Source organism: Erythrobacter sanguineus, from assembly GCF_900143235.1.
Taxonomy (GTDB): domain Bacteria; phylum Pseudomonadota; class Alphaproteobacteria; order Sphingomonadales; family Sphingomonadaceae; genus Erythrobacter; species Erythrobacter sanguineus.
Window position 1 is genome coordinate 173015 of sequence record NZ_FRDF01000005.1, and the last position, 52294, is coordinate 225308.

Sequence of the window (52294 nt, forward strand, 5' to 3'; positions counted from 1 at the left end):
ACGGCGATGGTCTTGCCCTCGTCCTTGTCCATGCCATAGGCCAGCGCGGCAGCCGTCGGTTCGTTGATGATACGCAGCACTTCAAGGCCGGCAATCATGCCTGCATCCTTGGTCGCCTGACGCTGGGCGTCGTTGAAATAGGCGGGTACGGTGATGACCGCCTGCGTCACGGTTTCACCGAGATAGCTTTCGGCGGTTTCCTTCATCTTCTGAAGGATAAAGGCGGAAACCTGCGAGGGGGAATATTCCTCGCCCCCAGCCTTGACCCAGGCATCGCCGTTCTTGCCCTTGACGATGGAATAGGGGACCAGTTCCATGTCCTTCTTGGTCAGCGGGTCTTCAAACCGCCGGCCGATCAGGCGCTTGATCGCAAACAGGGTGTTGTCAGGATTGGTCACAGCCTGACGCTTGGCCGGCTGGCCGATCAGCCGTTCACCATCCTTGGTGAAAGCCACGATCGAAGGCGTGGTGCGCGCGCCTTCGGAATTTTCGATCACCTTGGGCTTGCCGCCGTCCATGACAGCAACGCAGGAATTGGTGGTGCCGAGGTCGATACCGATTACTTTACCCATTGTTTCCCCATCCATCTGGAAGTGTGTTGGACACCACGCATCGCACTTCCCACCCGGTGGCAAAGCGCTTTGGCGGCTCGTTTGTGAGCGCGATATAGGTGCGGTTTTGCTTGGCACAAGACTTGTGAGGGCCTAGTTTTCCGCCACTACGAAAGGGAGCGACAACACGTGAAAAACATACAGGGATCGGTTTCGGGGATGCGCAGGGGCGTAATGGCGGCGGCGATGGCAACCGCAATGCTGGGGCTGGCGGCCTGCGAGAGCGAGCCGCAAGCGCCGCTGGGGCAGACCGCCCCCGGTCAGGTGCAAGGCATGACCATCAGCAACCCAAGGCTGGTGCTCGCGCCGGTCGCGGGCAATCCGGCGGCGGTGTATTTCGATCTTTCCTACGAAGGGGACAAGGGCCTGACCATCCGCAAGGCCGAGGTGGCCGAGGCGAAAAGCGCGATGATGCACGATTATGGCGAATATGATTTCAAGGTGCAGATGATGGAAGCCCTGCCGATCGCGCTGAAGAAAGGCACCAAGGTCGCCTTTGAGCCGGGCGGACTGCACGTCATGGCGATGGAGCCTGCCGAAACGCTCAAGCCCGGTGACACGGTGACGGTGACGCTCACCATGTCGGGCGGCGCAACGCAGGTGTTCGAGGCCGAGGTGCGCGCTGCGGGTGAAGAGCGCTGAAAGACCGGCTGACCGGACAGGACCTGGCGGCGGGGGCTGATGCGCCCTCGCCAGCCTGTCCGGTCGGCGGTTCGCGGCCGCTGACGACAGGCGAGGTGATGCTCGCCCGCAGCATTTTCGGCGATTGCGTGGATTACGCCAGCGTCACCGTGCGGCGCCGCCGGTTCCTGCCGTTCCAGCCTCGCCGGGTGACGATGGCCCCGATGGGCCACCTCCATTTCCACCCTGCCGCCAGCCATTACTGCAATGATTTCGCCGCCGCCCCGCTGCACCATCAGGCGCATTTCATCCACGAAATGGTGCATGTCTGGCAGACCCAGACCCGCGGCGACTGGTACCTGATCCTCAACCGCCACCCGTGGTGCCGCTATGATTACGCGATCAGACCGGGCTGGAAGCTGGAGCAATACGGGATCGAACAGCAGGCCGAAATCGTGCGGCATGCGTTCCTGCTGCGGCAGGGTGCAAACGTGGCGGGCGCTCCACCACTTGCAAGCTACGACACGCTGTTGCCTTTTTCACCCTGAGCTGCCGTCGAAAACACTGCATATTTGCGGCCAGCGCTTTGCCGCGGCGTTAGGCGAGGTGTTTTCAAGCGCGGACAGTTCTTCGGGATCCGTGAGTGCGCACCTGAGAAGTGCGACCGCCTCGGAGGCAACTCGCACAACCTCCAGCCATGATGGGCTCGAAAGTATCGCCTCGTGATCATAGTCGTCTGGCTGTTCGTCCGCTGACAGAGCAAGGTGGACCCCCAGAGCAAGTTATGCTCTGCTTCATCGATCCGGCCCGCTCCCAAAAGCCAACTGAAGGGAGCATCTGGCGCGGCCCTCTCCAATACCCGTCAATCGCCCGCGCCAATATCGTAGAAACACTCTACGAACTCGACATAGGTGAAATGGGGGTTCTGCATTTCGGGGTCGAGCAACGTCACCCTTTGAAGTTCGAAATCCCCCAAGGCTGCAAGGGTGCGGAGGATAGCGATGCGGGATGGTCCGATGATTTCGTCCTTGTCCATCCCGGGCTCGGCTGATCAATCCGGCTTCTTCGCCACCGCCACCATCGCGGCGCGCAGAAGGCGGTCCTTGATCATCCATCCAGCCTGCATTTCCTGCACCACGGTGCCGGGCTCGTGATCGCTGGATGGCACTTCCAGCATCGCCTGATGCTGGTTGGGATCGAGCGGCAGGCCGATTGCCGCAATGCGGGTGATGCCGTGGCTGGCGAAGACCTTTTCCAGCTCGCGCTGGGTCGCTTCAAGGCCGACCACCAGCCCTTTCATCTTCTCGTCTTCGCGCAGCGATTCCGGAATGGCCTGCACCGCGCGCGTCAGGTTGTCGGCCACGCTCAGGATATCGCGGGCAAAGCCGGTCGCGGCATAGGCGCGCGCCTCGTCCTTCTCGCGCTCAAGGCGGCGGCGCACGTTCTGCGTTTCGGCCTGAGCGTAGAGGATATCCTGCTTGGCCGCTTCAAGATCGCGGCGCAGCGCGGCCAGCGCCTCACCAAGGCCATCGGCGCCTTTATCTTCCCCGTCATCGAGGAATTCCTCCGGCACGCCCTTCAATTCTTCCTCAGCCGCAGAATCGCGCGGCTTGTCATTATCGATCATGTCTCGTGTGCTTTCATTCAAGCGATGAGCTTGCCCAGTGAACGGGCGGTCATATCCACCATGGGGACAACCCGCGCGTAATTCAACCGGGTCGGGCCGATGACGCCGAGCACGCCAACCACCCGCCCCTCGCGATCACGATAGGGCGAGGCGATAATCGAGGAGCCCGAAAGAGCAAAGAGCCGGTTCTCGCTACCGATGAAAATCCGCGTCGCTTCGGACTCGCGCGCCGAATCGAGCAGTTCAGCGACCGATTGCTTGTTTTCCAGATCCTCCAGCAGCATCCGCACCCGCTCGATATCGCCCAGCGCGCTCTCGTCGAGCAGGTTGGCCGCGCCGCGCACGATCAGTACGGGCCGCGCGGCGGCATCCTCGCTCCACACGGCAAGCCCGCGTTCGACCAGATCGCGGCTGGCATCATCGAGCTGCGATTTGCCGGCGTTGATCTCGGCGCGCATGGCCTGCGCGGCTTCCGCCAGCGTTCGTCCCGCAAGCCGCGCAGTGACGTAATTGCTCGCCCGATCGAGCGCGCCGTGATCCAGCGCGCCGCCGATGGTGACAATGCGGTTTTCCACCCCGCCATCCTCGCCCACCAGCACCGCCAGCGCCCGGCCCTGCCCCAGATCAACCAGATTGAACTGGGCAAGCCGCTGTTCGCGCTGGGGCACCAGCACCATGCCTGCTGCACCAGACAGGTCAGAAAGGATTGCCGACGCCTGCTGCAAGGCCGCCTCAACCGGGCCAGCCTCAGCCAACCGTGCTTCGATCGCGGCCTGCTCCTGCATCGTCGGCTCGGCCACGCGCATCATCCCGTCGACGAAGATTCTCAGGCCCGCATCGGTCGGCAAGCGACCCGCGCTGGTGTGCGGCGCGGCCAGCAGGCCGAGGTTTTCGAGGTCAGCCAGCACCGAACGAATCGAGGCAGGCGACAGGTTGAGCGTCCCGTCCGCCGCCAGCGTCTTCGATCCGACCGGCTGCCCGCTATCGATATAACCCTCCACCACCCGGCGAAAGATTTCGCGGGCGCGGCTGGTCAGTTCGGTGACGGGGGGTGATACCATGATGCGCACATTAGTGTTTGCGCTTGCCGCGACAAGTGGCCCGCGCCTATTGGCCACCAAACTCATCAAAGGACACACCCATGCGCCCATCAGGACGCGCGCCCGACGAGATGCGCGCCATCACCATCGAAACCGGCTTTACCCGTCACGCGGAAGGATCGGTGCTGATCGGCTTTGGCGATACCAAGGTGCTGTGCACCGCCAGTGTCGAACGCGGCGTTCCGCCTTGGCTGCGCGGCAAGGGTGAAGGCTGGGTGACGGGCGAATATTCGATGCTGCCCCGCGCCACCCACACCCGCGGCGCGCGCGAGGCAGCCAAGGGCAAGCAATCGGGCCGCACGCAGGAAATTCAGCGTCTTATCGGTCGTTCTTTGCGCGCCGTGGTCGATCTGCAGAAGCTCGGTGAGCGGCAGATTACGCTCGATTGCGACGTGATCCAGGCCGATGGCGGCACGCGCACCGCGGCGATCTCGGGCGCGTGGATTGCGCTGCGTCTGGCGGTCAACGGGTTGATGGCCTCGGGCGATATCAAGCATGATCCGATTGCCGCGCAGGTCGCCGGGATTTCCTGCGGGATCTTCAAAGGCACTCCGGTGCTCGATCTGGATTATGACGAGGATTCAAACGCCGAAGCCGATGGCAATTTCGTGCTGCTTTCTGGCGGGAAGATCGCCGAAGTTCAGGCGACCGCCGAAGGCGCGACCTATGACGAGGAAGGCCTTCTGCGCCTGCTGCGCCTTGCCCGGATCGGCGCTGACCGCATCTTTGCAGCGCAATTGGACGCGGTAAAATGACACGCCGCCTCGGCTCCGGATCGCTGGTGATCGCCACGCATAATGCGGGCAAGCTGAAGGAAATCGGCGCGCTGCTGGAGCCTTACGGGGTCAAGTGCATCTCCGCCGGGTCGCTTGGCCTGCCCGAACCGGCAGAGACCGGGACGACCTTTGCCCAGAACGCTTTGCTGAAAGCGCGGGCGGCAGCGGAAGCCTCGGGGCTGGCCGCACTGGCTGATGATAGCGGGCTTTCCGTGGCCGCGCTGGATGGCCGCCCCGGCGTCTACACCGCCGACTGGGCCGAGCGGCGTTGGTTTGAAGTGCCTTTGGGGTTCGAGGGAGCTCCCGGCCGCGACTGGTACATGGCGATGGGCAAGGTCGAAGGCATGCTGGCCGAGCGCGGGGCCGATGTTGACCGCACCGCCGCGTTCCATTGTGTGCTGGCGCTGGCGTGGCCTGACGGCGAATATGCGATTTACGAAGGCAGCTGCGAAGGCGCGCTGACATGGCCGCCGCGCGGCACGCTGGGCTTTGGCTATGATCCCGTGTTCGTGCCCACTGGCCGCAGCCAGACCTTCGCTGAAATCGCGCCGGAGGAAAAGCACGCCATCAGCCACCGTGCCGATGCCTTTGCCAAGCTGGTCGCGGAGCAGTTCGGCCGCTAGACTGCGCTCATGGCCCGCGCGCTTTATATCCATTGGCCCTTCTGTGCGAAGAAATGCCCCTATTGCGACTTCAACTCGCACGTCCGGGCGAGCGTCGATGTCGCAGGCTGGCAGGCGGCGCTGATCGCAGACATGCGGGCCGAGGCGGAAATTGCAGGCGGCGAGGCACTCACATCGATCTTTTTCGGCGGCGGCACGCCTTCACTTATGCCGCCCGCGCTGGTCGCGGCATTGCTGGGTGAGGCGGAGCGGTTGTGGGGTTTCGATCCCACGATCGAGATCACACTGGAAGCCAACCCCTCCTCGGTCGAAGCGGCGAATTTCGCGGCGCTGGCGGGTGCGGGGGTGAACCGCGTCTCGCTCGGGGTGCAGTCGCTGGACGATGACGAGTTGCGCTTTCTCGGGCGGCTGCACGGGGCGCACGAGGCACTGGCGGCGCTGGAGACGGCGCAGGCGCATTTCGGACGGGTCAGCTTCGACCTGATCTATGCCCTGCCCGGCCACACGCCCGACCTCTGGCGCGAACGGCTGACCCGGGCGCTGTCCTTCGGCACCGGGCACCTGTCGCTCTATCAACTCACCATCGAACCCGGCACCCGCTTTGCCAGCGATGTGCGGCGCGGGCGGCTGACCCCGCTGGACGACGATGCCGCCGCGGAGCTGTTCGACATCACGCAGGAACTGACCGAGGCCGCAGGGCTGCCCGCCTACGAAACCAGCAACCACGCCCGCGTGGGCGAGGAAAGCCGCCACAACCTCGTTTATTGGCGGTATCAGGATTATTGCGGCATCGGCCCCGGCGCGCACGGACGGCGCGCCGCGATGGCGACAGTGCGGCACAAGAAGCCGGAAAATTTCCTCGGATCGGTCGGGATGAAAGGCAATGGTATTGCCGAGGCACACAGCCTTGATGTGCGCGAACGGGCGGCCGAGGCGCTGCTGATGGGGCTGCGACTGGCCGAGGGCATTGATCTTGCCGACCTTGAAACCCGTTTCGCCTTGCCGCGCAAGGCACTGATCAACCACAGTAATCTGACCGGGCTGTGCGCGCTTGGACTGATGTGGCAGCAGGATTCCCGCATCGGTGTCGCCCCGCCGGGCCGCGCGCTGCTGGATGCGCTGCTGGCCGAGGTGGTTGCCGATGAACTGGTGGCGGCATGAGCGCGCCTGCGATCATCGCCGAATGGCGCGCGCACCTTGCTGATAACCGCCGCCGATCTCCGCACACGGTGCGCGCCTATGTGGCTGCGGCAGAACGTCTGGTCGGCGCGGGCGGACTGGAGGATTGGCAGGCCGTCGCCCGCACCGAAGCCCACCACCTGCGCGCCCATCTTGCCGCGCGCCGGGCCGCCGGGCTTGGCAATGCCAGCACCGCGCGCGAACTGTCTGCGCTGAAGGCCTTCATCAGCTTCGCGCGTCAGCAGGCGGGTGATCCCGACCCCGCCCCGCCCCGGGTCAGAGGACCGCGGCTGAAGAAAGGCCTGCCCCGCCCCGTGACCCCCGATGAGGCCGTGAACATCACCGATCTGGTCGATGGCCTGGCGGGAGAAGACTGGATCGGCGCGCGTGATCGGGCCGTGCTGCTGCTGCTTTACGGATCGGGCCTGCGGATTGCCGAGGCGCTGTCGCTGACCGGGCGCGACGCAATTCTGGGAGAGGTGCTGCAAGTCGCCGGGAAGGGCGGCAAGCAGCGCATGGTGCCGGTGTTGCCGATTACCCGCGCCGCTATCGCCGAATATGCGCAGCAGTGCCCATGGCCGCTTCGCGCAAAGGAGCCCCTGTTCCGGGGTGCCAAGGGCGGCGCCTTGTCGCCCGGCATGGTGCAGAAGGCGATGGCGCAGGCGCGCCGCGCGCTGGGCCTGCCCGATACCGCCACGCCCCACGCCCTGCGGCACTCATTCGCCACCCATCTGCTGGGCGCGGGCGCCGACTTGCGATCCTTGCAGGAATTGCTGGGCCATGCCTCGCTGGGGTCAACCCAGATCTACACCCGCGTCGACGCCGCCAGTCTGCTGGAAAATTATCGCAATGCCCACCCGCGCGCGGGCCGCGATCAGGCCTGATCGTCGTTCAGGGGAACCTTGGCCGGACGCCATGTGATCACGCGGTAAAGATAGATCACGATCACGGCAGCCATCATCACCACGGCGACCCAACCGTAATATTCATCAAACTGGCTGAAATTGTTGCGCAGCACATAGCCGACGCCGATCAGCACAATGTTCCAGATGCCGGTGCCCAGCATCGTCCAGAGCAGAAAGCGGACCTGCGGCATCAACAGCATGCCCGCGGGCAGCGAGATCATGGTGCGCACCTGCGGCAGGAACCGCGCCCAGAATACGATGACACTGTCGAACCGTTTGAAGATGGTGATAATCTTCTCGACCTCGGCCCAGTCCAGCGTCAGCCAGCGGCCATAGCGATCGATCAGCGGCTTGAAGCGTTCGTATCCCACGAGCCGACCGATCCAGTACCACACCCAGTTACCCGCCACCGCGCCGACGGTACCAGCGGCCACCGCATCGGCAAACGTCAGCTTGCCATCGACGACTGCCATCCCGGTCAGCCCCATGATCACCTCGGACGGGATCGGCGGGAACACGTTTTCGAGGAACATCGCAATCGCGATTCCCAAATAACCCCAGGCCTCGACAAGGGCGATCAAGCGTTCGGTCATGGCATCATCATCCGTTGCGGGAGAGAGATTAGTCGATAGCGGACCGGCGATCGGCAAGCCGCCGCTCGATCGCATCCCAGATCAGGCCTGCCGTATCAGTGTTGTTGAACCGGTCAATCGCCACGATCCCGGTGGGCGATGTAACGTTGATTTCGGTCAGCCACTTGCCACCGATCACATCGATGCCAACAAAGGTCAGGCCGAGCTGTTTCAGATCCGGGCCGAGTGCATCGCAGATTTCCTGTTCGCGCGCCGTCAACTCGGTCGCCTGCGCGCTGCCGCCCATGGCCAGGTTCGATCGGAACTCGCCCTCTCCCGGCACGCGGTTGATTGCGCCTGCAACCTCGCCATCGACCAGCACGATGCGCTTGTCACCCTCGGCCACCTCGGGAAGGAAGGGCTGGACCATGTGCGGTTCGGGCCAGGTCTGGTTGAACACCTCGAACAGCGCGGTCAGGTTTTCGGCATTTTCGCCGATGCGGAAGATCGCCTTGCCGCCATTGCCGTGGATCGGCTTGACCACGATCGCGCCGTGTTTCGCCATGAAGCGCCGCACTTCCTCGACCGAGCGTGTCACCAGTGTCGGCGGCATGAAACGGCGGTAATTCAGCACCATCACCTTTTCGGGCGCATTGCGGACATTGGCCGGGTTGTTGACCACCAGCGTCGTGGGCGCGATCCGTTCAAGCATGTGGGTGGCGGTGATGTAACCCATGTGAAACGGCGGATCCTGCCGCATCAGCACGACATCGATATCCTTGCCGAGATCGAGCCGCACCTGATCGCCGCGGGTGAAATGATCCCCCACGACCCGCTGCACCGTCACCGGAAAGACATGGGCGAACAGGCGATCATCCTCGTCAAGCGTCAGGCTTTCGACATGATATTCGTAGACCTTATGCCCCCGCGCCTGTGCAGCCAGCATCAGCGCAAAGGAACTGTCGCCCGCGATGTTGATGCGATCAATGGGGTCCATCTGGACAGCGACACGCAAGCTCATTCTTTCCGCTCCATTCAAACTTCAGTCGCCGCAGATCCGGCTGCGAAGGGCACTCCTGCCTAAAAAGCAGGCAGCGATATTGACCCAGTCAAGGGCTGCCCAATTTCAAGGCATCCATGCGTTCTCGATGTGGGTGGGTTTGCAACCCGGTGCAAGCAGGATCACATCAATACGGATATCCTCGCCCCCAGCGGCATATTCATGCGCCACGCATTCCACCGCCGCTGCCACGCGGGCAAGCCGGCGTTCGTCGATGGCATCGGCAAGCGCAGCCGGGCGGGCGCGCCATTTGACCTCGACAAAGGCGACCAGCCCGGGCTTGCGGGCGATCAGATCAATCTCGCCGGCTTTCGTTTTTACCCGTTCGGCGAGGATCAGCCAGCCCTGCCGGGCGAGGAACATCGCCGCTTCGGCCTCCCCCTCGCGCCCGCGCTGGTCGGCGCTGCGGCGTTCACCCGGAGTGCGGTGGGCGGTCATTGCCCCTTCAGCTCCACTGCGCGGGCATACAGCGTCTGACGGTCGAGCCCGGTTGCCTTGGTCACCCGCGCGGCTGCCTTGCTGGGCGAAGCCTCCGTCAGCGCGGCGCGCAACAGGGCATCGGGATCGGCGACGGGCTGATCTTCGGCGGCAGGCGGGCCAACCAGCAGCACGATCTCGCCCTTGGGGGGATGCGCGGCATAGTGATCGGCGAGCTTGGCTGCCGATCCGCTGCGGCATTCCTCGTGCAGCTTGGTGAGTTCACGCGCCACCGCGACCTCGCGCGCGGGCCACAGAGCCGCAATCGCCCTCAGGCTGCGTTCGAGCCGCGGCGCGGTTTCGTAGAATACCAGCGTGCCCCCCACGCCTGCCAGACCGGACAACACATCCTCACGCGCCTTGTCCTTGACCGGCAGGAACCCTGCAAACAGGAAACGGTCGCTCGGCAGACCGGACATCGCAAGCCCGGCAATCGCTGCGCAGGCACCCGGTATGGTGACGACATTCACCCCAGCCTCGCGCGCCTCGCGCACCAGACGGTAGCCGGGATCGGAGATCAGCGGCGTGCCGGCATCGCTCACCAGTGCCACCGGCGCACCGCGCGCCATGTCGATCAGCCGTGCGCGCACCTCGGGCGGAGCGTGATCGTCAAGCCGTTGGAGCCGGGCCTTGATCCCCAGGTGCTTCAGCAATTTGCCCGTCACCCGCGTATCCTCGCAAGCCACCACAGCGCAACCGCCCAGCACGGCAATCGCCCGCAACGTGATGTCGGCAAGATTGCCAATCGGGGTTGCCACGATATAGAGGCCCGGTTCGGGTATCCCGGACGGGATGGATGGAAGCTCGCTCGTCATCACGGGGCAGAGCATTGAAGCACCAATGAAGGGTCGGCAAGGATGAAGCTTACGGGATCGCCGAAATGGGTTGGCTGGCTGGCGACCGCCGCTGGTGTCTTTCACCGCCGCAACCTTGCCATTGCTGGCGCGGCGATGCTGGCTGCCGGTTGCCAGATCATCCCCAAGACCGATGTTTCCACCGCTCCGCCCCCGCCCGCGCCCACGCCGGAACCATCGGCCACCGCATTGCCGACCGATTCCGGCCGTCACCGCATCGCGCTGCTGGTGCCGATGAGCGGCAATACCGGCCCGGTCGGTCAGTCGATTGCCAATGCCACCACCATGGCGCTGCTGGATACTGGCGCGGATACCCTGCGGATCACCACCTACGACACCTCGACCGGAGTCGCAGGCGCTGCGCGGCAGGCAATTGCCGATGGCAACCGGCTGATTCTCGGCCCCTTGATGGGTGATGCCGTGCCCGCAGTGCAGTCCGCTGCGCGCGGGGCCGGGGTGCCGGTGATCAGCTTCTCCAACGACACCACCGTCGCTGCGTCCGATGTGTTCGTGATGGGCCACAATCCCGAACAATCGATCCGGCGCGCGGTGCAATATGCCCGCGGCCAGGGATCGAACCGCTTTGCCGCCCTGTTGCCCGATGGCGATTACGGCCAGCGTTCGGTCTTTGCGGTCGAGAATGCGCTGCGCGATTACGGCGGTGCGCTGGTCGGGCGCGAAAGCTATGCCCGCGGCAACACCTCGATCGTCAGCGCGGCCCAGCGCCTGCGCGCAGCCGGCGGCTATGATACGGTGCTGATCGCTGACAGCGCCCGGCTCGGCATCGAAGCGGCGGACGAGCTGCAACGCGGAGCGGACCCGCGCGCCCGCATCCTTGGCACCGAATTGTGGAGCGGCGAGTCCGTGCTTGCCCGCGCCGCTTCGATGGAGGGTGCGATCTTCGCGGCTGTCTCCGACCAGCGTTACAAGCGGTTTGCCGATAGTTACGAAGCGCGCTTCGCGGCGAAACCCTATCGCGTGGCGACGCTGGGTTATGATGCGGTTCTGCTGACCTTGCGGATTGCGCGCGAATGGAAGGTCGGCGCGCCCTTCCCCAAGAACGCGCTTTATGATCGCGGCGGGTTTCTCGGGGTTGACGGGCCGTTCCGCTTCGCCCGCACCGGCATTGCCGAACGCGCGCTCGAAGTGCGCGAAGTGCGCAGCGGCGAGGTGATTGCGGTCGATCCGGCGCCAACCGGCTTTGGTCGTTGAGCAAAACCGGCGCGCACCGCTTGTGACGAGGGCGCGCGCCGGCCTATAGCTTGCCCATGTCCGACACCACCCCTGACGATCTGTTTGCCAACACCCCGACTTCGAGCGGCGATTACAACGCTTCTGCGATCGAAGTGCTCGAAGGGCTTGAACCCGTCCGCCGCCGCCCCGGCATGTATATTGGCGGCACGGACGACCGCGCGCTGCACCACCTCGCCGCCGAGGTGCTCGACAATGCGATGGACGAAGCGGTGGCAGGCCATGCCACCCGGATCGAGATGCGGCTGGAAGAAGGCAACCGCCTGTCGATCGCGGATAATGGCCGCGGCATCCCGGTCGACGAACATCCCAAGTTTCCCGGCAAATCCACGCTTGAGGTGATCCTTGCCACGCTCCATTCGGGCGGCAAGTTCTCAGGGAAAGCCTATGCCACCAGCGGCGGCCTGCACGGCGTGGGGGTAAGCGTGGTCAATGCGCTGTCATCGCATACCCGTGTCGAAGTCGCGCGCGACCGCCAGCTTTACGCGCAGGAGTTTTCGCGCGGGATCACGCAAGGCGGGCTGCAAACCCTTGGCGCGGCCCCCAACCGGCGCGGCACCACCGTCAGCTTCACCCCCGACACCGAGATTTTCGGGGATAGGCAATTCAAGCCCGCGCGCCTCTTCAAGCTCGCCCGGTCCAAGGCCTATCTGTTCGCCGGGGTCGAGATCCGCTGGAAATGCGCCGCCTCGCTGGTCAGCGATGATGTTCCGGCCGAGGCGGTGTTCAAATTCCCCGGCGGTCTGGCCGATCACCTGGCCGAACAGGTCGGCACGCGCGAATGCGTGACCGCACAGCCCTTTACCGGGATGCAGGAGTTTCCGCAGGCTGACGGAACCGGACAGGGCCGGGCCGAATGGGCGATTGCATGGCCGCTCTATTCCGACGGTTCGACCAGCTGGTATTGCAACACCGTGCCCACGCCGGACGGCGGCACCCACGAACAGGGCTTGCGCATGGCGCTCACCCGGGGCTTGCGGGCCTTTGGCGAACTGGTCGGCGCGAAGAAGGCCAAGGATATCACCGCCGATGATGTGATGACCGGGGCAGAGGTGATGCTGAGCGTCTTCATCCGCGATCCGCAGTTCCAGTCCCAGACCAAGGACCGCCTGACCTCGCCCGAAGCAGCACGGCTGGTCGAAAACGCGGTGCGCGACCATTTCGACCATTTCCTCACCGACAATATGGAGCGCGGCAAGGCGCTGCTCGGCGAAGTGATGGAGCGCATGGATGAACGGCTCAAGCGCAAGCAGGAGCGCGAGATCAAGCGCAAGAGCGCGACCAACGCCAAGAAGTTGCGCCTGCCCGGAAAGTTGACCGATTGTTCCGGCGAAGGCGGGCGCGAGACCGAATTGTTCATCGTTGAAGGTGACAGCGCAGGCGGCAGCGCCAAGCAGGCGCGTGATCGCAAATCGCAGGCGATCCTGCCGATCCGCGGCAAGATCCTCAATGTTGCGTCCGCCACCAACGACAAGATTCGCGCCAATTCGGAAATCGCCGACCTGGCGCTGGCGCTGGGCTGCGGCACCCGCAAGGACTGCGACGCCGAGGCGCTGCGCTATGACCGGATCATCATCATGACCGACGCCGATGTCGACGGCGCGCATATTGCAACCTTGCTGATGACGTTCTTCTTTCAGGAAATGCCCGACATCGTGAAGAAGGGCCATCTGTTCCTCGCCCAGCCCCCGCTTTATCGTCTGACCGCCGGCAAGGAGAGCCGCTATGCCCGCGACGATGCGCACCGGGCCGAACTGGAAGCCACGGTATTCAAGGGCAAGAAGGTCGAAGTCAGCCGCTTCAAGGGTCTGGGCGAGATGAACCCCCAGCAATTGCGCGAAACCACCATGGCACCCGAAACACGCGGGCTGATCCGGATCACCCTGCCGCAGGAATTCGAACAGCGCGCAGGCGTGGCGCGGCTGGTGGACGAATTGATGGGCCGCAACCCCGAACACCGTTTCAACTTCATCCAGAACCGCGCTGGCGAGGTGGATCGCGCGTCGATCGATGCGTGATGCCATCGGTCCGGTCGCTGATCCGGGCAGCACGGCTTCTGGGCAGCTACGCTGCATCAGGACGGTGCTGGCCGCCGCTGCGATGCTGCTGCTATCGGCCTGCGGGCTGAGGCTGCCCGATCCCACGCCCTATGTCGCAGGCTGCGCCATCAGCGAAGTTGCAGCGCCGCCCGCAGGCGAGGCGCGGTTCTTCTTCCTGTCCAGCGCGCTGCCCGATTGCCGCAACGCAACTCTGGAACTGGCCGCGTTCCGCCATCCCACGCTTACCCATGGCACCGGTCTTTATAGCTGGAAAAATCCGCGCAAGCCGACCGTAGCAGCGCCGCGAGAGGTCATGCCGCCGGTGCTGGCCCAGCATGCCCGCGCGCAGTGGCTGGCCGCGATCGACGAGCAAATGGCCACGCCGGAGGCACAGGGCCGCCTGCTGGTGTTCATCCACGGCTACAACACCACATTCGACGAAGCCCACGAAATGGCAGCCCGGATCGGTGCGCTTGCGGGGGAGGAAATCCCGCTTGTCCTGCTCCACTGGCCCTCTCGTGCCCATCCTCTCAGCTATGCGATTGACGAGGCGACGGTTTCCTGGGCGCAAGGCCCGCTGGATGAAGCGCTGGCGGAACTTTCGGCGCGGGCCGATGATATCACCGTGGTGGCGCACAGCATGGGCGCGCGCACGGCGATCCGTTCGGTCCTGTCGCTCGACAGTTTTCGCCGCGCCCAGCCGGACCGGGTGCGCCGGATTGTGCTCGCTTCGGCCGACGAGGACCGCGACCGGGTGCTGCGTCCCGGCGGGAGCGTGGATCTGATGCTGCGGCACAAACGCCAGATCCTGATCTATTCGAGCTATCGCGACACGCCGCTTGACCTGTCGCGCCGCGCGCATGGTTACGCCCGGCTCGGCAGCACCGATTGCCAGCATGATATCCTTTACGAAAAGCGGATTCTCGGAAAGCACGGCAATTGCCACCGCACGGCCCCGCGTGAAGGGCTGGCTCCGGTCAGCACGAGCCGGATCGATCCGGCCGATCACTATGACCACAGCGATTTCATCGAGGATTGCCGCACCCGCGCCGATTTCCGCGCCTTTTTGCGCGGCGAACCGCCCCCGCCCTTTCGCATCAATATCAGCGAGGGCGATCTGGTCGGCTACGAGATTGCGCCCGACGGGCTTGATCCGGATGGACTTTGTTCCGACAACACGGATCCGGACTGAGGCAGCAAGCGGAGATGATCGGATGAAACGCAAGGATTGTTTTGCTCTGGTTCTGACATCCCTCGCCGCGCTGACGCTTCCTTTCGGGCCGGCAGCCGCGCAGCCCGAGGCACCACAGACGGCAACCGCAGAGCTATCGGCGCTGGAGATGCGCAGCCAGCAGATCGTGGCAGTGATCAACGGCAACCTTGCGCCCGAGGCGGTGTTTACCGATGCCTTTCTCGCGCAGGTTCCCGCAGCGCAGTTCGAGGCGATTTCGCAGCAGGTCACCACCCAGTTCGGCGCGGCTCTTGCGGTTGAAAGCGTCGATCCGCCAATCGGCACGCAGGCCGCACTGGCCATCCGGATGGAGCGCGCCATCGCCCGTGGCAGCATCGCGATCGATCCCGGTTCGGACAACCGCATCGCCGGATTGCTGCTTCAGAATTTTGATCCGGTAGGAGACAGCTTGGCCGGTATCGAGGCCGATCTGGCCGCCCTGCCCGGCAGCGTCAGCGCATGGTTCGGCCCGCTTGATGGCGGGACGCCGCTGATCAGCATCGCCCCCGACAGGCTGATGGCATTGGGCTCCACCTTCAAGCTTTATGTGCTCGCCGCGCTGGCCGAGGAGGTCGCCGCCGGGAAACGCGCGTGGAGCGATGTGGCGGTGCTCGACAGCAAAAGCTTTCCCAGCGGGCAGATGCAGGATTGGCCGCAAGGTGCGCCAGTGACGCTCCACACGCTTGCCAGCATGATGATCTCGATCAGCGACAACACCGCCACCGACCAGCTGATGAGGCTGCTCGGCCGCGACAAGGTGCTGGCGCTGCTGCGGCGCACCGGCCATGCCGCGCCCGCGCTCAACGATCCGTTCATGACCACGCGCGAGATGTTCCTGCTCAAGGGCGGCGATCCGGCCCGGCTTGAGGCCTATCGCAGCGGTGATGCCGCAAAGCGCAGGGCGCTTCTCGCCGGGGTCGAACAAAACCCCGCCAGCCTTGACCAGATCCAGCGCGTGTTCCTTGGCGGCCCGACCGCGATCGATGTCGAATGGCTGGCAAGGGCCGAGGATCTGGTCAAACTGCTTGCCAGCCTGCGCAAGACCGGTAGCACGCAAGCGCTCGGGATCATGGCGATCAATCCCTCGGCCTCGCCCGCCATCCGCGAAAAATGGGCCTATGTCGGTTACAAGGGCGGATCTGAGCCGGGGGTGCTCAATTTCACATGGTTGCTGACCGACAAGGCGGGCCGCGATCACGCGCTGGTGCTGAGCTGGAACAATGCCGAGGCGGCGCTTGACCAATCGGCGTTCGAACTGCTCGGGCAGCGCATCCTTGCCCTGCCGCGCGATTAGCCCTCGTGCTTTTGCCAGCATCGCGCCCCTTGCACCGACGCGGCTCGGCCCTTATCGCTGCGCGTCGAAATTCAGTCTCACAAGGAAACCCGATGTCCGATCAGCAGCAGCAACGTTTTGAAGGCACGAAGTCCTATATCGCCACCGAAGACCTGAAGGTTGCGGTGAACGCCGCGGTCACATTGCGCCGCCCGCTGCTGGTGAAGGGCGAGCCCGGCACCGGCAAAACCGTTCTGGCGCATGAAATCTCCAAGGCGCTGGGCGCGCCGCTGATCGAATGGAACATCAAGTCCACCACCAAAGCGCATCAGGGCCTGTACGAGTATGACGCGGTCGCCCGCCTGCGCGATGGCCAGCTGGGCGACGAGCGCGTTCACGACATCAGGAACTACATCAAGCAGGGCAAGCTGTGGGAAGCCTTCACCGCGCCGCAACTGCCCGTGCTGCTGATCGATGAGATCGACAAGGCCGACATCGAGTTTCCGAACGACCTGCTGCAGGAACTCGACCGGATGAGCTTCGACGTTTACGAAACGCAGGAGCGGATCGAGGCCAAGGAACGCCCGATCGTGGTCATCACCTCGAACAATGAAAAGGAACTGCCCGACGCATTCCTGCGCCGCTGTTTCTTCCATTACATCAAGTTCCCCGATCGCGACACGATGCAGGAAATCATCGACGTCCACTTCCCCGGCATTCAGAAAGTGTTGGTGAAAAAGGCGATGGATATCTTCTACGACCTGCGCGACGTGCCGGGTCTGAAGAAAAAGCCCTCGACCAGCGAGCTGCTCGACTGGCTGAAACTGCTGCTCAACGAGGACATGCCGCTGGAGATCCTGCAGGACAAGAACCCGGCCAGCGCCATTCCCCCGCTGCACGGCGCGCTGCTGAAGAACGAACAGGACATCATGCTGTTTGAACGGCTCGCCTTCATGGCGCGTCGCAATCCGTCCTGATCAACTCACCGCGAAACAATCGATCCCGGCGCGCTTGAGCGCCTTGCACGTGGCATGAGCATCGGGGGCAGAGGTGCGCAGGCGGTAGTATTGCGTCCCGTTCACCACCGCCGGGATCACCGCCATCTCCATGCCGCGCAGCGCCGGACTGCGGGCGGTGAGCGCGTCCCACTGCGCCGTGGCAAGCTCGGGCGAAAGCGCTGCGGCGAGTTGGATTGTCTGTTGTCGCGCCGAAGACGTTGGAACCGGTGCTGACGCAGGTGCGCCTGCACGCGGTACGGCAATTTCGCGCGATGCGGGCAATCTTTGGGCGGGCTTTGCGTCCGCGCGTGCCAGCGCCGGTCTTTTGCGCCGAAGCAGTTCGGGGCTGATCGGCACCAGCGCATCGGTCTTTTGCGCGAGCGCAAGCGCATCGGCATCGCTGGTCAGCGCCTTGTCGGTTACGATCACCGCCGTGCGCGCCGGGGCAGTAAGCGCGAACAGATCACGGGCGAACTTGTCGGGCAATCTGATGCACCCATGCGAGGCGGGATAGCCCGGCAGGTGCCCGGCATGGATCGCAATCCCATCCCACGTCAGGCGCTGCATGAAAGGCATGGGCGCATTGCTGTAGAGGTTCGAGCGGTGGAACTTCTTCTTCTGCAGGATCGCGAACACCCCCGGCGGCGTCTCCTTGCCGCGCTTGCCGGTGGAAACCGGGCTGGAGCGCCAGAATAGGCCGTCGCGCAGCACGTGCATCTGCTGCGAGGGCACGCTGATCACGATGACAACGCCGCTTTCCAGAACTTCACCAACGCTGCGGGTCGGAGGGGATTCGGGAACCACTTCGGGCGCAGGGGTTGGGGTTGGCACAGGCGTTGGCATAGCCGTTGGCACAGCCGTTTGTCCTGCGGCTACCCCGGGTTGGTCCGGCGCCGCGCCCTGCGCGTCAGGCACGCAGGCCGATGCGAGCAAGGCGCTTGCCAGCAGCCAGACCGGATTGGCTCGTGAGCGTGGCAACGCGCACCTCCGTTAACCCCAAAGATTAACGGTTAGCTCGGCACGGCTTACTCGGCAAGGCCTCGCACCCGCGCGCGCCAGCTTCAATCGAAGCTGTAAGCCAGCTCGAAATCGCCCCAGCGCTTGCCCCCGATCACCAATGGGACATAGACGTTGCGGACCACCACATAGGCATTGCCGTCGCCTTCCTGACGATAGACCGCCATCATGTAGGGGGCTCTGCTTGCCTTGGCCTTGCAGTCGATCGCTTCCAGCATGATCCGGCCATTGCGGCAGAACTGGGTGTCATGCGCGACATCGCCCGTGGGCGTGCGTGAACGCTCGGTAAGGTGGGCCGGCAGAAAGCCGTTCATGTCGGTGCAGGCCGCGGCCAGCACACGGCTGTCGCTGGCTTTGGCCCGATCGAGGAAGGGGCGCCATTCGGCATTGGCCCAGTCCGAAAGGCGGGAGCGGAACAGCTGCGGGTTGGTGTTCGGCACGGGCAGGTAATCCGTATCGAACACCGCCCCCATATCGAGCGCACCCGACGCCAGCGCGGCCTCGGTATGCGCCGCCAGTTGCTGCATCATTGTCTGCGCCTGTTCCACCATCGCGCTGTCTTCAGGGCTGAGGCCCGCCTGCACGATGCGGTCGAACATTTCGCTGGCGGTGATTTCCAGCTCCTCCATCTTGCGGTGCGCGCCGTGGAGGCGGTCTTCATTGCTGCGGGCGGCATCATCGAAACTGGTCAGCACGCGCTGCACCTTGTCGACATGGCCGCTGATCGTCCCGGTCGAACGGGTGATGACGTCGTTCTGCTTGTCCACTTCCTCAACCAGCGCGCCGACACTGGCCATCGTGCTTTCGATCTGCGCGACCGAAGATCTGGCATCGCCGCTGGCCCTTGCCCCTGCCTCGATCTGGCCGATGACCATTTCCGCCTCGTCCCCCAGCGCATCAATGGTCTGGGCGATTTCTTCGGTTGCCTTGCGGGTATCTCTGGCGAGGCTCTTCACCTCGCTCGCCACCACTGCGAAGGTACGCCCGGCATCGCCTGCGCGCATGGCCTCGATGGTGGCATTCAGCGCGAGAATATTGGTCGTTTCGGCGATATTGTCGATATCCTGCGCGCTGCGGCGCACTTGCTCCATTGCGGCAGATAGGCTGGTGACATGCTGGCCAAGCGTCTCGACCAGCGCGATCAACGAGCCGATCTGCCCCAGCGAGGACTGGATCAGCAACGCGCCTTCGTTGATCCGGTCAATCGCGCGCTCGGACAAAAGCCGCGCCTCGTCGCTGGCTTCAGCGACCTTGTCCTGATCCGCCTCCAGCGCGCGCACGGTTTCAGCCAGCGCCTCGTGTTCGGAACGCAGGGTTCTGGAAGAGGCGATCACCGCTTCGACCACGCCCGCCACATCGGTGCAACCCACCGTCACCGCCCCGCAGCTTTCGGGAATCATCGCCAGTGCGTGGGCGTTGGCGGTGTCGATGGCGATCTGTTTCATGTGTTTGCGCGGCCCCTTGATGTCGGGACAAGCCTATCCCCGTGATGGTAAGAGAAGGGTTAAATCCTGCTCCGCATGCCCCCTCAAGAATGGGGACTGGTCAGAGAGCATGACCGACGGTAAGCAGCCTTCATGTTCTTCAATTTCATCGACGAGCTGCGCAGCGCCGGGATCGGCGCCAGTTTCAAGGAGCACCTCACGCTGCTTGAGGCGCTTGACCGGGACGTGATCGATCAGACGCCCGAGGCGTTCTATTACCTCTCCCGTGCCACCTTCGTGAAGGATGAAGGCCTGCTCGACCGGTTCGATCAGGTGTTCCACAAGGTGTTCAAGGGGATCATGTCCGATTACGGGCAGAACCCGGTCGACATCCCCGAAGACTGGCTGAAGGCGGTGGCCGAGAAGTTCCTGACGCCCGAGGAAATGGAAAAGATCAAGGCGCTGGGCGATTGGGACGAGATCATGGAGACGTTGAAAAAGCGGCTCGAGGAGCAGGAAAAGCGCCATCAGGGCGGCAACAAGTGGGTCGGCACCGGCGGCACCAGCCCCTTCGGCAATTCGGGCTACAACCCCGAAGGCGTGCGCATCGGCGGCGAGGCTAGGCACGGCAAGGCAATCAAGGTCTGGGAAAAGCGCGAGTTCAAGAACCTCGACAACACCAAGGAATTGGGCACCCGCAACATCAAGATGGCGCTGCGGCGGCTCAGGCGTTTCGCCCGCGAGGGCGCGCAGGATCAGCTCGATATCGACGCCACGATCAAGGGCACGGCCAAGCAGGGCTGGCTCGACATCCACATGCGCGCCGAGCGCCGCAATGCAGTGAAGCTGCTGCTGTTCCTCGATGTCGGCGGGTCGATGGACCCCTTCATCAAGCTGGTCGAGGAGCTGTTCAGCGCCGCCACCAGCGAATTCAAGAACATGGAGTTCTTCTACTTCCACAACTGCCTGTACGAAGGCGTTTGGAAGGACAACAAGCGCCGCTGGCAGGAACGCACCAAGACCTGGGACGTGCTCCACAAATACGGCCACGATTACAAGATCATCTTCGTGGGCGATGCAGCGATGAGCCCTTATGAGGTCACGCACCCCGGCGGCTCGGTTGAGCATATGAACGAGGAAGCGGGCGCGGTGTGGTTGCAGCGCGTGGCCAACACTTACCCTGCGACCGTGTGGCTCAATCCGGTGCCGGAAAAGCAGTGGAACTATTCGCAGTCGACCAAGATGATCAAGCAGCTAGTGAACGACAGGATGTATCCGCTGACGCTCGACGGGCTGGATGATGCGATGCGGGAGTTGAGCCGGAAGCACGGGGCCTGAGCGCGGGAATCGAATTGCCGGGGGCTGGCCCCGGCGCGTCTGCCCGCGCTCCCGATCACCCCTTCTGATCAAGCTCGCGCTCCAAGTGCAGACTGCACCGCCAGAAGAAGAACGCCGGCACCAACCCCAGAAACGCTGCGCCATAGAGCACGTAACGCACGCTTTCCGCGCCGTAGGTCGGCTGCAACAGGTCTGACAGCATCCCGAAAAACAGCGGCCCCAGCCCCAGCCCGATCAGGTTCTGGAAGAACAGCAGGGTCGCCGCCGCAATGGCCCGCGCGCGCGGCGGCACCAGACCCTGCGCCGCCGAATAGGTCGGGCCATAATAGAGCGAATTGAACACGGTCGGGATGAACAGCAAGGCCAGCGCCAGCGGCCATGTCGGTGCCTGATAGGCCGCCAGCGCCAGCGGCACCGTCAGCGCCATGCCGATTGCGGGAGCGCTCAGCACGTGGCGGCGTTTGATCGCGCCGAACCGGTCAGCCAGATAACCACCCAGCAAGGTCCCCAGCATCCCTCCAAACCCGCTCAGCAGGCCAAACCACAGGCCAACCTGTCCCGGAGAAAGATCATGGGTGCGCTGGAAGAAAATCGTGGTCCACGTAGTTTTGCCATAGGCGAGGAACGAGGCCGCTGACCCGGCAAACAGCAGCAGCACGAAGGCCCGTGATCCCATCACCTCCTTAAGCGCCTGCCTGATCGGCAGCGCGGCGGGCTGGTTCTTGCCCCGCAGGATCGTTGCCGCATCGGCCTGACGCGGGTCTTTCAGCACGAACCACACCAGCAACGCCAGCGCCACGCCCGGCAGGCCGACAATCACGAAAGCCTCGCGCCAGCCCACATAATCGGCCAGCGTCCCGCCGATGATCATCCCCAGCAGCGTGCCGACCGGGATGCCGAGCGAATAGAAGGCCAGAGCCGACGAACGCTTCTCGGGCGGCACGATGTCGCTGATCAGCGAATGCGCGGGCGGGGTGCAGCCGGCCTCGCCCACGCCCACGCCGATACGCGCGAGCAGCAATTGGCCGAAATTCTGCGCCAGCCCGCACAGCGCGGTCATCGCCGACCACACGCCAAGCGCGATTGCGATCACCTTGGGCCGGCTGGTCGATGATCGATCCGCAAACCGGGCGATAGGGATGCCAAGCACGGTGTAGAACAGCGCGAAGGCAAGCCCTGTCATCAACCCGATCTGGGTGTCGCTGAGATCGAGGTCTTGGGCGATAGGTTCGGCGAGAATGTTGACGATCTGGCGGTCGATGAAATTGAAGATGTAGACAGTCAGCAGAACCCACAGGGTGACCCTGACAGAACGCGCGCCGGGCATGGTGCCCGTTGTGGATGCCATTCGTTGTTCCTCTCGTTCGGTGGCGATTATGCTCGCCATCCCTGTGCTGCCCTTGCCAGACAGACGTCAGCCGTAAAGCAGATGCCCGCGCACCTCGGCGACCCATGCCGCTTCGTCATGTGACGCCATGACGTCAAGATCATCCGGCATCGCAGCGCTATCATCGACCCACTGGCGCAGCGCAGGCCCGCCATTGATGACGTCAATCGCAAGCCGGCCATGTTCATATTCGTAAGGGAAATCGCGCCACAGCGGATAATCGGGATAGAGCCGCCGTATCGCCTTGAACGCCAGCGCCTGCAACCGCCACGGGCGGAAGGTATGATGGTTGTAGAAACCAGATTCTGCATGTATCATCAAGGCATTGCATAGCTTTCCTGCGTGTTTGTGGAAAGTCGGTTCGAACCAGCATTCGCGCAATGCACAGCCCGTCAGCCACTCCGGCGCTAGGCGCTGCATCTCTGTCAGCACCGCTTTGGCGTCAATATCGGGCGCGCCGAACAACACTTCCAATGGCCGCGTGGTGCCGCGACCTTCTGACAGCGTGGTGCCTTCCAGCATCACGGTGCCGGCATAGCAGCGCGCCATGTTGACGTTGGCGGCATTGGGTGATGGATTGATCCACAGTCGCGCTGTCGGCCAGCCAAAGCCGCCATCGTCGTCCGGACGCCAGCCCTCCATCGCCACCACCTTGTAAGCGACGTCGAGGCCGAAATGCGCGATGAACCAGTGGCCCATCTCGCCCATCGTCAGCCCGTGCCGCATCGGCATCGGCGCAGCGCCGACAAAGCTTTCCTGCCCCGGCACCAGCAGGGTGCCCTCCACCGGGCGGCCCGCGGGATTGGGCCGGTCGAGCACCCAAACCTCCTTGCCCGCCTTTGCCGCTTCTTCCAGCAAATACAGCAGCGTGGTGACGAAGGTGTAGATCCGGCAGCCCAAATCCTGCAGGTCGAACAGGAACACATCCGCGCTCGCCATCATCGCCGGGGTCGGACTGCGCACCTCACCATAGAGCGAATAGACCGGGATGCGGTAATGCGGATCGAACTCGTCCGCAGTCTCGACCATATTGTCCTGCTTGTCGCCCTTGAGCCCGTGCTGCGGGCCGAAGGCGCTGGAGATACTCACGCCAGCAGCGATGAGCGCATCAAGGCTGTGGGTGAGATCAGCGGTAACGCTCGCCGGATGCGCCACCAGCGCCACGCGGCGGCCCTTCAATTGCGCAAGCAGTGCGGGATCGGCGATCAGCCGGTCAATTCCTGTCTTCATACTGGGACGGGTTGAAGCAGCGCCGCGGCAAAGGCAATGGCATTTGCGCGGGCAATCCCTATATGCCGTTGCATGGATTGGACCAACGCCCTTATCGCCGCCGCCTGGGCAATCATCCTTGGCGGCGCGGGCGGCGCGCTGACCGACATCGGACAATGGTATCGCGAGTTGAAAAAGCCGCGCTGGCAGCCGCCCGATTGGCTGTTCGGCCCGGCCTGGACCACGATCCTCGGGCTGGCCGGCTGGAGTTTCTATATCGGCCTGACCAAGGCCCCCTCACCCGAGGCGCGGGCCGCGGTGTTCGTCCTGTTCGGCGCGAATTTCGTGCTGCATTTCGCGTGGTCGCCATTGTTCTTCAAACTCAAGCGGCCCGACTGGGCGCTAGCGGAAAACGTGTTGCTGTGGTGCTCGGTCACCGCGCTGATGGTGGTGTTGCCGCGTCTTGCAGGGGATAGCCTGGCAGGCTGGCTCAACGCGCCCTATTTCATCTGGGTGAGTTTCGCCTTCGTGCTCAACGCCACGATCGTGAAACTGAACGCCCCGTTCGGCAAGGAAGGCCTCAGCGCTCGATAATCAGCTGGCGGCAAGCTTCGGAGTGGAACTCGGGCTTGCCCGGCGGGAAGGCCAGCGCCCAGAATTGCATCCCGCCATCGGGATGTTCGACAATCGCATTGAGGGCGACCTGCGCAGGCGCTGGCAATTCGGCGGCGATGCTGGCCTTCAGCACCAATCCTTCGTCATCATGCACACAAGAAATCGCAAGCGCATCAACCGGCGCATCGCGCATGCCTTCGCGGAAGGAATCGAAATCATAGGCTGCCCAGCACCCCGAGGGGGAGAGGTTGAATTCGCGGTACCAGGTCCCGCCCAGCGGCTGCCAGAAGATTTCGAAACAGGTGGTCTTCCACAGATTGTCCCTTCGCACGGGCGCAACCGCGGGCGGCAGGATGATCGCCGGGATCTTGCCATCAAGCCGGAATTCGGCCTCGCAGCCTTGCGCTGTAGCCGTGACGGAGGCGGTGACGGCGCGGATTGGACCAAGGTTGCAGGTCTGGTGAAGCATGAGCGGGTGCATCAACCTGCCATGCCGCCCGGACGGGGATCGGGCAAGTCTCTTCCCGTCGCCCTTCCCCGCTGTTAAGCGCGGCCCCCATGACCAGCTACGAATCCGCCCTGATGCGCCTGCTCGACGAGCGCGGCTATATCCACCAGACGACCGACGCCGCCGGGCTTGATGCCCTGGCCGCAAAGCAGATCGTGCCGGGCTATATCGGCTTTGATGCGACCGCGCCTTCGCTCCATGTCGGCAGTCTGGTGCAGATCATGATGCTGCGCCGCTTGCAGCAGGCCGGGCACAAGCCAATCGTGGTGATGGGCGGCGGGACCACCAAGATCGGCGATCCTTCGGGCAAGGATGAAAGCCGCAAGCTGCTGACCCCCGATATCATCGACGCCAATATCGCATCGATCTTCACTGTTTTCGAAAAGCTGCTGACCTTCGCACCTGCAGGGGAAATGGGCGGGCCGACCGATGCGGTGATGGTCAATAATGACGAATGGCTTTCGGGCCTTGGCTATATTGACCTGCTGCGCGACGTGGGCCCGCACTTCACCATCAACCGGATGCTGACCTTCGATTCGGTCAAGCTCCGGCTGGAACGCGAACAGCCGCTCACCTTCCTCGAATTCAACTACATGATCCTGCAGGCCTATGACTTTGTCGAGCTGGCGCGGCGCTACGGCTGCCGCCTGCAGATGGGCGGCAGCGACCAGTGGGGCAATATCGTCAACGGCATGGAGCTCGGTCGCAGGCTGGAAGGGCGCGAGCTGTTCGGCCTCACCACGCCGCTGCTGACCACCGCCGATGGTGCCAAGATGGGCAAGACCGCGAGCGGGGCGGTATGGCTGAACGAAGCGCAGCTCCCGGCCTACGATTTCTGGCAATACTGGCGCAATGTCGATGACCGCGACGTAGGCCGGTTCCTGCGCCTGTTCACCGATCTGCCGCTCGACGAGATCGCCCGGCTCGAAGCGCTTGAAGGAGCGGACATCAACGCGGCCAAGACTGTGCTCGCCAACGAGGTGACAAGGCTGGTGCGCGGGCCCGAGGCCGCGACCCGCGCCGAAGCCACCGCGCGCGAAACCTTCGCCGGGAGCGGCGCGGGCGAAGATCTGCCCAGCCTTGCAACCGGCGCCGAAGGAATGCGCATCGCCGCCTTGCTGACCGAACTGGGCCTGACCGCTTCGAACGGAGAGGCCAAGCGCAAGCTGGCCGAAGGCGCAGTGAAGCTGGAGGGAGAGACCATCACCGATCCTGCGCAGCTTGTCCTTCCGGCTGAAGGGCAGACCCTGCGGCTCAGCCTTGGCAAGAAACGGCACGCGCTGGTGCGGCGCTGACGTTTCGGCACCGCTTTGGCGGCCTTTACCAATTCTAAGCCTTTCTCCGGCAATTCCCGTAGCGGACCTGATTGCACAACGGAGGAATCGCAGGGGTGGCAGGCGGAGCGAATCTTAGCGTTACCGATATGCGCCGCGCCGCGCGGCACCCGGTCGATTACCCCGTGATCGTCGAACATTTCGAACATGGCGACCTGAAACTGCACGTCTGCAACCTGTCCGCCCACGGTTTCATGATCGATGACCTGCATCACCTTGTCCGCGGTGATCGCATCATCATCCGCCTGCCGATTGTCGGGCGGATCGAGGCCTATGTGATCTGGACCCGCGATTCGCGGGCGGGGTTTCAGTTCGAACGGATCATCCGGCTCGATGATTTCATCGCCATTATCGACGAACTCCAGCCCAACCCGCGCCTGCGTCGCTCACGCTGAGCGCGCGCTCAATCGCTATCCCGAACACCCTGCAATAGGCCAGCCTTGCAATCGTCAAGTTTCGCTGGCTTGGCAGCGTTGATGCACCCTGCCATGGGCGGCGGCGTGAGCGAACCTGCCAACCATCCTTTCCGGGTCCACAATTTCCGCTGCTACTGGGCAAGCCGTCTTGCGCTTACCCTTGGCCAGTATGCGATGCTGTTGATCATTGGCTGGCAGGCTTACAATCTGGCGCGCGATTCGGGGCAGAGCGTTGCCGAGGCATCCGGAAGCCTCGCCCTCATCGGCCTGTTCCAGTTTCTGCCGCTATTCGTGCTGACGCCCTTTTCCGGGCTGGCGGCTGATCGCTATGATCGCAGGCGGCTCGCCCAGTTGACGGTGATGCTGCAATTCGTCTGCGCAATGGTGCTGGCCTGGACCACGGCCAAGGGCATGACGAGCATCACGGTGCTTTATGCCGTGGCCGGCGTGCTGGGTGTTGCCCGCGGCTTTGCCGGGCCCTCAATGTCCGCGCTGGCCCCCAATCTGGTGCCCCATGCCATCCTTCCCACGGCCATCGCGCTATCCTCCATCGCGTGGCAGGTCGGGATGATTGCCGGCCCGGCGATTGGCGGCCTCGCCTATCGCGCCGCGCCTGCCCTGCCTTATGCCATTGCTGCCGGATTGTTTGCTGCCGCCCTGGTTGGTCTTGGCCTGATCGGGCAGGTGCCGCAACCGCCGCTGCGCAAGGACGTGCGCCCGATCGGTCAGGTGCTTGACGGGTTGTCCTATATTCTGCGCAACAAGATGGTGCTGGGCGCGATCACGCTTGATCTGTTCGCGGTGTTCCTTGCGGGCGCGACCGCGCTGTTCCCGGTCTATGCCCGTGACATCCTCCAGAGCGGCGAGGTCGGGCTGTCGCTGCTCGCTGCAGCGCCGGGGGTCGGCGCTGTGGTGACAGCCTTGTGGTTCTCGTGGCGGCCGATCAAGACCAATGTCGGCCCCAAGATGCTCGCATCGGTGGCAATCTTCGGGGTGGCAACCATCATCTTCGGCCTGTCGACATCGATGCCGATCAGTCTTGCGATGCTGTTCATTGTCGGGGCGGCGGACATGTTCAGTGTCTATATCCGCCAGTCCCTGATCCAGCTTCACACCCCCGATGACAAGCGCGGGCGGGTGTCTTCGGTCAGCCTGCTGAGCATCAGCGCCTCGAACGAGGGCGGCGATTTCTTCTCCGGCAGCCTGGCCTTTTTCATCGGCCCCGTCGCAGCAGTGGTTGCAGGCGGCGCAGGCGCGATTGTAACAATGCTGCTGTGGAGCCGCATCTTTCCCGTCTTGCGAACGACGAAGACGTTCGATCCGCCGCCTGACGTGCTACAAGCGGAACAACACAAAGAATAATCAGGAGGCCTGACATGAAAGCCGACTCCATTCTCGCCACCATCGGCGGAACCCCGCATATCCGCCTCGCGCGGATGTTCCCCGACCACGAGGTCTGGGTGAAATCGGAACGCGCCAATCCGGGTGGTTCGATCAAGGACCGCATTGCGCTGGCCATGGTCGAGGATGCGGAAAACCGCGGCGCGCTCCTGCCCGGCGGCACGATTGTCGAACCCACCAGTGGGAACACAGGGATCGGCCTCGCCATGGTGGCGGCGGTCAAGGGTTACAGGCTGGTGCTGGTGATGCCCGAATCAATGTCGATCGAGCGCCGCCGGTTGATGCTGGCCTATGGTGCAAGCTTTGACCTGACCCCGCGCGAAAAGGGCATGAAAGGCGCGATCGAGCGTGCCGCCGAACTGGTCGAGCAGACGCCGGGTGCATGGATGCCGAGCCAGTTCGACAACGGTGCCAACCCTGCCATCCATGCCCGCACCACCGCGCAGGAAATCATCGCCGATTTCGCCGACGCACCGATCGACTTGATGATCACCGGGGTCGGCACCGGCGGCCATCTGACAGGGTGCGCAGAGGAACTGAAAAAGCACTGGCCCGCGATGAAGGCCTATGGCGTCGAGCCGGAACTCTCGCCGGTCATCAATGGCGGCCAGCCCGGCCCGCACCCGATCCAGGGCATTGGCGCGGGTTTCATTCCCGGCAACCTGCACACCGCAGCCATCGATGGCGCGATCACCGTGGGCGCGGAAGAGGCCAAGGACATGGCCCGCCGCGCTGCCTGCGAGGAAGGAATGCTGGTGGGGATTTCATCAGGCGCAACCCTCGCCGCCATCGCCAGCAAGCTGTCCGAACTGGCCACCGGGTCGCGCGTGATGGGCTTCAATTACGATACCGGCGAGCGCTATCTTTCGGTGCCGGACTTCCTGCCGGTCGAATGAGCCTCGAACAGCTTGCCTATCGCGATGGCGATGTCGCGCTGACCGGCTGGCTGGCGCGGCCTTCCGGCCCTGCGCGTGCGGCAGTCGTAGTGTTCCCGACCTTCATGAACACCACCCCCGGCGTCGAGGCCAAGGCACTGGCGCTGGCCGAGGCGGGATGTGTCGCGCTGGTTGCAGACTTCTACGGCCCCGAAACGCCGCATGATGCGCAAGCCGCCCTTGCCGCGATGCAGCGACTGCGCGCCAATCCTCTGGCGATGCGCACAAGGCTGCGGGCCAGCCTGACCGCGCTCACGCACGTCGCGCCGGATCTGCCCCGGATTGCCGTCGGCTTCTGTCTCGGCGGAATGGCGGTGCTGGAACTGGCCCGCGACGGTGCCGGGCTGGCGCTGGCGGCGAGCTTCCACGGCCTGCTGGCCACGCCCTTGCCCGCGACGGCGCCGATCACTCCGCGCATCCTCATTTGCCACGGCGATGCCGATTCGCTGGTGCCGCGCAGCGATGTGATCGCCTTGTGGGAAGAGATGGACCGGGTGGGTGCGGACTGGCAGTTCATGTCCTTTGCCGGGGTCGAGCATGGTTTCACCAATCCGCTTACCCCTAGGCGCACGCCCAATCCGGCTTTCCACCCCCTCGCCGACCGTCAATCATGGACGGCATTGATGGGCCTGATCGACGAAGCGGCGCCACTGGCTGCGTGACCGCCTGCCGTCTCTCCGTCGCGGCTGGCTGATGGCGGCGTAAACCTATTCCTTAACCGGAACGCGCTATGGCCACGGCAGAACTACGAGGCGCTCGCTAGAGTGCGCGGGAAACGGCGGTCATGAAATTCATCAAGCTCGAATCGCGTGGTGGCAATTACCTTGTCGTGGCCGAGAACGTGGCGTGGCTGCGCACTGCCGAGAACGGCCAGACCAGCGTCGGCATCATCGGCGGGCAACCGCTGCTGGTGGTCGGCACGGTCGAAGAAGTTGCCGAGAAGATCCTGACGGCATCCAGCTCCGAGGAGCAGCCCGTCGCCGCCCCGCCGCCCGCGCCTGCCCCCGTGCCTGAACATGCGCCTGAGCCTGCACCTGCCCCGGCACCGGAACCCGTGCGCGAGGTTGAGATCGAAAAAGCGGTCGAGAAGCCACCCGCCGAACGTCCGCGACCCATCGCCGTCAAAACCGGCATGACTTTGTCAGAGCGCCTCGCGGCCGGCGGGCCTCCAAGGGTCAAGGCCGGGAGCCAGCGCTTCATGGGCGGGCTTGAATAGGCCTCACCGCAGCTCCGCCCCGGTCTGCGCCAGAATGATCGCGAAGCCGACCGACATACCGGCTACGAATCGTTCACGCGGAATGTTGAGGTATTCATCAAGGCTGTGCGAACGCCCGCCGCCAGCACCGCTGCCAATGGTCAGCGCCGGGATACCGAGGCTCATGGGAATGTTCGAATCGGTCGAGGAATCGTCGATCCGCGCCTTGAAGCCTGCGGCCCGCGAAGCCGCGAGCGCGGTCTGCACCAAGGCGTGATCGGCGGGCGTCGAACCCGCCGGTCGGTCACCGATGAGTTGCGGTTCCAGCGTGATCGTCCCGGCCCTGACCGAGCGTGCGGCATTTTCGCCTGCCACCGCCGCTTCGGCTGCGGCCAGCACTGCCTGTTCAAGCCGTATCAGCTCCGCCGGATCGCCTGAACGCATATCCAGATCGAGCAGGATTTCGTCAGGGATCGAATTGACCGAGGTGCCGCCGCTGACAAGGCTCGCGGCATAGGTGGTCTTGGGTTCGGACGGCACTTCGATGGCATAGATCCCGCGCACCGTCTCGGCCATTGCCGCCATCGGATTGACGATCCCGAAAGCACCGTAGCTATGTCCGCCCGGCCCTTTGAATGCGAGCCGGTAACGCCGCGATCCGACCGCCGCATGCACGATCCGGGCGGCATCGGCACCGTCGATCGACAGGAAAGCGCCGATCCGGTCCTTGTAAGCCCCGCTGGTGAACAGGTGGCGCACGCCGCGCAGGTCGCCGGCCCCTTCCTCGCCCACCGTGCCGACAAACAGGATGGGCTGCCGGGTCGAAATGTCATTCGCCTCCAGCAACCGCGCCCATGCGAGGATCGAGGCAAGGCCAAGACTGTCATCGGCGATTCCCGGCGCCAGCAAGCGGTCGCCATCGCGGGTCACTGTGATCGGCGTGCCTTCCGGAAACACCGTGTCGAGATGGGCCGAGACCACGAATACCGGCACATCCTCCCGCCCGGGCCTCAGCGCGATCACATTGCCTTCGGCATCAATGGTGACATCGGCCAGCCCCGCATCGCGCAGCATCTGGGCGAACAGCGCAGCGCGCTTGTCCTCCTTGAACGGTGGTGCCGGGGTTTCGGTGATGCGGACAAGGTCGGCGATCACCTGATCATACTGGTCTGCCAGCTGCGTCTGGAGCGCTGGGGGCAATTGTCCCGCCAACACCTCATCGGCGCGCGCCGGGGCAAATGGCAGCGCTGCGGCCATCACCATTGCCGCCGTGAATGCGAAGAAGTGCCGTATCATTATCCCCGTCTCTCCCTTGCGCCAGCCGTCCGGCGTGAACCACCGGAACAGGCTGCTTGCCGACATGCTATGGCAGTTTGCACCGCTTGCGCAATCGCCAGATGCAACGGCGCCTTGGCAGATGCCCCCTACCGAAAGGCGTTGCCAAAGCGTGGCCGGTCGTTACCTAATCACGTATCGGACAGGAGAGAAGAACCCTATGACACGCGGTTTGGCAGGTTTGGGCATGGCGGCGGCGATTGCGCTGGCGGCGGCACCGGTTGCGGCGGAAACGCCCGATCGCGCGCAGATTACCGGCATGGTCGAACAACATCACGATGCGACGATCAAGGCCTTGCAGGACTGGATCGCCCTGCCCACCATCGCCGCCGAAAAGCGCGGCACGCCCGAGGGCGCGGAATACATGAAGCAGCTCGCGCTCGATTCCGGCTTCCAGCAGGCGAAGATCATCCCGACCGATGGCGTGCCGGCCGTCTTTGCAACGCTGGATGCGGGTGCACCGACCACAATCGGCATCTATTTCATGTATGATGTGAAGCAGTTCGATCCGGCGGAATGGGATTCGCCCCCGCTTGAAGGCAGGCTGGTGGAGCGGCCCGGCGAAGGGGTCGCAATCTACGGACGCGGCGCGGTCAACCAGAAGGGCCCGCAAATGGCCTTCCTTGCCGCGCTCAAGGCGATTCAGGCGAGCGGGCGCAAGCTGCCGGTCAACATCGTGCTGGTGGCCGAGGGCGAGGAGGAAGTCGCCTCGACCCATTTCGATCAGGTCGTGGCCGTGTCCGAAGTGCAGGCTGCGCTGGCAAAGACCATCGGCGTGTTCATTCCCAGCGCCGCACAAAGCAAGGATGGCAGCGCCAATATCACTTTGGGGGCCAAGGGCGCGGTCGAATTTCAGCTGGTGGTGGGCGGGGAAACCTCCGACAAATATCCCAAATCCGACATTCACTCATCCAACCATGCCCGCATCGAGAACCCGGCATGGCGGCTGGTCAAGGCGCTCGATACGCTGGTTGCCGATGACGGGCACACGCCCGCGATCGACGGCTGGTTTGAAAATGTCCGCCCGCTGACCGAGCGGCAGAAGATGCTGATCGCCGAAAGCGTAAAGCTCAACCCCGAGGCCCAGCAAAAGGCATCACTGGGGATCGGACGCTGGATCGACGACGAGGCTTACCTCACCAGTCTGGAACGGTTCTTCTCGCAGCCCACCGTCAATATCCAGGGGCTGGTCGCAGGCTATACCGGACCCGGCGGCAAGACCGTTTTGCCGGGCCGAGCCGAGGCCAAGCTCGAATTCCGTCTGGTTCCGGCAATGACCAAGGACGAGGCGGTATCGAAGCTCAAGGCGCATCTGGCCAAGCGCGGGTTCGATGATGTCGAGGTCACGATTTCCGGCGGCTACGGCCCTAACGAAACCGAAGAGGACGCCGTGCTGATCCGCGCGCAGAAGCGGTTGTTCGACGAACACGGCATCCCCTATTCGATCCGCCCGCGCAACGCGGGCAGCTGGCCGGGGGTCATCTTCAACGGGCCGCCGCTCAATCTGCCCGCTTCGCAATTCGGCCTGAGCCGCGGCGGCGGGGCCCATGCGCCCAACGAATGGTTCCTGATCGAAAGCAGCAACCCGAAGGTGAATGGTCTGGACGAGGCAACCATGGCCTATGTCGATTATCTCTATGTCGTGGCCGAGGAGGCGCAGAAATAACGGGACACTGGCGCGCGGCGGCGCGGCATTGACACAGCAACGGGCCGCCCTGCCTGAAGCGGGGCGGCCCGTCGGTTTTTCTGTTGCTGCAGGGGCGATCAGGCCGCCGTGGCAAAGGCCTCCTCCGGCAGCTTCATCATGTTTTCGCTGCCCGCTTCCAGCTTGCGCCGCAGCGCACCGGCATCGGGCAGGAAGCGCTCGGCATAATAGCCTGCCGAAACCAGCTTGGCTTCATAGAACGCCTTGTCCGCCGGCTCATCCGCCAGCTTGCCCAGCGCGACCTTGGCCATCTTCAGCCAGAAGAAGCCCAGCGTCACGATCCCCATGATGTGCATGTAGTGATGCGCGCCTGCGCCCAGATGGTTGGGGTTGGCCATCGCGTTCTGCATGAACCACATGGTCGCCGCCTTCTGTTCGCCGAGCGCCTTTTCAAGCCGTTCGGCCATATCTTTCAATTCGGCAACCTGCTTGGCGGCGGCGATTTCCTCGTCGATCATGGCGAAGAAGGCCTGGATCGCCTTGCCGCCGTTCGCGGCCAGCTTGCGGCCGCACAGGTCCATCGCCTGCACGCCATTGGCGCCTTCGTAGATCATCGCGATCCGGCTATCGCGCACGAACTGCTCCATGCCCCATTCGCGCACATAGCCGTGCCCGCCGTAAACCTGCTGCATGTTGTTGGCGATGTCATAGCCCTTGTCGGTGCCATATCCCTTGATAACCGGGGTCATCAGCCCGATCAGCAGATCGGCCTGATCGCGTTCTTCCTGCGTCTGCGCCTTGTGGGTCAGATCAACCTGCAATGCGCCCCACAGGCACAGCGCCCGCATGGATTCTGTAAACACCTTAGCATCCATCAGCATCCGGCGCACGTCCGGGTGGACGAAGATCGGATCGGCCTTGGTTTCCGGCTCGGCCGGGCCGGTCAGCGCGCGGCCCTGACGGCGATCGAGCGCATAGGTGACAGCGTTCTGATAGGCGACTTCGGCCTGAGCATAGCCCTGAATGCCGACCCCGAGGCGCGCGGCGTTCATCATGATGAACATTGCCGCCAGACCCTTGTTCTCCTCGCCCACCAGATAACCGGTCGCACCGTCATAGTTGAGCAGGCAGGTGGCGTTGCCGTGAATGCCCATCTTCTTTTCGATGGAACCGCAGGTGACGCCGTTGCGCGCTGCCGGTTCGCCGTTGTCGTCGAGGATGAACTTGGGCACGATGAACAGCGAAATGCCCTTGGTCGAATCCGGCGCGCCCGGAGTCTTGGCCAGCACCAGATGGATGATGTTGCTGGTAAGGTCATGCTCGCCGGCGGAGATGAAGATCTTGGTGCCCGTGATCGCATAGGAACCATCGCCGTTCGGCACGGCCTTGGTGCGGATCATGCCGAGATCGGTGCCGCAATGCGGTTCCGTCAGGTTCATGGTGCCCGACCATTCGCCCGAGATCATCTTGGGCACATACATCGCCTTCTGCTCGTCCGAGCCCTTGGCTAGGATCGCGGAGATCGCACCGGCAGTAAGACCGGGATACATGGCAAATGCCTGATTGGCGGTGCCGGAAAATTCCTCGACTGCAAAGCCCAGCACATGGGGCAACCCTTGCCCGCCGAATTCCTCCGGCTGGGCAAGCGTGCCCCAGCCGCTTTCGACATAGGCCTGATAGGCCTGCTTGAAGCCCGGCGGGGTGGTGACGCTGCCATCATCATGCCGGGTGCAGCCATGCTCGTCCCCGGCCTGGTTGATCGGCGCAAGCACCTCGGCGCAAAACTTGCCCGCTTCGTTGATGACCGTTTCGATCATGTCGGGGGTGGCGTTTTCAAAACCCGGCAGATTGCCGTAGCTGGGGAGATCCAGCACTTCGCTGACAATAAAGCGCGTGTCGCGGGTCGGGGCGGTATAGGTCGGCATCACGGAATCCCTTCGGTGAATGTGAACGGATATAACTGGCTGAGACAGCGGCGCGGTTCAGCCGAGGTCGAGTTTCTCGATCTCGGCGACGAAATCGGTCAGTTCCTTGATGGAAGAATCAATATCATCGCGCTGGGCCTTGAGCTTGGCCACGTGCGCACGGCATTTCTCAATCGTGACGCGGCGCTGTTCAACGCGGCCGTCGTCAAGATCGTAAAGGTCGATCATCTCGCGGATTTCGGTCAGGCTGAAGCCGACATTCTTGGCCCGCATGATCCATGCAAGCCGCGCGCGATCACGTTTCGAATAGACCCGGGTCAGACCGACGCGTGCCGGATTGATCAGTCCTTCGTCCTCGTAAAAACGCAAGGCACGAGCGGTACAGCCGAATTCCGAAGTGAGATCCGAAATGGTGAACTGTTCGCGCGCGTGAATATCTGGGCGATCGAGATGGGCACCATTGCGGCGCGGTTCGGCCTCGGCGGCCATCGAAGCGGAATTCTGTGCAGGAGCAGTAGCCATGCAACACCCCTACCTTACCTTTACGTGAGCGTCAAGTCTTGACCTTTACGAGAACAGACCCGGACCCGCCGCTCTCGATCCGTCGATAGAAACAACTGGGCGCACCGGTATGGCAGGTCGGCCCGGCAGGCTGCGCGCGAATCACCACCGCATCCTGATCGCAATCGACCAGCACCTCCTCGACGTTGAGGAAATTGCCCGAGGTCTCCCCCTTCAGCCACAGCGACTGGCGTGAGCGCGACCAGAAATGCACCTTGCCACTGGCCAGAGTCGCATCGAGCGCCTCAAGGTTCATGTGCGCCACCACCAGCACTTCACCAGACCGTGCATCGACGACGACCGCAGTCAGCAGTCCACTGGCGTCAAACTTGGGAGCGAACCGCGAACCCTGCTCGCGCTCTTGAGAGGTCAGAGACTGGTCAGCCATAAAATCTCCAGCAAATCGGCAACGCCAGCAGAGTGCCAGCAAAGGCATCATCACGAAACGCCGCGCTCATGCTTCGATTGTTGCACGTTCACAACAGAAGCCTGCAAAAAGCTGCGGATGCGGAGGTTTGCTCTTCCGCCTTCTGCGACAGAGTGGAACATAGTTGCACGGACCTTGCAAAGGGTTCTCCACCGATTACCGGCATCGCCCGATGCCTGGTTCAGGGGGCGATCGGGCCGCAGACTGGCAGCGGGGTGCCAGCGCGACCGATTGAACGATGAGGGACAGGATCCCGATGGCCAAGCTAGGGGGTTGGCCGTCACCGCCCGCAAGGGGGGATCCGAACCGTTTCGTCACGCGGCGCCCGAGGCTCAAAAGGCCTCGGGCGTTTCGTTTTCGGGACGCAGGCCGCGTCGTGATGGTCCTGTCCAAACATCCCTGATCGTTGCAGCCTCGTCGACCCGCGCAAAACAGGCCACGGCAATGCTGCGCGCACCCGCTCCGCCCAAAGCTGCGATGCAGGCGCGCGTGGTTGCGCCGCTGGTAAACACATCATCGACCAGCACGACAGCGCGCCCGGCAATGACGCTGGCTCTTTTGGGATTGACCGCAATCGCTCCTGCCAGCGCCCGCTCGCGCGCCTCGCGGCCCAACCCGCCAAGACTGGGCGTGCGTCTTTGGCGCATCAGCGCATCGACCAGCACCTCGCCCTTCCCCAGCCTTGCGAGCTCATGCGCCAACAACGCCGCCTGATTGAACCCGCGCTGCCACAAGCGCCAGCGATGGAGCGGGACCGGCACCAGCAGGGGTTTGCGATCAGCCTGCGCTGGGTCAGGCAATCGCGCCGCCATCAGCCGCGCCAGCAGCCCGGCAAGCGTGATCTTGCCGCCATGCTTGTAAGCCAGCACAAGCCGGCGCGAGGCATCATTATAATAGGTTGCCGCGTGGACGGCCACGCCGCCGTGTTCCTCGCAACCGGCAATCCCTCGCGCGGGAATATCGAGCAAGCTCCAGCAGTCACCGCACAGCCCTTCCTGAGCGGCGATTGCTCCCCCGCACAAAGGACAACGTGGCGGATAGACCAGATCGACGACCGGCCTCAGACCCACGGCAAGTTGCGACCCCCACCTCATGCGCGCAGGTGTGCACCTCTTGCGTCGCGCACGCAAGCGCGGCAGGGGGCGGAGATGACCGAACAGAGCGTGCCAAGGATTTTCTCTCGCAGTCGCGTCAAGTCGCGGATCTTGCGGCAGAACCTTCGCGCGGCCATGCCTTGCGCCCAGCAGTTCATCTGGCAGGATATCTGCGACGACACAGCCGAACGCATTGCCTTTGTAAAGCACGAGCCAAAGCGCCGCTTGGTGCTGGGCATGTGCCACGATCCGCTCCGCGCGATGCTGGATCATTGCAACGGGGATTTTTCTGACGGGGCCGACTGGAATATCGAGGAGCCCTTTCCCCAAGGGGGCTACGATCTGATTGCCGTGGTCGGCCTGCTCGATGCCGTCAATGATCTGCCCGGCGCGCTCATCCATATCCGCAATGGCCTGGTGCCGGGCGGTCTTGCAATTGCCAGTTTCGTTGGCGGAGCAAGCCTGCCGCGCCTGCGTGCGGCAATGCTGTCGGCCGATGGCGATCGCCCGGCCGCGCGCATTCACCCGATGGTCGATCCCCGCGCCGTGCCGCAATTGCTCCAGCGCGCAGGGTGGAAGGATCCGGTGGTCGACACCCACACCCTGACCGTGCGTTATTCCTCGCTCGACCAGCTTGTGTCCGACCTGCGCGACCATGGCCTGACCGGCGCCCTTTCGAATGCCGGCCCGCCGTTGGGCAAGGCCGCACTGGAGCGTGCGCGGGCAGCGTTCGGCAGTCAGGCCGATGCGGACGGCAAAACGGCCGAAACCTTCGAGATCATCACCCTGACCGGGCGCAGATCCCTCTCCGGAACCTAGGCTTTGAGCGCTGCTTGCGCCGCTGCAAGCCGCGCAATCGGCACCCGGTAGGGCGAGGCGCTGACATAATCGAGGCCCACGCTTTCGCAGAACGCAATGCTCGCCGGATCGCCGCCATGTTCGCCGCAGATGCCCAGCTTGATGTCGGGCCGGGTCGCCCTGCCCCGCTGTGCCGCCAGTTCGACCAGCTGGCCGACGCCCTCGATATCGAGGCTGACGAAGGGATCGCGCGGGAAGATGCCCTTGTCGACATAGACGCTGAGGAACCGCGCCGCATCGTCGCGTGATACGCCCAGAGTGGTCTGGGTCAGGTCATTGGTGCCGAAGGAGAAGAATTCGCCCTCCTCGGCGATTTCCCCCGCCATCAGGGCCGCCCGCGGCAGTTCGATCATCGTGCCGACAAGGTATTCCACCCGTGTGCCGACCTCGGCGAACACCGCTTCGGCCACCCGATCAACCAGTGCCCGCAGGATCGCAAGTTCGCGCTTGGTGGCCACCAGCGGGATCATGATTTCCGGCAACGGCGCCTCGCCGCTGGTCTGCTTGACCGTGCACACCGCCTCGAAAATGGCGCGCGCCTGCATTTCGTAGATTTCGGGGAAGGTGATCCCCAACCGACAGCCGCGATGGCCCAGCATCGGGTTGAATTCGTGCAGCTCGCCCGCGCGCCGCTTGAGGTGATCGACCCCCAGTCCGGTCGCATCGGCCAGCTCGGCAAAATCCTCGTCGGCGTGGGGCAGGAATTCGTGCAGCGGCGGATCGAGCAGCCGGATTGTGCAGGGCAGGCCCGCCATAACCTCGAAAATCGCGGTGAAATCGGCGCGCTGTTCGGGCAGCAGTTGTTCCAGCGCCCGTCTGCGCCCGGCTTCGTCGTCAGCGAGAATCATCTGCCGAACCAGGCTGATACGCGATGCTTCGAAGAACATGTGTTCGGTGCGGCACAGCCCGATGCCTTCTGCGCCAAACTGTCGCGCCATGCGGCAATCATCCGGCGTTTCGGCATTGGTGCGCACCTTCATCCGGCGCAGCTTGTCGGCCCACACCATCAGCGTGCCGAAATCGCCCGCCAGCTCCGGCTCGACCGTGGGGACGATACCGAGCATCACCTGCCCGGTCGCCCCGTCGAGGGTGATGGAATCGCCCTCCTTCAATTCGGTCGTACCGATCCTGAGCGCTCGCGTGACGCGGTCGATCGACACAGCCCCAGCGCCCGACACGCAAGGGCGCCCCATGCCGCGCGCCACGACCGCCGCATGACTGGTCATCCCGCCGCGCGCGGTCAGAATACCCTGCGCCGCGTGCATCCCGTGGATGTCCTCCGGCGAGGTTTCGACCCGCACCAGAATCACCTTTTCCCCGCGCCCGGCCCATTGCTCTGCCGTGTCGGCATCGAGCACGATCTTGCCTGCTGCTGCCCCCGGCGAGGCTGGCAGACCGGTGGTCAGCACATTGCGCTCCGCCTTGGGATCAAGCGTTGGGTGGAGCAGCTGGTCGAGCGCCATCGGATCGACCCGCCGCACCGCCTCGCGTTCATCGATCAGGCCTTCCTCGACCATGTCGACCGCCATCTTGAGCGCGGCCTTGGCGGTGCGCTTGCCCGAACGGGTTTGCAACATCCACAGCTTGCCGCGTTCTACCGTGAATTCAATATCCTGCATGTCCTTGTAATGAAGTTCCAGCAGGTCGAACACGCGCGCCAACTCAGCGTACGCGTCAGGCAGCGCCTCTTCCATTGAAAGCGGCTTTGCCCCGGCGGCCTCACGCGCGGCCTTGGTCAGATATTGCGGCGTGCGGATCCCCGCCACCACATCCTCACCCTGCGCATTGATGAGGTATTCGCCGTAATAGGCGCGGTTGCCGGTGGCCGGATCGCGGGTGAAGGCGACCCCGGTGGCGCTGGTTTCACCCATGTTGCCGAACACCATGGCCTGCACATTGACCGCGGTGCCCCAGTCGCCCGGAATGTCGTTCAACCGGCGATAGACCTTGGCCCGGTCCGAATCCCAGCTGTCGAACACGGCGCGGATCGCGCCCCACAATTGTTCGTGCACATCCTGCGGAAACGGACGATCAAGCTCTTCCTCGACGATGCCCTTGAACTGGCTGACCAGCGCCTGCCAATCTTCGGATGTCATCTCGGTATCATTATAGAAGCCCTTGTCTTCCTTTGCGATTTCGAGCGCTTCTTCGAACAGTCCGTGATCCAGACCCAGCACCACATCGGAATACATCTGGATGAAACGGCGGTACGAATCCCAGGCGAACCGCGCATCGCCGGATGATTGCGCCAGCCCCTGCACCGTCGCATCATTCAGCCCGAGGTTGAGCACGGTGTCCATCATCCCCGGCATCGAAACCCGCGCGCCTGACCGCACCGACACCAGCAGCGGATCACCCGCATCGCCAAAATTCTTGCCCACGGTTGCCTCGACATGGGTCAGCGCCTCTGCCACCGCAGTTCGCAAGCCTTCGGAAAAGTCTGCCCCATCACGCAGATACGCCACACATTCTTCGGTCGTGATGGTGAAGCCCGGCGGCACCGGCAGGCCGATGCTGGCCATTTCGGCAAGGTTTGCGCCCTTGCCGCCGGCCACGGTCTTGTCCTTCTGGCGCGGGTCGGAGTGGTCGGCTTTGCCCCCGAAGACGTAGACGGTTTTCATTGTCATGGCAGTTCCCGCAGGCGTGGCAAAGTGTACAAAAGCGACACCGTGTCGCTTTCACAATGGACGCCGCCCCATTGATTCAAAACGCTTTTCACAAAAGCGACGAACTGCGGGGCGGCGCGAAAATTCATCCTTCGATCCGGCTGAAATCGGCGACGCGGTGCACCGCATCGCGAAAAGCGGCCAGCAGGGCAAGGCGGCTGGTGCGCTTATCCGCCTCTTGAGCGTTGACGGTCACCTCTTCAAAGAACCGGTCGATGGGCGCGCGCAAGGTGGCCAGCGCAGCCATCGCGTCGGCGAACCGCTCAGCCTCCACCGCTTCGGCAGCCCGAGGCGCAGCTACGGCGAGCGCATCGATCAGCGCCTTTTCGGCGGCTTCGGGCGTGTAGGAAAGGGGCGGCACAGCGCTGGCCCGCAGCGCGGCCTGCTCGGCGACGATATCGGCCATGCCGGGATCATCGACCTGCGCCAGCGGGTCTTCCTCGCCGGTTACCGGGATGCGGGTCGCCTCGGCCGCGCTCCAGCCTTCCTTCTTGAGGATATTGGCCGCGCGCTTGTAGCCCGCGAGGAGGTTGGTGCCGTCTTCGGTGGTGACGAAGGCTTGCAACGCATGGACGCGGGCGAGCAGGCGGACGAGATCATCCTCCCCGCCGAGCGCAAACACCGCGTCGATCAGGTCGTGGCGGACGCCTGCTTCGCGCTGCTGGACCTTGAGGCGGTCGAACAGAAAGATCACCATCTCTTGCAGGCGCGCTGCGTTCTCTCGATCTCGTTGGATGACTTTTGGAGGAGCAGTAGGATCGGCAACAACATCTCTTTTGGGGAAGGCAGCCTTCAATAAGGAGATAGCCCCTTCTGGCCCCGAGAGCAGTGGGAAGACGTCCTTGATCGTTGAAAGCTTTTGATCGTGCTCACGATAATAGATGTAATCCAGCACCCCGAAGGACGCTTTCATTAGCGTCGCCGCCATCGACATATTCAACGAGTTTCGGATCACGAGAGAGATAATTGCAATGCCGGCGCGCCGAAGAGCGAATGGATCTTTCGATCCGGTTGGCTTCTCGTCGATGAGGAAAAAGCCCGCCAGCGTATCCAGCTTATCCGCCAGCGAAACCGCCACCGTCACCGGCGCAGTCGGCACTTCGTCGCCCTGCCCGACCGGCTTGTAGTGATCGCGGATCGCGTCCGACACTTCCTGCGGCAGGCCCTCCTTCGCGGCATAATAACCGCCCATCAGGCCCTGCAACTCGGGGAATTCGCCGACCATCTCGGTGACGAGATCGGCCTTGCACAGCCGCGCGGCCTGTTCGGCCATGTCGGCCAACACTCCTTTCGTCATGCCAGCGGAAGCTGGCATCTCGGACGATAGCGCGTCGCCGCCCGAGACCCCAGCTTTCGCTGGGGTGACGATATCGGATTCAACCAACCACCGCGCCAGCTTCGCCACCCGCTCGACCTTGTCGGCGACCGTGCCGAGCTTTTCGTGGAAGGTGATGCGCGCCAGCTTCTCGGCATGGACGGCCAAAGGCGTCTTCTGGTCCTGCTCCCAGAAAAACCGCGCATCCGAAAGCCGCGCGGCGAGCACCTTGCGGTTGCCGTCCACCACCACTGCCGGATCGCGCGGCGCGATGTTCGCCGTGCAGACGAAGGCGTTGGCAAGTTTGCCGTCAGCCCCTTCGCACACGAAATACTTCTGGTTCACCCGCGCGGTCAGCTGGATGACTTCGGGCGGCACGTCGAGAAACGCCTCGTCGAAGCGGCCGAGCAGCGGCACGGGCCATTCGGTCAACCCGGCGTTCTCGACCACCAGCCCTTCGTCGGCGACCAGCGTCAGGCCCGCGTCAGCCGCAGCCCGTGCCGCGCCTTCGCGGATGAGGGCCGCGCGCTCCTCGTGATCGACGATCACATGGGCGGCGCGCAGGCTTGCGGCGTAGTCATCCGCGCTGGCGATGCTGATCGCGCCCGAGGAATGGAAGCGGTGGCCAAAGGTCTCGCGGCCCGAGGAAATGCCGTCCACTTCGCAGGGCACGACTTCGCCATCGAGCAGCGCGACAATGCCCGAAAGCGGGCGCACCCAGCGTGAGGATTCGGTCGCAATCGAGGCCGCACCCCAGCGCATCGACTTGGGCCATGAAAAGTCGCGGATGATCGCCGGGATCGCTGCGGCGAGGACATCGGCCATCGCCCGGCCCGGCTGATCGATCACCGCAAACCAGGTCATCCGACCCTTCACGTCGCGCAAGGTCAACTGCTCGCGGGTCACGCCGTTCTTACGGCAGAAGCCGTCGATCGCCGCATCGGGTGCGCCTTCGGGCGGGCCCTTGGCTTCCTCGCTTACCGCCTCGGTTGCCAGCGGCAGGTCGCGTGCGATCAGCGCAAGGCGGCGCGGGGTTGACCAGATGGTGAGTTCGCCTGGCCCAACGCCTGCGGCATCCAGTTCGCGCCGGAACAGCTTTTCCAGTTCCGCGCGCGCTCCGGCTTGCATCCGGGCGGGGATTTCCTCGCAGAGCAGTTCGAGCAGGAAGTCGGCCATCAGACGAGACTCCACCCCGGATATTTCGCCTGCCATTCGGGCGCCATCTTCTCGGCATAGGCCTCGCAGGACGAGCGGGCGAGGTCGCGCACCCGGCCCATATAGCTGGTTCGTTCCTGCACCGAAATCACGCCGCGCGCCTGCAACAGGTTGAACACGTGGCTGGCTTCCACCGCCTGTTCATAGGCCGCAATCGGCACGCCAGCGGAAAGGGCATTGCGGCACTCGGCCTCGGCCTTGGCAAAGAGATCAAACAGCGCGCCTGTTTCGGCGACCTCGAAGTTCCACTTCGACATCTGGCGCTCGTTTTCGAGGAACACGTCGCCATAGGAAACGCCCGCCGTGTTGAAGGCGAGGTCGTACACATTGTCGACGCCCTGAATATACATCGCGAGGCGTTCCAGCCCGTAGGTGAGCTCGCCCGCCACCGGCTTGCAGTCGAAGCCGCCCATCTGCTGGAAATAGGTGAACTGGGTGACTTCCATCCCGTCGCACCAGACCTCCCAGCCCAGCCCCCAGGCGCCGAGCGTGGGCGATTCCCAGTCATCCTCGACAAAGCGGATGTCATGCGCCAGCGGATCGATGCCGATCGCGGCGAGGCTTTTGAGGTAGAGTGCCTGAATGTCGGGCGGCGATGGCTTCAGGATCACCTGATACTGGTAGTAATGCTGGAGCCGGTTGGGGTTTTCGCCATAGCGCCCGTCGGTCGGGCGGCGGCAGGGCTGGACGAAGGCCGCATTCCACGGCTCCGGCCCCAGCGCGCGCAGCGTGGTTGCGGTGTGGAACGTGCCCGCCCCCATGCGCATGTCATAGGGCTGGAGGATGACACAGCCCTGCGCGCTCCAGAAGTCGTGGAGCGTCAGGATCATGTCCTGAAACGAGCGCGCCGGATCGCGCGGCGCAGGGGCAAAGGCAAGGTCGGCACTCATGGCGGCTCGCCATGGCCGAACGCCCCGAAAGCGTCAATGCCGCAGCGCAGCAAGACGGGGAGCAAGTCGCCGCTGGTCAGGCTCTAGTGACATAAAGTCAGGGTATCTTGACATAGTCAGCGAATCGCGACATATAGTCAGGGAAACCTGACATCAGGTTCAATCCAACCCATCAATCGGTTCTACCGATCAAATTGCGAGACTGTTTCGATGTTCAATTACGACAAACCCGTCTGTGTTAAACAATGGCAGCTGTTTGCGATGCTTGCCATGACAGGCTTCGCCATCGGCACCATCGCTGCAAAATTGGCCAACGCGCTGGGGGTGTGATCGCGTGAAGAACCGTCTCAAAGTGCTGCGCGCCGAACGCGACTGGAGCCAGGCCGAACTGGCCGGGCGGCTCGATGTCTCGCGTCAGGCGGTCAACGCCATCGAGACCGGCAAGCACGATCCCTCCCTCCCCCTCGCCTTCCGCATCGCCCGCCTGTTCGACATGACCATCGAAGACATCTTCGACGACGGAGAAAGTGCATGATCTTCGCCAGCAAGACCCCTCTCGGCCCCGGCGAGGCGCGCAGCATCAAGCGCCGCCGACGCTATGTCATCTACCTTGCCTTCAGCAGCGTTGTCGGGATGATTGCAGGCTTTGCCGCCGGGTATTTCGATCACGGCGACGGCAATCTGCTGGCTGGCGATTGGGACCTGCTGCGCCTGCCGCCTGCGCTCTCCGTCCTGATCGCCATCATGTTGCTGGCCGGTTTTCTCGCCATTCCGCTCTATGGTTTTCGCCTCGCCGATGATTACCAGCGCGAACATGGTCTGGTCAGCTACGCCGGCGGCTTCCTCGCGGTCATGGCCGGGTTCCCGACCTGGACGGCGCTTCACGCGGGCGGTTTCGTGCCGCCGCCCCATGCCTTCGGAATTTTCGCGATCGGCTTTGTCTCGATGAGCCTGTCCTATCTCTACGCCCGCTGGCGGCTCTGATTTCCCTTGTGCCAGCCCCCTTGTTCAACCACCCACTTTCACCCACACCCTCTGACAGTCCAAAGGGATCCACGATGAAACTTGCCAATCTGCTTGCCCTGACCGCCGCGCCGCTGGTGCTGTTCGCCGCCAGCCCCGCGCTGGCCGATAATCAAGCCGCGCCGGAAACGGCCGCCCAAACCGCTGCCAGCAGCGGCCCGGCGCTGTGGAAGGTCGCGGACGAGGACACCACCATCTACCTGTTCGGCACCGTCCACGTGCTGCCCGAGGGGATTGACTGGTATGATGCGACCATCGCCGATGCGCTGACCGGGTCGGACATGATCGTCACCGAAATCCCGATGGACAAGGCAAGCGAGGCCGAGCTCCAGCAGCTCACCATGAGCAAGGGCATGCTGGCGCCCGGCACCACCCTGCGTTCGCTGCTGACCCCGGAACAGGCCACCAGCTACGAGGCCGCTCTGGCCAAGATTGGTGCGCCGCCGGCCGCGTTCGATCCGTTCAAGCCCTGGCTTGCGGGCCTCACCTTGTCGCTGTTGCCACTTATGCAGCAGGGCTATGATCCCAGCGCAGGCGTGGAAAAGGTGCTGCTGTCCAAGGTTGGCGACAAGCCGCAAGGCGCGCTGGAAACGGCCGAATTCCAGCTTGGTATCTTTGATTCCATGACCACCGAAGCCCAGGTCGCCTTCATGATGGACGCGGTCGATGGCATGGACGAGGTCAAGTCGATGCTCGACCGGATGGTGGCCGAATGGGCCAAGGGCGATGCAGACGAGCTGGCGGCCATGATGAACGAGAGCATGAGCGATCCGGCGGTCGCCGAAGCCCTGCTCTACAGCCGCAACGCCAACTGGGCCGAGTGGATCGATGTGCGGCTCGATGAACCCGGCACCGTGTTCATTGCGGTCGGGGCAGGCCATCTTGCCGGCAGCAAGAGCGTGCAGGCCTACCTGACCGAACGCGGCATCACCACAGACCGGATCAAGTAAGCGGGATCGCCGGGCAATGATCGCATTTGTGGAGGGCCGGATCGGGAAGGCAGCACGAACCGCTTTCGCGGCGGTCCTGCCCGCCTTACTGGCCCTCGCCCTGGCTCTCGCCCTCGCCGGTTGCGGCACAGCTCCCGGCGAGGAGGCGGCTGGCCCCCCGCCAAGACCGCTGCTGTATGAAATCGCTAGCGCCGATGGCGCGGTGGAGGGCTGGATGCTCGGCACCATCCACGCCCTTCCCCCCGGCACCGACTGGCAGACCCCGCAAATCACGCGGGTCACCGACATGGCCGATCTGCTGGTGGTCGAGATTGCCGCGCTCGATGATCGCAAGGCCATGGCCGCCACCTTTGCCGAGCTTGCAACCACGCCCGGCCTTCCCCCGCTTGCCAACCGTTTGCCGCCCGACCTGCGCCCGGCGCTTGCCGATCTGCTCGCACGCGGCGACATGGCCCCCGGCAAATTCGGCTCCACCGAAACCTGGGCCGCGGCGCTGATGCTGGCGCAGATCGATGCCGAGGGTGATCCCGAACATGGTGTTGATCGCGCATTGATCCGCGCCTTTCCCCGCGACAGGGTGATCGAGCTCGAAGGCACACGCCGGCAGCTTGGCATTTTTGACCGCCTGCCTGAAATCCAGCAGCGCAATCTGGTGGCCGCCGTGCTGGCCGAAACCAGCGCAGCGGACCGTGACCGGGCCGCATTGCGCCGCGCGTGGCTGGCCGGGGACGAGGCGGCTCTGATTGACGCCACCCGCACCGGCATCATGGCCGACGCCGACCTGCGCGAGACGCTGCTGGCGGCCCGCAACCGCCGCTGGGACGAACGGATCGCCGCGCTGCTTGACCAGCCCCGGCGTCCGCTGGTGGCGGTCGGCACGGCCCATCTTGTCGGCCCGGATGGCCTTGTCGCCATGCTGGAGGCCCGCGGTTACCGCGTCACCCGCCTGCGTTGACGGCTGGCGGCTGTCCGGCAAGGCCATTGCCAAACCGCACGTCTGTCTCTAAGAGCCCGCGCTTCGGCGCTCTGGTCATCCCTGGAGGCGGCGCGCCGGATGGACTGATTTCAACACGCATTCGAAAGGCACAGCCATGAGCGAAGCTCTTACTCTGCCGGCCGAAGCGCGCGAACGGGCTGGCAAGGGAGCCTCCCGAGCACTTCGCCGCGATGGTCGGACTCCCGCCGTGATTTACGGCGGCAAGGAAGAACCCACGATGATCCACGTCGAGCAGAAGGAACTCATCAAGCAATTGATGACCGGTCACTTCATGAACTCGATTGTCAACATCACGATCGGCGGCAAGACCATCCGCACCCTGCCCAAGGACGTGGCGTTTCATCCGGTTACCGACCGTCCGACCCATGCCGATTTCCTGCGCCTGACGGGCGATTCCAAGGTCGAAGTGCAGGTGCCGGTGGTGTTCATCAACGAAGCTGCCTCGTCCGGCCTGAAGAAGGGCGGCGTGCTCAACATCGTGCGTCACGAGCTTGACCTGATCTGCCCGAATGACAGCATCCCGAGCGAGATCGAAATCGATGTCACCGGCAAGGATGTGGGCGATGCGATCCACATCAGCGAAGTGACCCTGCCCAGGGGTGTGGAAAGCGCGATTACCGATCGTGATTTCACCATCGCCACGCTGGTTGCTCCCTCCGCGCTCAAGAAGAGCGAAGGCGCAGCGGCCTCCGAAGCGACCGAAGAGGCTGCGAGCGAGGAAGACTGATTTTCCCGCATTGATGCTTGCAATCCGGACGCCGGGCTTCTCAGGGGAAGTCCGGCGTCTTTCGTTTGGCCTGCAACACCGCTAGGGGCGCGCTTATGCAGATCTGGGTCGGCCTTGGAAATCCCGGACCGCGCTATGCGCTCCACCGGCACAATGTCGGCTTCATGGCCGTGGACGTCATCGCCGAAATGCATGGCTTTGGCCCGGAACAGAAGAAGTTCCAGGGCTGGGTCCGCGAAGGGCGGATCGGCACGCAGAAAGTGCTGCTGCTGAAGCCCGCTACCTTCATGAACGAAAGCGGCCGCGCCGTGGGTGAGGCGCTGCGGTTCTACAAGCTGGGCACGGACGCGCTGACGGTGTTCCATGACGAGCTTGATCTGGCCCCTTTCAAGGTCAAGGTGAAGCAGGGCGGCGGCCATGCCGGGCATAATGGCCTGCGATCCATCGATCAGCATATGGGCCCGGACTTTCGCCGCATTCGGCTCGGTATCGGCCATCCGGGGCACAAGGACCGCGTCACCGCCCATGTGCTTGGCAACTATGCCAAGGCCGAGGAAGATGATCTCGCGGCCATGCTCGGTGCGATTGGCGCAGAGGCCGAATGGCTCGCCAAGGGTGATGACGTGCGCTTCATGAATGACGTGGCGCTAAGGATGCAGGATATGAACCCATGACCACAGATCTCGCATTTCTTGAGGTAAGCCCAGAGCAGGGTGCGGCCTTTTTCGGGTCGCCAGACGAAGGGCCGGTGATCATGCTCAACCTGCTTCGGTTCAGCAAGCGAGCCGATTACTCACACGCTCCAGATCTCGAGCCGGTTGGCGGCACGACCGGGCGTGATGCCTATGCCCGTTACATGCGCGAAATGCGTCCGCTGCTTGAAGCAAGCGGCGGCGAGGTGCTATTTTCGGGGACAAGCGGCCACTTCCTGATCGGCCCGCAAGACGAGACATGGGATCACGTCCTGCTGGTGCGACAGGCGAGCAAGGCGGCGTTTCTCGCCTTCGCCAGCGACCCCGAAAGCCAGCGCATCACCGCCCATCGAACTGCTGCGATTTGCGATTCCCGGCTGCTGCCGATCCGTATGGACTGACCATGCCTGCGGGGCCGATCATCATCCGGCAGCGATGGTGGGGGCATTTGGTGGTGTTGTTCTGCCTGCCGATTGTCGCCACCCTTGGTGTGGTGTTCGGTTCGGCGGGCATCGGGCTGTTTGGCGAAGCTGGCGGCTGGTGGAAGGGGCTATTCCTGATCGCTGGCGCGGTATTCATGCTGTTCGTCGTGGTATTCCTGCTCAATAACCTCTTCACCTTCCGGCTCGAAATTGACGCTCGCGGCCTGCGGATGGTCGGCAATTTCTGGACCCATGACCTTGCCTGGCAAGAAATCACGCGGACCGAAAAAAGCCACAATAATCGCGCGCCTGGCTATCACGTTCACGTCATGGTCGACGGCTCACGCTATCCGCGCCGCCACTGGAGCAATCTGTGGTTTGCGGGCTATGGGATCCCCTCGCTGATGGAAAAGGGCGCGACTGACCTTGCTGCCTATCTCAAGCGCAAACGGCGCGATGCGCTGAGGCCTCAACGGGCGGCGGCGGGGCAATGAAGCGCGTCATCATCATCGGCCCTTGCGGTTCGGGCAAAAGCACCCTCGCCCGTGAACTCGCGCCGCGGATGGGCCTGCCGCTGGTTCACATGGACCAGCTGGGCTGGCAGGCGGGATGGGTAGAAACAGAGAAGGCCGAACTCCGCGCGCGCCTTGCTGATGCGGTGGCGCAGGATCAATGGCTGATCGAGGGCAATTACGGCAGCACGCTGGCACCGCGCCTCGAACGGGCGGATATTGTGATCTATCTCGATTTCCCGATCCGCCTGTGCCTGTGGCGGTTGATCCGCCGGATTGCGCGCCATCGCGGTCAACCACGCCCTGACATGCCCGAAGGGTGCCCGGAACGCTTTGACCTCGGCTTTTTCTGGTACGTGATGAACTGGAACACCGGCCCGCGCGTCCGCACCGAAAGGGCCATCGCGCCGTGGGCCGACAAGGTAGTGCGGCTTTCCAGCCCCCGCGCCCTTGCAGAATGGCGCAAAGCCAATAGGCTTGGCTGACAGCATCCAGCCAAGGACAATCACCGCATGAACCTCGACCGCCGCACGCTCCTCGCCGGAGCCGGAGCCGCCGCCACCGCCTCGCTGCTCACTGCCGCCCGGACATCCGCGGCTGAGCCGGTCTATACGTCCGACCTCAACTTTGCGGGCAAGAGCGTGCTGATTACTGGCTGTTCTTCAGGCTTCGGGCGGCTGACAGCAGAGTTGCTGGCACGACAAGGTGCGCGGGTATTTGCCACCATGCGCAACCTGCCCCGTCCCGAGGCGGACGAATTGCGCGCCCTCGCCGTCGCGGAAAGCCTTGATCTGCATGTCATCGCCATCGACGTTACTGCAGACGATCAGATTGCTGCCGGGGTGGCCGAGGCCGAACAGATCAATGGCGGACCGATTGATGTGTTGGTCAACAATGCTGGCATCGGCATCACTTCACCGGTCGAAGTGCAGGATATGGAAGCCACCCGGTTGATCTTTGAAACCAATGTCTTTGGCCCCCACCGCATGGCCCGCGCGGTGCTGCCGGGGATGCGGGCCAAGGGCGCCGGGCAGATCATCCAGATTTCCAGCCAGCTTGGGCGTGTGATCGTGCCCTATTCAGGGCATTATTCGGCCACCAAATTTGCGTTGGAGGCGATGAGCGAGCAGCTGGCCTATGAACTGGTGCCGCATAAAATCGATGTCAGCATCATCGAACCGGGCGGTTATCCCACCAAGGTGTGGGTCAACCGCAATGCCTATTCGGGCGAGCTGAAGGACCGGGCCGAGGCGGTGCATACCGAAGGCTATCCGCAACAGGTGGCTCGTATGGGGATGGAGGACGGCTCTGGCCGCAGCGCCGATCCGGCGGATGTAGCGCGCGCCATTGGCGGTCTGATCGCCCAGCCCCCCGGCACCCGCCCGCTGCGCCTGCCCGTGGCTGCGGGCAACAAGCCGCAGGTCCCGATCAACGAGGTAACGGCACAGGTGCAGACCGCGTGGCTCGGCAATTCACCCTACGGCCCGCTGATCCGCGGGGTGCACGGACGGTGAGGCTCTAGCCAGCGCCCGGCCCGCCCGCTAAGGGCCAGCGCTTTCCAGTTAGCCAAGAGATAATCATCATGGGTTTCCGTTGCGGGATCGTCGGCCTGCCCAACGTGGGCAAGTCCACTCTGTTCAATGCGCTCACCGAGACGCAGGCGGCGCAGGCGGCGAATTATCCGTTCTGCACGATCGAGCCGAACGTCGGCCAGGTCGCGGTGCCGGATGAACGCCTGCAAAAAATCGCCGCCATCGCGAAAAGCGCCAAGGTGATCGAAACCCAGCTTGGCTTTGTCGATATCGCCGGCCTCGTGAAGGGCGCGAGCAAGGGCGAGGGCCTTGGCAACCAGTTCCTCGGCAATATCCGCGAGGTTGATGCCGTGGTCCACGTGCTGCGCTGCTTTGAAGATGACGATATCCAGCACGTCGCCAACAAGGTCGATCCCATCGCCGACGCCGAAGTGGTCGAGACAGAATTGATGCTGTCCGATCTTGAAAGCCTCGAAAAGCGCGTGCCTGCCGCTGCGAAGCGCGGGGCGACCGGCGACAAGGAGGCCAAGGCGATGGCCAGCGTGCTGGGCCAGGCGCTCAAATTGCTGCGCGAAGGCAAGCCTGCACGCCTGACCGTGCCGGGCGATGAGGAGGAAGAACGGCTGTTCAAACAGGCCCAATTGCTCACCGCCAAGCCGGTGCTTTACGTCTGCAATGTCGCGGAGGAAGAGGCCGCAAGCGGCAACGCCCTATCTGCCAAGGTGTTTGAAAAAGCCGCTGCCGAGGGCGCCGAGGCGGTGGTCGTCTCCGCCGCGATCGAAGCTGAACTGGTGGCGATGCCGATGGAAGACCGGGGCGAATTCCTCGAAGCCTTGGGCCTCACCGAAAGCGGTCTGGCCCGTGTGATCCGCGCCGGATACAAGCTCTTGGGCCTGAAAACCTTCTTCACCGCCGGCCCCAAGGAATCGCGGGCATGGACCTTCCCCGATGGCGCCAAAGCCCCGCAGGCAGCAGGCGAAATCCACACCGATTTCGAACGCGGCTTCATCCGCGCCGAAACCATCGCCTATGATGATTACATCGCACTGGGCGGCGAAGCGGGCGCGAAGGAAGCCGGCAAGCTGCGGCAGGAAGGCAAGGAATACGTGGTGCAGGACGGGGACGTGCTGTTGTTCAAGTTCAACGTCTGAGGGGGCGCGACACTGCCCCCACTCACCGCGTCACCCCGGACTTGATCCGAGGTCGGGCTTATACCAACCTGTATAGATCATGACCCATGTGCCCAGTTGCGGCGGCCGATGGTCATGATGCGCCAAGGCTGGTCGATGAGCTTGTTCCAGGCCTCGCAGCAGTGGTCGACGATGTTGTCGTAGGACTTGAAGACCCTGTTCGATAGCCAGTTGTCGCGCATGAACTGCCATATGTTCTCGACCGGGTTGAGCTCGGGGCACTTGGCGGGCAGCGCGATTATGCTGATGTTGCCGGGGATCTCAAGCTTGCCGGTGGTGTGCCATCCGGCCTGATCCATCAGCACGACCGCGTGAGCCCCGGGCGCGACAGCGAGCGATATC

General features: G+C 63.7%; 54 protein-coding genes (1 of these 54 only partly in view). 32 read left to right on the plus strand and 22 right to left on the minus strand.

Annotation, left to right across the window (positions count from 1 at the left end):
- Positions 1–572, minus strand: partial view of a molecular chaperone DnaK gene (gene dnaK / locus BUA05_RS05525; RefSeq protein ID WP_072673728.1) — the start only. It extends 1351 nt beyond the left edge of the window; 572 of the gene's 1923 nt are visible here — the first part of the coding sequence; it begins with the start codon at positions 570–572; its stop codon lies beyond the left edge, outside the window.
- A gap of 168 nt (positions 573–740) precedes the next feature.
- Between dnaK and BUA05_RS05530 the strand changes: the two genes are divergently transcribed.
- Together BUA05_RS05530 and BUA05_RS05535 are read left to right on the plus strand one after the other, a co-directional pair.
- On the plus strand, positions 741–1253 hold the full coding sequence (locus BUA05_RS05530; RefSeq protein ID WP_245790097.1) for a copper chaperone PCu(A)C: 513 nt from the start codon (positions 741–743) through the stop codon (positions 1251–1253).
- A gap of 98 nt (positions 1254–1351) precedes the next feature.
- Positions 1352–1780, plus strand: coding sequence for a vgr related protein (locus BUA05_RS05535; protein WP_072673660.1), 429 nt, complete (start codon positions 1352–1354; stop codon positions 1778–1780).
- Positions 1781–2094: 314 nt separating this feature from the next.
- Here the strand turns inward: BUA05_RS05535 and BUA05_RS14720 are convergent, their stop codons facing one another.
- Genes BUA05_RS14720 through hrcA form a run of 3 tightly spaced genes read right to left on the minus strand, consistent with a single transcriptional unit; the run spans position 2095 to position 3920 of the window.
- Complete coding sequence (locus BUA05_RS14720; RefSeq protein ID WP_158093690.1) at positions 2095–2268, minus strand: hypothetical protein; 174 nt, start codon at positions 2266–2268, stop codon at positions 2095–2097.
- 15 nt (positions 2269–2283) lie between these two features.
- Positions 2284–2859, minus strand: coding sequence for a nucleotide exchange factor GrpE (locus tag BUA05_RS05540; protein ID WP_072673661.1), 576 nt, complete (start codon positions 2857–2859; stop codon positions 2284–2286).
- A 17-nt stretch (positions 2860–2876) separates the two neighbouring features.
- The gene (gene hrcA / locus BUA05_RS05545; RefSeq protein ID WP_072673662.1) at positions 2877–3920 is read right to left on the minus strand and encodes a heat-inducible transcriptional repressor HrcA; all 1044 of its coding nucleotides are present in this window, start codon (positions 3918–3920) and stop codon (positions 2877–2879) included.
- Positions 3921–4000: 80 nt separating this feature from the next.
- Between hrcA and rph the strand changes: the two genes are divergently transcribed.
- From rph to BUA05_RS05565, 4 genes are read left to right on the plus strand one after another with little or no spacing between them, the layout of a single operon-like run.
- On the plus strand, positions 4001–4714 hold the full coding sequence (gene rph, locus BUA05_RS05550; protein WP_072673663.1) for a ribonuclease PH: 714 nt from the start codon (positions 4001–4003) through the stop codon (positions 4712–4714).
- Positions 4711–5358 carry an RdgB/HAM1 family non-canonical purine NTP pyrophosphatase gene (gene rdgB, locus BUA05_RS05555; protein WP_072673664.1) on the plus strand — a complete coding sequence of 216 codons (648 nt, stop codon included), beginning with the start codon at positions 4711–4713 and terminating at the stop codon, positions 5356–5358. The genes rph and rdgB overlap by 4 nt, the downstream gene beginning before the upstream one ends.
- 9 nt (positions 5359–5367) lie before the next feature.
- On the plus strand, positions 5368–6519 hold the full coding sequence (gene hemW / locus BUA05_RS05560; RefSeq protein WP_072673665.1) for a radical SAM family heme chaperone HemW: 1152 nt from the start codon (positions 5368–5370) through the stop codon (positions 6517–6519).
- A complete protein-coding gene (locus BUA05_RS05565; protein ID WP_072673666.1) occupies positions 6516–7421 on the plus strand; it encodes a tyrosine recombinase XerC in 906 nt (301 codons plus the stop codon). Before hemW ends, BUA05_RS05565 begins: the two co-directional genes overlap by 4 nt.
- Here BUA05_RS05565 and BUA05_RS05570 read toward each other — a convergent pair.
- The 4 genes from BUA05_RS05570 to rsmI form a co-directional block, all read right to left on the minus strand.
- Positions 7412–8035, minus strand: coding sequence for a DedA family protein (locus BUA05_RS05570; protein WP_072673667.1), 624 nt, complete (start codon positions 8033–8035; stop codon positions 7412–7414). The genes BUA05_RS05565 and BUA05_RS05570 overlap by 10 nt on opposite strands.
- Positions 8036–8063: 28 nt before the next feature.
- Positions 8064–9035: a glutathione synthase gene (gene gshB, locus BUA05_RS05575; protein ID WP_072673668.1), complete on the minus strand. Its 972-nt coding sequence runs from the start codon at positions 9033–9035 to the stop codon at positions 8064–8066.
- A gap of 105 nt (positions 9036–9140) precedes the next feature.
- Complete coding sequence (locus BUA05_RS05580) at positions 9141–9512, minus strand: YraN family protein (protein WP_072673669.1); 372 nt, start codon at positions 9510–9512, stop codon at positions 9141–9143.
- Positions 9509–10366, minus strand: a complete 858-nt coding sequence (gene rsmI, locus BUA05_RS05585; RefSeq protein WP_072673729.1) for a 16S rRNA (cytidine(1402)-2'-O)-methyltransferase — start codon at positions 10364–10366, stop codon at positions 9509–9511. Before rsmI ends, BUA05_RS05580 begins: the two co-directional genes overlap by 4 nt.
- A 42-nt stretch (positions 10367–10408) precedes the next feature.
- Between rsmI and BUA05_RS05590 the strand changes: the two genes are divergently transcribed.
- The 5 genes from BUA05_RS05590 to BUA05_RS05610 all read left to right on the plus strand — a co-directional run bounded on the left by BUA05_RS05590 (position 10409) and on the right by BUA05_RS05610 (position 17176).
- The gene (locus BUA05_RS05590) at positions 10409–11617 is read left to right on the plus strand and encodes a penicillin-binding protein activator (protein ID WP_072673670.1); all 1209 of its coding nucleotides are present in this window, start codon (positions 10409–10411) and stop codon (positions 11615–11617) included.
- 56 nt (positions 11618–11673) lie between these two features.
- Complete coding sequence (parE, locus tag BUA05_RS05595; protein WP_072673671.1) at positions 11674–13674, plus strand: DNA topoisomerase IV subunit B; 2001 nt, start codon at positions 11674–11676, stop codon at positions 13672–13674.
- The gene (locus BUA05_RS05600) at positions 13667–14887 is read left to right on the plus strand and encodes an alpha/beta fold hydrolase (protein WP_072673672.1); all 1221 of its coding nucleotides are present in this window, start codon (positions 13667–13669) and stop codon (positions 14885–14887) included. Before parE ends, BUA05_RS05600 begins: the two co-directional genes overlap by 8 nt.
- A 22-nt stretch (positions 14888–14909) precedes the next feature.
- The gene (locus BUA05_RS05605) at positions 14910–16220 is read left to right on the plus strand and encodes a serine hydrolase (protein ID WP_158093691.1); all 1311 of its coding nucleotides are present in this window, start codon (positions 14910–14912) and stop codon (positions 16218–16220) included.
- A gap of 92 nt (positions 16221–16312) precedes the next feature.
- A complete protein-coding gene (locus BUA05_RS05610; RefSeq protein ID WP_072673674.1) occupies positions 16313–17176 on the plus strand; it encodes an AAA family ATPase in 864 nt (287 codons plus the stop codon).
- Here the strand turns inward: BUA05_RS05610 and BUA05_RS05615 are convergent, their stop codons facing one another.
- Positions 17177–18028 carry a L,D-transpeptidase family protein gene (locus BUA05_RS05615; RefSeq protein WP_245790098.1) on the minus strand — a complete coding sequence of 284 codons (852 nt, stop codon included), beginning with the start codon at positions 18026–18028 and terminating at the stop codon, positions 17177–17179.
- Between the two features lie 230 nt (positions 18029–18258).
- Complete coding sequence (locus tag BUA05_RS05620; RefSeq protein WP_072673676.1) at positions 18259–19659, minus strand: methyl-accepting chemotaxis protein; 1401 nt, start codon at positions 19657–19659, stop codon at positions 18259–18261.
- 132 nt (positions 19660–19791) lie between these two features.
- On the opposite strand from BUA05_RS05620, the gene BUA05_RS05625 reads away from it, so the two are divergent.
- Positions 19792–20976 (plus strand): vWA domain-containing protein, encoded by a 1185-nt coding sequence (locus BUA05_RS05625; protein WP_072673677.1) that lies wholly within the window; start codon positions 19792–19794, stop codon positions 20974–20976.
- A 55-nt stretch (positions 20977–21031) separates the two neighbouring features.
- Here BUA05_RS05625 and BUA05_RS05630 read toward each other — a convergent pair whose 3' ends face one another.
- Complete coding sequence (locus tag BUA05_RS05630; protein WP_072673730.1) at positions 21032–22324, minus strand: spinster family MFS transporter; 1293 nt, start codon at positions 22322–22324, stop codon at positions 21032–21034.
- A 66-nt stretch (positions 22325–22390) separates the two neighbouring features.
- On the minus strand, positions 22391–23593 hold the full coding sequence (locus BUA05_RS05635) for an exo-beta-N-acetylmuramidase NamZ family protein (RefSeq protein ID WP_072673678.1): 1203 nt from the start codon (positions 23591–23593) through the stop codon (positions 22391–22393).
- Between the two features lie 72 nt (positions 23594–23665).
- On the opposite strand from BUA05_RS05635, the gene BUA05_RS05640 reads away from it, so the two are divergent.
- The gene (locus BUA05_RS05640; protein WP_072673679.1) at positions 23666–24166 is read left to right on the plus strand and encodes a TspO/MBR family protein; all 501 of its coding nucleotides are present in this window, start codon (positions 23666–23668) and stop codon (positions 24164–24166) included.
- Here BUA05_RS05640 and BUA05_RS05645 read toward each other — a convergent pair.
- On the minus strand, positions 24153–24668 hold the full coding sequence (locus BUA05_RS05645) for a DOMON domain-containing protein (protein ID WP_072673680.1): 516 nt from the start codon (positions 24666–24668) through the stop codon (positions 24153–24155). The two genes, BUA05_RS05640 and BUA05_RS05645, sit on opposite strands and share 14 nt — an antisense overlap.
- 77 nt (positions 24669–24745) lie before the next feature.
- On the opposite strand from BUA05_RS05645, the gene tyrS reads away from it, so the two are divergent.
- From tyrS to BUA05_RS05675, 6 genes are all read left to right on the plus strand, one after another.
- On the plus strand, positions 24746–25990 hold the full coding sequence (tyrS, locus tag BUA05_RS05650) for a tyrosine--tRNA ligase (RefSeq protein ID WP_072673681.1): 1245 nt from the start codon (positions 24746–24748) through the stop codon (positions 25988–25990).
- Between the two features lie 95 nt (positions 25991–26085).
- Complete coding sequence (locus BUA05_RS05655) at positions 26086–26424, plus strand: PilZ domain-containing protein (protein WP_178139146.1); 339 nt, start codon at positions 26086–26088, stop codon at positions 26422–26424.
- A gap of 81 nt (positions 26425–26505) precedes the next feature.
- Positions 26506–27807 carry an MFS transporter gene (locus tag BUA05_RS05660; protein WP_245790099.1) on the plus strand — a complete coding sequence of 434 codons (1302 nt, stop codon included), beginning with the start codon at positions 26506–26508 and terminating at the stop codon, positions 27805–27807.
- Positions 27808–27821: 14 nt separating this feature from the next.
- On the plus strand, positions 27822–28742 hold the full coding sequence (gene cysK, locus BUA05_RS05665) for a cysteine synthase A (protein WP_072673683.1): 921 nt from the start codon (positions 27822–27824) through the stop codon (positions 28740–28742).
- On the plus strand, positions 28739–29443 hold the full coding sequence (locus BUA05_RS05670) for a dienelactone hydrolase family protein (RefSeq protein WP_072673684.1): 705 nt from the start codon (positions 28739–28741) through the stop codon (positions 29441–29443). The genes cysK and BUA05_RS05670 overlap by 4 nt, the downstream gene beginning before the upstream one ends.
- 122 nt (positions 29444–29565) lie before the next feature.
- Positions 29566–29997 (plus strand): hypothetical protein, encoded by a 432-nt coding sequence (locus BUA05_RS05675; protein WP_072673685.1) that lies wholly within the window; start codon positions 29566–29568, stop codon positions 29995–29997.
- A gap of 3 nt (positions 29998–30000) precedes the next feature.
- Here BUA05_RS05675 and BUA05_RS05680 read toward each other — a convergent pair whose 3' ends face one another.
- A complete protein-coding gene (locus BUA05_RS05680) occupies positions 30001–31272 on the minus strand; it encodes a M20/M25/M40 family metallo-hydrolase (RefSeq protein WP_086616521.1) in 1272 nt (423 codons plus the stop codon).
- A gap of 199 nt (positions 31273–31471) precedes the next feature.
- Between BUA05_RS05680 and BUA05_RS05685 the strand changes: the two genes are divergently transcribed.
- Positions 31472–32977, plus strand: a complete 1506-nt coding sequence (locus tag BUA05_RS05685) for a M20/M25/M40 family metallo-hydrolase (RefSeq protein ID WP_072673686.1) — start codon at positions 31472–31474, stop codon at positions 32975–32977.
- A 98-nt stretch (positions 32978–33075) separates the two neighbouring features.
- Here the strand turns inward: BUA05_RS05685 and BUA05_RS05690 are convergent, their stop codons facing one another.
- From BUA05_RS05690 to BUA05_RS05705, 4 genes are all read right to left on the minus strand, one after another.
- A complete protein-coding gene (locus BUA05_RS05690; protein ID WP_072673687.1) occupies positions 33076–34881 on the minus strand; it encodes an acyl-CoA dehydrogenase C-terminal domain-containing protein in 1806 nt (601 codons plus the stop codon).
- Between the two features lie 57 nt (positions 34882–34938).
- Complete coding sequence (locus BUA05_RS05695; protein ID WP_084662487.1) at positions 34939–35403, minus strand: MerR family transcriptional regulator; 465 nt, start codon at positions 35401–35403, stop codon at positions 34939–34941.
- Between the two features lie 31 nt (positions 35404–35434).
- Positions 35435–35830, minus strand: a complete 396-nt coding sequence (gene hisI, locus BUA05_RS05700) for a phosphoribosyl-AMP cyclohydrolase (RefSeq protein WP_072673689.1) — start codon at positions 35828–35830, stop codon at positions 35435–35437.
- Between the two features lie 371 nt (positions 35831–36201).
- Entirely contained in the window at positions 36202–36963 is a 762-nt protein-coding gene (locus BUA05_RS05705; RefSeq protein WP_072673690.1) for a ComF family protein, read from the minus strand.
- 54 nt (positions 36964–37017) lie between these two features.
- Here BUA05_RS05705 and BUA05_RS05710 point away from each other — a divergent pair, with 54 nt between their 5' ends.
- Positions 37018–37782 carry a methyltransferase domain-containing protein gene (locus BUA05_RS05710; RefSeq protein ID WP_072673691.1) on the plus strand — a complete coding sequence of 255 codons (765 nt, stop codon included), beginning with the start codon at positions 37018–37020 and terminating at the stop codon, positions 37780–37782.
- Here BUA05_RS05710 and ppdK read toward each other — a convergent pair.
- The 3 genes from ppdK to BUA05_RS05725 form a co-directional block, all read right to left on the minus strand.
- Positions 37779–40442, minus strand: a complete 2664-nt coding sequence (gene ppdK, locus BUA05_RS05715; protein WP_425429514.1) for a pyruvate, phosphate dikinase — start codon at positions 40440–40442, stop codon at positions 37779–37781. The two genes, BUA05_RS05710 and ppdK, sit on opposite strands and share 4 nt — an antisense overlap.
- 130 nt (positions 40443–40572) lie before the next feature.
- Positions 40573–42978: a glycine--tRNA ligase subunit beta gene (glyS, locus tag BUA05_RS05720; RefSeq protein WP_072673693.1), complete on the minus strand. Its 2406-nt coding sequence runs from the start codon at positions 42976–42978 to the stop codon at positions 40573–40575.
- Entirely contained in the window at positions 42978–43907 is a 930-nt protein-coding gene (locus tag BUA05_RS05725; protein ID WP_072673694.1) for a glycine--tRNA ligase subunit alpha, read from the minus strand. The genes glyS and BUA05_RS05725 overlap by 1 nt, the downstream gene beginning before the upstream one ends.
- Before the next feature lie 334 nt (positions 43908–44241).
- Here BUA05_RS05725 and BUA05_RS05730 point away from each other — a divergent pair, with 334 nt between their 5' ends.
- The 11 genes from BUA05_RS05730 (at position 44242) to ychF (ending at position 51913) form a co-directional block, all read left to right on the plus strand.
- The gene (locus tag BUA05_RS05730; protein WP_072673695.1) at positions 44242–44442 is read left to right on the plus strand and encodes a helix-turn-helix transcriptional regulator; all 201 of its coding nucleotides are present in this window, start codon (positions 44242–44244) and stop codon (positions 44440–44442) included.
- The gene (locus BUA05_RS05735) at positions 44439–44891 is read left to right on the plus strand and encodes a hypothetical protein (protein WP_072673696.1); all 453 of its coding nucleotides are present in this window, start codon (positions 44439–44441) and stop codon (positions 44889–44891) included. The genes BUA05_RS05730 and BUA05_RS05735 overlap by 4 nt, the downstream gene beginning before the upstream one ends.
- Before the next feature lie 74 nt (positions 44892–44965).
- Positions 44966–45880 (plus strand): TraB/GumN family protein, encoded by a 915-nt coding sequence (locus BUA05_RS05740; RefSeq protein WP_072673697.1) that lies wholly within the window; start codon positions 44966–44968, stop codon positions 45878–45880.
- 16 nt (positions 45881–45896) lie between these two features.
- On the plus strand, positions 45897–46835 hold the full coding sequence (locus tag BUA05_RS05745; protein ID WP_084662488.1) for a TraB/GumN family protein: 939 nt from the start codon (positions 45897–45899) through the stop codon (positions 46833–46835).
- A gap of 136 nt (positions 46836–46971) precedes the next feature.
- Positions 46972–47604 carry a 50S ribosomal protein L25/general stress protein Ctc gene (locus tag BUA05_RS05750; protein WP_072673698.1) on the plus strand — a complete coding sequence of 211 codons (633 nt, stop codon included), beginning with the start codon at positions 46972–46974 and terminating at the stop codon, positions 47602–47604.
- A gap of 95 nt (positions 47605–47699) precedes the next feature.
- A complete protein-coding gene (gene pth, locus BUA05_RS05755) occupies positions 47700–48278 on the plus strand; it encodes an aminoacyl-tRNA hydrolase (RefSeq protein WP_072673699.1) in 579 nt (192 codons plus the stop codon).
- Positions 48275–48697 carry a DUF1330 domain-containing protein gene (locus tag BUA05_RS05760; protein WP_072673700.1) on the plus strand — a complete coding sequence of 141 codons (423 nt, stop codon included), beginning with the start codon at positions 48275–48277 and terminating at the stop codon, positions 48695–48697. The genes pth and BUA05_RS05760 overlap by 4 nt, the downstream gene beginning before the upstream one ends.
- Before the next feature lie 2 nt (positions 48698–48699).
- On the plus strand, positions 48700–49212 hold the full coding sequence (locus tag BUA05_RS05765; RefSeq protein WP_072673701.1) for a hypothetical protein: 513 nt from the start codon (positions 48700–48702) through the stop codon (positions 49210–49212).
- Positions 49209–49715 carry an AAA family ATPase gene (locus tag BUA05_RS05770; protein WP_072673702.1) on the plus strand — a complete coding sequence of 169 codons (507 nt, stop codon included), beginning with the start codon at positions 49209–49211 and terminating at the stop codon, positions 49713–49715. Before BUA05_RS05765 ends, BUA05_RS05770 begins: the two co-directional genes overlap by 4 nt.
- Before the next feature lie 27 nt (positions 49716–49742).
- Positions 49743–50744, plus strand: a complete 1002-nt coding sequence (locus BUA05_RS05775) for an SDR family oxidoreductase (RefSeq protein WP_072673703.1) — start codon at positions 49743–49745, stop codon at positions 50742–50744.
- A gap of 68 nt (positions 50745–50812) precedes the next feature.
- Positions 50813–51913 (plus strand): redox-regulated ATPase YchF, encoded by a 1101-nt coding sequence (ychF, locus tag BUA05_RS05780; protein ID WP_072673704.1) that lies wholly within the window; start codon positions 50813–50815, stop codon positions 51911–51913.
- Between the two features lie 77 nt (positions 51914–51990).
- On the opposite strand, the gene BUA05_RS05785 is transcribed toward ychF, so the two are convergent.
- Positions 51991–52294, minus strand: a 304-nt coding sequence (locus BUA05_RS05785; RefSeq protein WP_178139147.1) for a transposase, incomplete at its 5' end; no start/stop codon positions are given.

What these genes read in the sequence shown, in the direction of transcription:
- BUA05_RS05535 (WP_072673660.1), top strand. Translation starts at nt 1,352, where the DNA reads ATGCTCGCCCGCAGCATTTTCGGCGATTGCGTGGATTACGCCAGCGTC.
- BUA05_RS14720 (WP_158093690.1), bottom strand. Translation starts at nt 2,268, where the DNA reads ATGGACAAGGACGAAATCATCGGACCATCCCGCATCGCTATCCTCCGC.
- BUA05_RS05540 (WP_072673661.1), bottom strand. Translation starts at nt 2,859, where the DNA reads ATGATCGATAATGACAAGCCGCGCGATTCTGCGGCTGAGGAAGAATTG.
- hrcA (WP_072673662.1), bottom strand. Translation starts at nt 3,920, where the DNA reads ATGGTATCACCCCCCGTCACCGAACTGACCAGCCGCGCCCGCGAAATC.
- rph (WP_072673663.1), top strand. Translation starts at nt 4,001, where the DNA reads ATGCGCCCATCAGGACGCGCGCCCGACGAGATGCGCGCCATCACCATC.
- rdgB (WP_072673664.1), top strand. Translation starts at nt 4,711, where the DNA reads ATGACACGCCGCCTCGGCTCCGGATCGCTGGTGATCGCCACGCATAAT.
- hemW (WP_072673665.1), top strand. Translation starts at nt 5,368, where the DNA reads ATGGCCCGCGCGCTTTATATCCATTGGCCCTTCTGTGCGAAGAAATGC.
- BUA05_RS05565 (WP_072673666.1), top strand. Translation starts at nt 6,516, where the DNA reads ATGAGCGCGCCTGCGATCATCGCCGAATGGCGCGCGCACCTTGCTGAT.
- BUA05_RS05570 (WP_072673667.1), bottom strand. Translation starts at nt 8,035, where the DNA reads ATGACCGAACGCTTGATCGCCCTTGTCGAGGCCTGGGGTTATTTGGGA.
- gshB (WP_072673668.1), bottom strand. Translation starts at nt 9,035, where the DNA reads ATGAGCTTGCGTGTCGCTGTCCAGATGGACCCCATTGATCGCATCAAC.
- BUA05_RS05580 (WP_072673669.1), bottom strand. Translation starts at nt 9,512, where the DNA reads ATGACCGCCCACCGCACTCCGGGTGAACGCCGCAGCGCCGACCAGCGC.
- rsmI (WP_072673729.1), bottom strand. Translation starts at nt 10,366, where the DNA reads ATGACGAGCGAGCTTCCATCCATCCCGTCCGGGATACCCGAACCGGGC.
- BUA05_RS05590 (WP_072673670.1), top strand. Translation starts at nt 10,409, where the DNA reads ATGAAGCTTACGGGATCGCCGAAATGGGTTGGCTGGCTGGCGACCGCC.
- parE (WP_072673671.1), top strand. Translation starts at nt 11,674, where the DNA reads ATGTCCGACACCACCCCTGACGATCTGTTTGCCAACACCCCGACTTCG.
- BUA05_RS05600 (WP_072673672.1), top strand. Translation starts at nt 13,667, where the DNA reads ATGCGTGATGCCATCGGTCCGGTCGCTGATCCGGGCAGCACGGCTTCT.
- BUA05_RS05605 (WP_158093691.1), top strand. Translation starts at nt 14,910, where the DNA reads ATGAAACGCAAGGATTGTTTTGCTCTGGTTCTGACATCCCTCGCCGCG.
- BUA05_RS05610 (WP_072673674.1), top strand. Translation starts at nt 16,313, where the DNA reads ATGTCCGATCAGCAGCAGCAACGTTTTGAAGGCACGAAGTCCTATATC.
- BUA05_RS05620 (WP_072673676.1), bottom strand. Translation starts at nt 19,659, where the DNA reads ATGAAACAGATCGCCATCGACACCGCCAACGCCCACGCACTGGCGATG.
- BUA05_RS05625 (WP_072673677.1), top strand. Translation starts at nt 19,792, where the DNA reads ATGTTCTTCAATTTCATCGACGAGCTGCGCAGCGCCGGGATCGGCGCC.
- BUA05_RS05630 (WP_072673730.1), bottom strand. Translation starts at nt 22,324, where the DNA reads ATGGCATCCACAACGGGCACCATGCCCGGCGCGCGTTCTGTCAGGGTC.
- BUA05_RS05635 (WP_072673678.1), bottom strand. Translation starts at nt 23,593, where the DNA reads ATGAAGACAGGAATTGACCGGCTGATCGCCGATCCCGCACTGCTTGCG.
- BUA05_RS05640 (WP_072673679.1), top strand. Translation starts at nt 23,666, where the DNA reads ATGGATTGGACCAACGCCCTTATCGCCGCCGCCTGGGCAATCATCCTT.
- BUA05_RS05645 (WP_072673680.1), bottom strand. Translation starts at nt 24,668, where the DNA reads ATGCACCCGCTCATGCTTCACCAGACCTGCAACCTTGGTCCAATCCGC.
- tyrS (WP_072673681.1), top strand. Translation starts at nt 24,746, where the DNA reads ATGACCAGCTACGAATCCGCCCTGATGCGCCTGCTCGACGAGCGCGGC.
- BUA05_RS05660 (WP_245790099.1), top strand. Translation starts at nt 26,506, where the DNA reads ATGCACCCTGCCATGGGCGGCGGCGTGAGCGAACCTGCCAACCATCCT.
- cysK (WP_072673683.1), top strand. Translation starts at nt 27,822, where the DNA reads ATGAAAGCCGACTCCATTCTCGCCACCATCGGCGGAACCCCGCATATC.
- BUA05_RS05670 (WP_072673684.1), top strand. Translation starts at nt 28,739, where the DNA reads ATGAGCCTCGAACAGCTTGCCTATCGCGATGGCGATGTCGCGCTGACC.
- BUA05_RS05675 (WP_072673685.1), top strand. Translation starts at nt 29,566, where the DNA reads ATGAAATTCATCAAGCTCGAATCGCGTGGTGGCAATTACCTTGTCGTG.
- BUA05_RS05680 (WP_086616521.1), bottom strand. Translation starts at nt 31,272, where the DNA reads ATGATACGGCACTTCTTCGCATTCACGGCGGCAATGGTGATGGCCGCA.
- BUA05_RS05685 (WP_072673686.1), top strand. Translation starts at nt 31,472, where the DNA reads ATGACACGCGGTTTGGCAGGTTTGGGCATGGCGGCGGCGATTGCGCTG.
- BUA05_RS05690 (WP_072673687.1), bottom strand. Translation starts at nt 34,881, where the DNA reads ATGCCGACCTATACCGCCCCGACCCGCGACACGCGCTTTATTGTCAGC.
- BUA05_RS05695 (WP_084662487.1), bottom strand. Translation starts at nt 35,403, where the DNA reads ATGGCTACTGCTCCTGCACAGAATTCCGCTTCGATGGCCGCCGAGGCC.
- hisI (WP_072673689.1), bottom strand. Translation starts at nt 35,830, where the DNA reads ATGGCTGACCAGTCTCTGACCTCTCAAGAGCGCGAGCAGGGTTCGCGG.
- BUA05_RS05705 (WP_072673690.1), bottom strand. Translation starts at nt 36,963, where the DNA reads ATGAGGTGGGGGTCGCAACTTGCCGTGGGTCTGAGGCCGGTCGTCGAT.
- BUA05_RS05710 (WP_072673691.1), top strand. Translation starts at nt 37,018, where the DNA reads ATGACCGAACAGAGCGTGCCAAGGATTTTCTCTCGCAGTCGCGTCAAG.
- ppdK (WP_425429514.1), bottom strand. Translation starts at nt 40,442, where the DNA reads ATGAAAACCGTCTACGTCTTCGGGGGCAAAGCCGACCACTCCGACCCG.
- glyS (WP_072673693.1), bottom strand. Translation starts at nt 42,978, where the DNA reads ATGGCCGACTTCCTGCTCGAACTGCTCTGCGAGGAAATCCCCGCCCGG.
- BUA05_RS05725 (WP_072673694.1), bottom strand. Translation starts at nt 43,907, where the DNA reads ATGAGTGCCGACCTTGCCTTTGCCCCTGCGCCGCGCGATCCGGCGCGC.
- BUA05_RS05735 (WP_072673696.1), top strand. Translation starts at nt 44,439, where the DNA reads ATGATCTTCGCCAGCAAGACCCCTCTCGGCCCCGGCGAGGCGCGCAGC.
- BUA05_RS05740 (WP_072673697.1), top strand. Translation starts at nt 44,966, where the DNA reads ATGAAACTTGCCAATCTGCTTGCCCTGACCGCCGCGCCGCTGGTGCTG.
- BUA05_RS05745 (WP_084662488.1), top strand. Translation starts at nt 45,897, where the DNA reads ATGATCGCATTTGTGGAGGGCCGGATCGGGAAGGCAGCACGAACCGCT.
- BUA05_RS05750 (WP_072673698.1), top strand. Translation starts at nt 46,972, where the DNA reads ATGAGCGAAGCTCTTACTCTGCCGGCCGAAGCGCGCGAACGGGCTGGC.
- pth (WP_072673699.1), top strand. Translation starts at nt 47,700, where the DNA reads ATGCAGATCTGGGTCGGCCTTGGAAATCCCGGACCGCGCTATGCGCTC.
- BUA05_RS05760 (WP_072673700.1), top strand. Translation starts at nt 48,275, where the DNA reads ATGACCACAGATCTCGCATTTCTTGAGGTAAGCCCAGAGCAGGGTGCG.
- BUA05_RS05765 (WP_072673701.1), top strand. Translation starts at nt 48,700, where the DNA reads ATGCCTGCGGGGCCGATCATCATCCGGCAGCGATGGTGGGGGCATTTG.
- BUA05_RS05770 (WP_072673702.1), top strand. Translation starts at nt 49,209, where the DNA reads ATGAAGCGCGTCATCATCATCGGCCCTTGCGGTTCGGGCAAAAGCACC.
- BUA05_RS05775 (WP_072673703.1), top strand. Translation starts at nt 49,743, where the DNA reads ATGAACCTCGACCGCCGCACGCTCCTCGCCGGAGCCGGAGCCGCCGCC.
- ychF (WP_072673704.1), top strand. Translation starts at nt 50,813, where the DNA reads ATGGGTTTCCGTTGCGGGATCGTCGGCCTGCCCAACGTGGGCAAGTCC.